Source organism: Luteibacter sahnii (genome assembly GCF_034063545.1).
Taxonomy (GTDB): Bacteria; Pseudomonadota; Gammaproteobacteria; order Xanthomonadales; family Rhodanobacteraceae; genus Luteibacter; species Luteibacter sahnii.
This window is the reverse complement of the sequence record NZ_JAQLOK010000001.1, coordinates 855,714-913,384: the sequence shown is the minus strand read 5'-3', so window position 1 is coordinate 913,384 and position 57,671 is coordinate 855,714. Positions and strand designations below refer to the sequence as shown.

General features: G+C 67.6%; 39 protein-coding genes (1 of these 39 only partly in view). 7 read left to right on the top strand and 32 right to left on the bottom strand.

The window, feature by feature from the left end; genetic code table 11:
* Positions 1–134 precede the first annotated feature (134 nt).
* Positions 135–2,528 (top strand): DUF3772 domain-containing protein, encoded by a 2,394-nt coding sequence (locus PI246_RS04165; RefSeq protein ID WP_320550024.1) that lies wholly within the window; start codon positions 135–137, stop codon positions 2,526–2,528.
* 39 nt (positions 2,529–2,567) lie between these two features.
* On the opposite strand, the gene PI246_RS04160 is transcribed toward PI246_RS04165, so the two are convergent.
* From PI246_RS04160 to PI246_RS04135, 6 genes are all read right to left on the bottom strand, one after another.
* On the bottom strand, positions 2,568–4,193 hold the full coding sequence (locus PI246_RS04160; protein ID WP_320550023.1) for a serine hydrolase: 1,626 nt from the start codon (positions 4,191–4,193) through the stop codon (positions 2,568–2,570).
* Positions 4,194–4,263: 70 nt separating this feature from the next.
* Positions 4,264–5,166, bottom strand: a complete 903-nt coding sequence (locus PI246_RS04155) for a DMT family transporter (protein WP_320550022.1) — start codon at positions 5,164–5,166, stop codon at positions 4,264–4,266.
* A gap of 108 nt (positions 5,167–5,274) precedes the next feature.
* Complete coding sequence (locus tag PI246_RS04150) at positions 5,275–7,107, bottom strand: ABC transporter ATP-binding protein (protein ID WP_320550021.1); 1,833 nt, start codon at positions 7,105–7,107, stop codon at positions 5,275–5,277.
* A 20-nt stretch (positions 7,108–7,127) separates the two neighbouring features.
* On the bottom strand, positions 7,128–7,769 hold the full coding sequence (locus PI246_RS04145; protein WP_320550020.1) for a Pr6Pr family membrane protein: 642 nt from the start codon (positions 7,767–7,769) through the stop codon (positions 7,128–7,130).
* A 1-nt stretch (position 7,770) separates the two neighbouring features.
* A complete protein-coding gene (locus PI246_RS04140) occupies positions 7,771–9,711 on the bottom strand; it encodes a M1 family metallopeptidase (RefSeq protein WP_320550019.1) in 1,941 nt (646 codons plus the stop codon).
* 69 nt (positions 9,712–9,780) lie between these two features.
* Positions 9,781–10,278: a pyridoxamine 5'-phosphate oxidase family protein gene (locus tag PI246_RS04135; protein WP_320550018.1), complete on the bottom strand. Its 498-nt coding sequence runs from the start codon at positions 10,276–10,278 to the stop codon at positions 9,781–9,783.
* A 220-nt stretch (positions 10,279–10,498) separates the two neighbouring features.
* Between PI246_RS04135 and gnd the strand changes: the two genes are divergently transcribed.
* Positions 10,499–11,503 carry a phosphogluconate dehydrogenase (NAD(+)-dependent, decarboxylating) gene (gnd, locus tag PI246_RS04130; RefSeq protein WP_320550017.1) on the top strand — a complete coding sequence of 335 codons (1,005 nt, stop codon included), beginning with the start codon at positions 10,499–10,501 and terminating at the stop codon, positions 11,501–11,503.
* Positions 11,504–11,734: 231 nt separating this feature from the next.
* Here the strand turns inward: gnd and PI246_RS04125 are convergent, their stop codons facing one another.
* The 5 genes from PI246_RS04125 to PI246_RS04105 all read right to left on the bottom strand — a co-directional run bounded on the left by PI246_RS04125 (position 11,735) and on the right by PI246_RS04105 (position 17,579).
* A complete protein-coding gene (locus PI246_RS04125) occupies positions 11,735–12,682 on the bottom strand; it encodes a cation diffusion facilitator family transporter (RefSeq protein ID WP_320550016.1) in 948 nt (315 codons plus the stop codon).
* Positions 12,683–12,802: 120 nt separating this feature from the next.
* Positions 12,803–13,786 (bottom strand): malate dehydrogenase, encoded by a 984-nt coding sequence (locus PI246_RS04120; protein ID WP_320550015.1) that lies wholly within the window; start codon positions 13,784–13,786, stop codon positions 12,803–12,805.
* Between the two features lie 35 nt (positions 13,787–13,821).
* Complete coding sequence (locus PI246_RS04115; protein ID WP_320550014.1) at positions 13,822–15,021, bottom strand: aminotransferase class I/II-fold pyridoxal phosphate-dependent enzyme; 1,200 nt, start codon at positions 15,019–15,021, stop codon at positions 13,822–13,824.
* Positions 15,022–15,237: 216 nt separating this feature from the next.
* A complete protein-coding gene (locus PI246_RS04110) occupies positions 15,238–15,744 on the bottom strand; it encodes a peptidylprolyl isomerase (protein WP_320550013.1) in 507 nt (168 codons plus the stop codon).
* A 125-nt stretch (positions 15,745–15,869) separates the two neighbouring features.
* The gene (locus PI246_RS04105; RefSeq protein WP_320550012.1) at positions 15,870–17,579 is read right to left on the bottom strand and encodes a 3-hydroxybutyrate oligomer hydrolase family protein; all 1,710 of its coding nucleotides are present in this window, start codon (positions 17,577–17,579) and stop codon (positions 15,870–15,872) included.
* A 182-nt stretch (positions 17,580–17,761) separates the two neighbouring features.
* Here PI246_RS04105 and PI246_RS04100 point away from each other — a divergent pair, with 182 nt between their 5' ends.
* Positions 17,762–19,954, top strand: coding sequence for a pilin (locus tag PI246_RS04100; protein ID WP_320550011.1), 2,193 nt, complete (start codon positions 17,762–17,764; stop codon positions 19,952–19,954).
* A gap of 126 nt (positions 19,955–20,080) precedes the next feature.
* On the top strand, positions 20,081–21,928 hold the full coding sequence (gene typA / locus PI246_RS04095) for a translational GTPase TypA (protein WP_320550010.1): 1,848 nt from the start codon (positions 20,081–20,083) through the stop codon (positions 21,926–21,928).
* A gap of 80 nt (positions 21,929–22,008) precedes the next feature.
* Here the strand turns inward: typA and PI246_RS04090 are convergent, their stop codons facing one another.
* Positions 22,009–23,091, bottom strand: coding sequence for a mechanosensitive ion channel family protein (locus PI246_RS04090; RefSeq protein WP_320550009.1), 1,083 nt, complete (start codon positions 23,089–23,091; stop codon positions 22,009–22,011).
* A 73-nt stretch (positions 23,092–23,164) separates the two neighbouring features.
* Here PI246_RS04090 and PI246_RS04085 point away from each other — a divergent pair, with 73 nt between their 5' ends.
* The gene (locus PI246_RS04085) at positions 23,165–24,121 is read left to right on the top strand and encodes a glycosyltransferase family 2 protein (RefSeq protein WP_320550008.1); all 957 of its coding nucleotides are present in this window, start codon (positions 23,165–23,167) and stop codon (positions 24,119–24,121) included.
* Between the two features lie 4 nt (positions 24,122–24,125).
* Entirely contained in the window at positions 24,126–24,629 is a 504-nt protein-coding gene (locus tag PI246_RS04080; protein WP_320550007.1) for a mismatch-specific DNA-glycosylase, read from the top strand.
* On the opposite strand, the gene PI246_RS04075 is transcribed toward PI246_RS04080, so the two are convergent.
* Entirely contained in the window at positions 24,605–25,825 is a 1,221-nt protein-coding gene (locus PI246_RS04075; protein ID WP_320550006.1) for a c-type cytochrome, read from the bottom strand. The two genes, PI246_RS04080 and PI246_RS04075, sit on opposite strands and share 25 nt — an antisense overlap.
* 2 nt (positions 25,826–25,827) lie before the next feature.
* Entirely contained in the window at positions 25,828–26,511 is a 684-nt protein-coding gene (locus PI246_RS04070) for a c-type cytochrome (protein ID WP_320550005.1), read from the bottom strand.
* A gap of 79 nt (positions 26,512–26,590) precedes the next feature.
* Here PI246_RS04070 and PI246_RS04065 point away from each other — a divergent pair, with 79 nt between their 5' ends.
* Positions 26,591–28,159, top strand: coding sequence for an amidase (locus PI246_RS04065; protein WP_320550004.1), 1,569 nt, complete (start codon positions 26,591–26,593; stop codon positions 28,157–28,159).
* Between the two features lie 66 nt (positions 28,160–28,225).
* On the opposite strand, the gene galU is transcribed toward PI246_RS04065, so the two are convergent.
* The 18 genes from galU to smc all read right to left on the bottom strand — a co-directional run.
* Positions 28,226–29,101, bottom strand: a complete 876-nt coding sequence (galU, locus tag PI246_RS04060; RefSeq protein ID WP_320550003.1) for a UTP--glucose-1-phosphate uridylyltransferase GalU — start codon at positions 29,099–29,101, stop codon at positions 28,226–28,228.
* Positions 29,098–30,996, bottom strand: a complete 1,899-nt coding sequence (locus PI246_RS04055) for a polysaccharide biosynthesis protein (RefSeq protein WP_320550002.1) — start codon at positions 30,994–30,996, stop codon at positions 29,098–29,100. The genes galU and PI246_RS04055 overlap by 4 nt, the downstream gene beginning before the upstream one ends.
* Complete coding sequence (locus PI246_RS04050) at positions 30,983–32,008, bottom strand: MraY family glycosyltransferase (RefSeq protein WP_320550001.1); 1,026 nt, start codon at positions 32,006–32,008, stop codon at positions 30,983–30,985. The genes PI246_RS04055 and PI246_RS04050 overlap by 14 nt, the downstream gene beginning before the upstream one ends.
* Entirely contained in the window at positions 32,005–33,177 is a 1,173-nt protein-coding gene (gene lapB, locus PI246_RS04045) for a lipopolysaccharide assembly protein LapB (RefSeq protein ID WP_320550000.1), read from the bottom strand. Before lapB ends, PI246_RS04050 begins: the two co-directional genes overlap by 4 nt.
* The gene (locus PI246_RS04040; protein WP_320549999.1) at positions 33,174–33,434 is read right to left on the bottom strand and encodes a LapA family protein; all 261 of its coding nucleotides are present in this window, start codon (positions 33,432–33,434) and stop codon (positions 33,174–33,176) included. The genes lapB and PI246_RS04040 overlap by 4 nt, the downstream gene beginning before the upstream one ends.
* A gap of 118 nt (positions 33,435–33,552) precedes the next feature.
* Positions 33,553–33,855 carry an integration host factor subunit beta gene (locus PI246_RS04035; RefSeq protein ID WP_320549998.1) on the bottom strand — a complete coding sequence of 101 codons (303 nt, stop codon included), beginning with the start codon at positions 33,853–33,855 and terminating at the stop codon, positions 33,553–33,555.
* A 92-nt stretch (positions 33,856–33,947) separates the two neighbouring features.
* Entirely contained in the window at positions 33,948–35,621 is a 1,674-nt protein-coding gene (gene rpsA / locus PI246_RS04030; protein ID WP_320549997.1) for a 30S ribosomal protein S1, read from the bottom strand.
* A gap of 171 nt (positions 35,622–35,792) precedes the next feature.
* On the bottom strand, positions 35,793–36,473 hold the full coding sequence (cmk, locus tag PI246_RS04025; protein WP_320549996.1) for a (d)CMP kinase: 681 nt from the start codon (positions 36,471–36,473) through the stop codon (positions 35,793–35,795).
* Positions 36,474–36,573: 100 nt separating this feature from the next.
* On the bottom strand, positions 36,574–39,177 hold the full coding sequence (gene treY / locus PI246_RS04020) for a malto-oligosyltrehalose synthase (protein WP_320549995.1): 2,604 nt from the start codon (positions 39,175–39,177) through the stop codon (positions 36,574–36,576).
* Positions 39,174–41,252: a 4-alpha-glucanotransferase gene (malQ, locus tag PI246_RS04015; RefSeq protein WP_320549994.1), complete on the bottom strand. Its 2,079-nt coding sequence runs from the start codon at positions 41,250–41,252 to the stop codon at positions 39,174–39,176. Before malQ ends, treY begins: the two co-directional genes overlap by 4 nt.
* Positions 41,253–41,255: 3 nt before the next feature.
* Entirely contained in the window at positions 41,256–43,007 is a 1,752-nt protein-coding gene (gene treZ, locus PI246_RS04010; RefSeq protein WP_320549993.1) for a malto-oligosyltrehalose trehalohydrolase, read from the bottom strand.
* Positions 43,004–45,115, bottom strand: coding sequence for a glycogen debranching protein GlgX (glgX, locus tag PI246_RS04005; protein ID WP_320549992.1), 2,112 nt, complete (start codon positions 45,113–45,115; stop codon positions 43,004–43,006). Before glgX ends, treZ begins: the two co-directional genes overlap by 4 nt.
* 12 nt (positions 45,116–45,127) lie before the next feature.
* Positions 45,128–47,314 carry a 1,4-alpha-glucan branching protein GlgB gene (gene glgB, locus PI246_RS04000; RefSeq protein ID WP_407069768.1) on the bottom strand — a complete coding sequence of 729 codons (2,187 nt, stop codon included), beginning with the start codon at positions 47,312–47,314 and terminating at the stop codon, positions 45,128–45,130.
* Positions 47,311–50,628, bottom strand: coding sequence for a maltose alpha-D-glucosyltransferase (gene treS / locus PI246_RS03995; protein ID WP_320549991.1), 3,318 nt, complete (start codon positions 50,626–50,628; stop codon positions 47,311–47,313). The genes glgB and treS overlap by 4 nt, the downstream gene beginning before the upstream one ends.
* 3 nt (positions 50,629–50,631) lie before the next feature.
* The gene (locus tag PI246_RS03990; RefSeq protein ID WP_320549990.1) at positions 50,632–53,904 is read right to left on the bottom strand and encodes a maltotransferase domain-containing protein; all 3,273 of its coding nucleotides are present in this window, start codon (positions 53,902–53,904) and stop codon (positions 50,632–50,634) included.
* A gap of 175 nt (positions 53,905–54,079) precedes the next feature.
* Positions 54,080–54,718, bottom strand: coding sequence for an FMN-binding negative transcriptional regulator (locus tag PI246_RS03985; RefSeq protein ID WP_320549989.1), 639 nt, complete (start codon positions 54,716–54,718; stop codon positions 54,080–54,082).
* Position 54,719: 1 nt separating this feature from the next.
* Entirely contained in the window at positions 54,720–55,661 is a 942-nt protein-coding gene (gene zipA / locus PI246_RS03980; RefSeq protein WP_320550245.1) for a cell division protein ZipA, read from the bottom strand.
* A 71-nt stretch (positions 55,662–55,732) separates the two neighbouring features.
* Positions 55,733–57,671, bottom strand: the 3' portion of a protein-coding gene (smc, locus tag PI246_RS03975; protein WP_320549988.1) for a chromosome segregation protein SMC. It continues 1,562 nt past the right edge of the window; only the last 1,939 of its 3,501 coding nucleotides appear in the window; its start codon lies beyond the right edge, outside the window; its stop codon occupies positions 55,733–55,735.

Sequence of the window (57,671 nt, the reverse complement as noted above, 5' to 3'; positions counted from 1 at the left end):
TGGCGAAAAGGGGGCGCAGGATAACGGCGGGCCATCCCGGCGCAAAGCTGCATTGCCGCATACACGGCATTCATCGGCGATACCGCATCACTACGGCATTTGACCTGCCTCGGCCCGCCTCCGATCATCCGCCCATGCGCTATCTAAGAATATTCCTAACCGCCCTGCTCCTGGCCTGCGCCGGCGCCGCCTTCGCCCAGTCCACGGACGACGCCACCCCGGCCCAGCAGATCGACGACCTCCGCGGCCAGCTCGACAAGGTCGAGAAGGCGATGAAGGCCGATGACGTGGACGATGCCACCATCGACGACCTGCGCGGCACGGCGGCCGACATCGTGGGCAAGGCCCAGAAGGTATCCAGTGCGTTGCAGCCGAATCGTGACGCCGCCAAGGCCCGTCTCGACCAGTTGGGCCCGCCACCGGCCAACGGCGGCCACGAGGCACCCGAACTGGTAGCGACGCGAAAGGACGCACAAAAGGCCTTCGATGCCGTCGATGCGCAGATCAAGCAGGCCGACGGCATCGCGCTCGAAGCGCAGCAGACGGGCAACCAGCTGTCCGACCTGCGCCGCATCCGCTTTGAACAGACCATCTCCAAGCGCACGCATTCGCCGCTCTCGCGGGCGTTCTGGTCCGACCCCGCCGCCGCCCTGCCCCACGATCTGGCCAACCTGAAGACCTTCGGCCAGTCGGTGCACGACGACGTACTCGCCAGCTGGGCCAAGGGCAGCCGCACCGCCCTGATCACCTGTGTTCTGCTGGGCGTGCTGCTGATGACCGGGGTGCGCTTTTACCTGGAACGCCGCGCGCGCGACCTCACCGCCAACCGCATGCCGCCCGGCCGCCTGCGCCGCTCGGCCCTGATCGTAGGCATCGCCCTCACCTCCACGCTGACCACGGGCCTGGGCACCCAGTTGATCTACCTCGGGCTCAACTGGAACGACACCTTCAGCGACGACACCAACACGATCGCCACCGGCATCGTGCGGCTGGTGTACTTCGGCGCCTTCATCGCGGGCCTGGGCCGCGCCCTGATTTCGGCCAAGCGTCCGTCGTGGCGCCTGCCGTCGCTATCGGACGAAACCGCTTTGCAGTTGCGCCGTTTCCCGATGCTGTTGTCGCTGACGGTGGTGCTTTTCCAGTTCATCCACACGCTCAATCGCACGATCGGCTCGAGCCTCACCGCCACGGTCACCACGAGCAGCCTGCAGGCGGTGGTGCTGTCGATCATCGTGGCCGCGGCCCTGGTTCGCCTGGGTCGCGGCCATCGCCATGCGCCGGACGGCACGCCACCGCCTGCGCGCCCGGTGTGGGCGAGCCTGTTCATCGTCGCCGCGTGGCTCGCGATCGTCGCCGCGTGGATCGCCCTGCTCACCGGCTACATCGCCTTCGCCGCCTTCCTCGCCAGCCGCGTGGTGTGGACGGTGATCGTGATCGCCGCGACCTATCTCGCGATGCGCGTGGTCGACGACCTGTTCGAGACGTTGCTGTCGGAGAAGGGCCCGATGAGCGCCCGTGCCCAGGCGGTGTTCGGCATGCCGCCCAAGCTGCTCGACCAGGCCGGCGTGCTGCTGTCGGGCGTGGCCCGGCTGGCGCTGTTCCTGTTCGGTCTCACCGCCGTGATGAAGGGTATCGGCGCCGACGCATCCGACGTGGTCGCACTGGGCGGCAAGCTGCAATCGCTCGAAATCTACGGTGTGAAGATGCAGCCCGAGCGCGTGCTTACCGCGATCGGCATGTTCTTCGTCGGGCTGCTCGCCGTGCGCGTGGTGAAGACGTGGATGTCGGACCAGTACCTGCCACGCACCGAACTCGACCCGGGCATGCGCAGCTCGCTCACCACCCTGCTCGGCTACGTCGGCGTGGTGATCGTGGTGGCGATCGCGCTGCTGGCGATGGGCCTGTCGGTACAGAACATCGCGTGGGTCGCCTCGGCGCTCTCGGTGGGTATCGGTTTTGGCCTGCAGGCGATCGTGCAGAACTTCATTTCGGGCCTGATCCTGCTCGCGGAACGGCCGGTGAAGGTCGGCGACTGGGTGGTGCTCGACGATGCCGAAGGCGACATCCGCCGCATCAACGTTCGCGCCACCGAGATCCAGGTGGCCGACCGCTCGACCATCATCGTGCCGAACTCGTCGTTCATCACCAAGCCCGTGCGCAACATGACGATGTCCAACCCGCAGGGCCGCGTCATGACCAAGCTGCCGATGCCGCTTGACACCGACCCTGTCGTGGTGCGCGAGCACATCCTCGCGGCGATGCGCGAACACCCTTCCGTGGCGGAAACGCCGGCGCCGCTGGTGATGATGGACAACATCGACCATACCGCCATGACGTTCCTGGTCATCTGCTACGTCGGCAGCCCCCGCGATGCGGGGGGCGTGAAGAGCGATCTCCTGTTCGACATCGTCGCCCGCCTGCGCGCGGCGAACATCCCGCTGCTGCGGCCGCAGGACCTGGTGCTGCGGTCGGTGCCGCAGGACGCCGCCGGACCGGGCGCCGCGACCGAGCCCGACGCGGCGCACTGACGCATGCGGTCCCCCTCCCGTCGCGGGAGGGGTCGGGGTTTATTTGTCTTTCTTCACTGGAGCCAGGCGGAGGTCCTGGAAGTCGAAGCTGAAATCGGTCAGCGGCGACACCGGCTCCATGCGGATCTCGCGGACCTTGCCGTCGGGATCGAGCGCGAAGTTCACGAAAGCGTCGCCGTTGAGCGAGCGGTCGTTCCAGTGCGCGATGAAGGTGTCGTGCTGCCAGGGTTCGAGCGTGCCGGTGAGTTGCGCGGTGCGGGTGAAGCGCATGGCCAGTTTGCCGCCCTGCTTTTCCACGACCACGTCGCCGTACCAGGGATCGCGGTAGGTGCCCGCATAGCCGTCGAGCGGCAGCGACGGCTTCGCGCCCTTCTGCCGCGCCGCCTCATGCTTTTTCATGCTGTCGTCGGCGTTGGACTGCGACTTCTTCACCGCCGCGTCGTAGGCCGCGATCCAGTCCGTGCGCGGGGCATCCATGTAGGCATCGAGCGCCCGCATCGTCACCGCCTGGAACGCCGCACCGCTCTCCTGGTTGGTGAGCACCACGATGCCCAGGTGCAGGTCGGGCACCAGGGTCAGGCGCGAGACCATGCCCGGCCACCCGCCGGTGTGCCACACGAGCTTGTGGCCGCGGTAGTCGGACACGAACCAGCCTTCGCCGTAACCGGAGAAGTTGGGCTGGGTGGCTTTCAGTTCCGGCACGCTGGGTTCGGCAATGCGGATGGGCGTAATCAGCGACCACATCTCTTTCTGCCGCTCCACCGAGAACAGACGCTGCTCCTTGCCGTTGGCGTCCGTGTAGGTGCCGCCAGCCAGTTGCATCGTCATCCACTTGGCGAGGTCGTGCACGCTGGCGTAGATGCCGCCGGCCGCTTCGTTGTTGCGCCATGACATCGGGTCGACCGGCTTGAGGTCGGTGAAGTTGAACTTGGCGTGGCCGGTGGCGACGTCGTCGTCGGGACCGATGTGATCCGGGGCGTCGATGCGCGATTCGGTCATGCCCAGCGGCGCGAAGATCCGGTCGTGCACGAACTGCGCGTAAGGCATGCCGGAGACCTGCTGGATCACCAGCCCGGCCACGGCGAAGAGGATGTTGTCGTAGGCGTATTCCGCGCGGAAGCTGTTGGTCAGCGGCACATGGCGCAGGCGCTGCACCACTTCCTCCGTGCTGTAGGTGGTGGCCGGCCAATAGAGCAGATCGCCCGCGCCCAGGCTCAGGCCGCTGCGGTGCGCGAGCAGGTCGCGCAGGCGCATCTCCCGGGTGACGTAGGGATCGGACATCTGGAACCACGGCAGGCGGTCGATCACCCGGTCGTTCATGTCCAGCTTTTTCTCGTCGGACAGGATCGCCAGCGAGGCCGCGGTGAAGGCCTTGGTGTTGGAGGCGATGGCGAACTGCGTATGCGCGTCGACCTTCGCCGGTTCGCCGAGGCGCCGCACCCCCGAGCCCATTTCCATCACCACGCGACCGTCCTTGACGATGGCCACCGCGATGCCGGGCACATCGAACTGCTTGCGGGCGGCGTCGACGTAGGTGTCGAAATCGGCCAGCGCCGCCGGGCGGCCCTGGGCGGCGGGCGCCGGGGGCGTGTCCTGGGCCTGGGCGGCGAGCCCGAAGGCGAAGCTGGATACGCCGAAGGCGAGGAGGTAACGGAGTCGGGTCATGCGGATCCCCAGGTGGAGCGACGGAAACCCAGACTATTCCACGGTGTGGCCGTCGAGGGAAAGCGCCCCGTCAGCCCTTGCTTTTCTGGCTGAAGATGACGCTACCCAGGATGATCGCACCCGCCACCGCCATGCTGGGGGTCAACGCTTCGCCGAGGAACATCCACGCCCAGGCCACGCCGAACAGGGGCACGAGGTAGGTCGAGGTCGCGGCCCGGGGCGCACCGATGCGCTGGATCAGGCGGAAGTAGAACGCATAGGCCAGGCCGGTGCAGAGCACGCCGAGCGTAATCACCGCCGCCCACGAGGTGACGGGGATCGGTGCCGAGGGCCAGGTCGCCACGGCCAGGGGCGTGGTAAGCAGCGCCGCGCCCAGGAGGCAGCCCGCGGCGACCGCCGTCGGGGCGAGGTCGGCGAGGTGCTTCTTGATGAGGTTGCCAGCCAGGCCGTAGCAAAACGACGCCGCCGCTCCGGCCAACGCCGCGGGCGCCACGTTGTCGCCCGCCGTACGCCCGCTGGCGAGGATGACCACGCCGACGAAGCCCGCCACCAGCGCGATGGCCTTGCGGGTGCCGATCTTCTCGCCGAAACCGACGAAAGCGACCAAGGCCGAGAACAACACGGTCATGCTGTTGGCGATGGCGCCGATGCCGGCGGGCGCGCGCTCGGCGCCCCAGGCGAACAGCGAGAAGGGAATGGCCGCGCTCAGGGCGCCCAGCGCGAGCATCTTCCACAGGTGGGCGAGGCGGAGGCTCGCCCGCGCCCGCCACAACAACGGCAGCAGGATCACCGAGCCGAACAGCAGGCGGGTCGCCACCATCGGAAACGGGCCGAAATCTTTGGCCGCCACGCGCATGAACAGGAACGAGCCGCCCCAGATGGCGCCGAGGGCCACCAGTTCGGTGCCCGTTCGCCAATCGCGCGTGCGGGGCATGGCGATCGAATCGGTGGGAGCGTCGGCGGCGGAAGACATGGGAACCTCGGGGTCGGCAAGCGGCCATTGTCGCGGTTGCCGGGGCGTTCACAAAGCGCAAACGCTGCAAGCCTGCCTATCATTCCGCTCATACCTGGCCGGCCAGGCTTAGTCGACGCCGACGAAACCGCCCGTCTGGTGCGCCCACAACCGGGCGTAGAGCCCGCCGCGCGCGATCAGCTCCGCGTGCGTACCGGTTTCGACGATGGCGCCCTTCTCCATGACCACCAGGCGGTCCATCCGCGCGATGGTGGAAAGCCGGTGCGCGATGGCGATCACGGTCTTGCCTTGCATGAGGGTTTCCAGGCTTTCCTGGATGGCGGCCTCGGCTTCGGAATCGAGCGCCGAGGTGGCTTCGTCGAGCACGAGGATGGGCGCATCCTTCAGCAGCACGCGGGCGATGGCGATGCGCTGCCGCTGGCCGCCGGAGAGCTTCACGCCGCGCTCGCCGGCATGGGCGTCGAACCCGGTACGGCCCTCCCCGTCGGACAGGCCTGGGATGAACTCGTCCGCACGTGCCTTGCGCACCGCCTCGAGCATCTCCGCCTCGCTGGCCTCCGGCCGGCCGTAGAGCAGGTTGTCCCGGATCGAGCGATGCAGCAGCGACGTGTCCTGGGTGACCACGCCGATCTGGGAGCGCAGCGACTCCTGCGCGACCCCGGCGATGTCCTGGCCGTCGATGCGTATCTGCCCGCCTTCGAGGTCGTAGAGCCGCAGCATGACGTTGACCAGCGTCGACTTGCCCGCGCCCGAGGGGCCGACAACGCCGATCTTTTCGCCCGGTCGCACCACGAGGTCGAGGCCACCGATGACGCCGCCCGCCTTGCCGTAGTGGAAGTGGATGTCCTCGAAGCGCACCTCGCCGCGGTCGACCCGCAGGGGCGGCGCACCGGGACGATCCACCACCGTGCGCTCGCGCGAAATCGTGGTGATGCCGTCCTGCACGGTGCCGACGTTGTCGAAGATGCCGTTGACCACCCACATGATCCAGCCGGACATGTTGTTGATGCGGATCACCAGCCCCACCGCCAGGGCCACCTGGCCCGTCGTCACCGTGCCGCGCACCCACAGCCACAGGGCCAACGCGCTGGTGCCGGCGATGAGCAGGCCGTTGAGCGAGGTGATGGCCACGTCCATCGAGGTGATCATGCGGTTCTGTTCGCGCACCTTGCCGGTCTGCTCGCGCATGGCCTCGCGCGCATAGGCTTCTTCATGGTGAGTGTGGGCGAAGAGCTTGAGCGTCATCACGTTGCTGTAGCCGTCGACGATACGGCCCATGAGCTTCGAACGCGCCTCGGACGCGTGCCACGACCGCTCTTTCACGCGTGGCACGAAGAAAGCGAGCATCGCCACGTAGCCGACGATCCACAGCACCAGGGGTAGCGCCAGCCAGAGGTCGGCCCGGGCGAAGAGATAGATCGAGGTGCCGGCATAGACGCTCACGTACCACAGCGCGTCGACCACCTGCACCGCCGATTCGCGCAGCGCCGGCGCGGTCTGCATGATGCGGTTGGCGATGCGGCCGGCGAAGTCGTTCTGGAAGAAGGACAGGCTCTGTTTCAGCACGTAACGGTGGTTCTGCCAGCGCACCATGTTGGTCATGCCCGGCGCCAGCGTCTGGTTCACCAGCAGGTCGTGCACGCCGATGGCGACCGGCCGCAGCACCACCACTACAAAGCCCATCCAGCACAGCGTGCGCCAGTGCGTGGGAAAGAAAGCGGCAGCGGGCGTCTTCTGGGCCATGTCCACGACACGGCCGAGGAAGTCGAACAGCGCGACCTCGATCAGCGCCACCGCGAGGCCCACCGCGAGCGCCGCGGCGAAGATCTTCCAGACCTGGCCCAGGTAATACGCGTAGAAGCGCAGCACGCCGGTCGGCGGCGTGCGATCGGACGCCTCCCGGAAGATGTCGATGAGGGATTCGAACCAGCGATAGATCATGCCGGCATTCTAAGCCGGCTTCATGTCGGCTGCGCGTATCGGCGTCCCAGCACGCGGTCGAGGGAGACGTAGAGCGCGCCCAGGACCACGAACAGCACGCCCACGGCCAGCGAATTGAGCACGACGTGACCGTAGCCGATCCGGTCGACGTCCATGAACGGATAGGGATACTCGTGGACGACGGCGCCGCGCAGCAACGTCCAGACGGCGAACGCCAGCGGGAAACCCAACCAGCGACCGATGTCCCCCCAACTGAGCGTGCCGTGTTCCTGGAGGGTGGCCCACCAGGCGACATACATCAGGGGCACCACGTAATGCACGGTACGGTCGGCGATCAGGTGCACGCCGCGCGGGTGCCAGTGGCCCTGAAGGACCGTCATGTAGACCAGCCACGTCACCGTGATCGACAGCGCCGCCAGCCCGCGCACGCGCGCGGTGCGCAGCCGGTTGAACGGCGCCCAGTTGCCGCCCGTGGCGATCGCCGTGGCCACCAGGGCGACGAGCAGGTTCGAGAGGATGGTGAAGAAGCTCAGGTAACGCACCGTCACCTGCAGCAGCGGCCCCGACCAGAGGATGAGCCAGTACTGCAACAGAAGACCGGGCCACGCCACGGCGGCGACCACGACGGCGACGAGGTGGGATACGGCGTCACGGCGCACCATGTCAACGCGGCCACGTGTTGTTGGTGCGGTCATGGTCGGGCACGCGGTGATCGGGGTCGATGGTCGCCGCGACGACGCGCTTGCCGCCGGGCACGTACACGTCGAAACGGGTGTGCTGTTGCCAGGTTTCCACCGGGATGCGGATATCGCGCGTTGTCTTGTCGTCGAAGGTGACCCGCAGCGTCGCCGGCATCGGCAGGCGGTCGAGATTGGCGACGGTGACGGTCGTGCCGTCTATCCCGGTCACCGCCAGGTCCACCTGCCAGTTGTTCGCATACCAGCCCCGCCAGAACCAGCCCAGGTCCTCGCCCGCCTCGCTTTCCATGAGCCGGAAGAAATCCGACGGCGAGGGGTGCTTGTAGGCCCAGGTGGCGATGTACTTGCGGAACGCCGGATCGAACCGCTCCGGCCCGATGATCTCCTCGCGCAGCAACACCAGGCCGAGCGCCGCCTTGAAGTAGGTGGCCGGGTGGCGGTACGTCTCTTTGACCATGTCGGCGCCCATCAGCAGCGAGGGGGCGTCGGGGTCGGCCAGCAACGGGAGGATCTCATCCACCGGGTTGCCACCCTTGGGCGCGTACTCGCCGTCGCGCTTGGGTGCGAATTCACCGTGGTTGAAAGCATCGGCCTCGTAGACGTCGATGAAGGTGTTGAAGCCTTCGTCCATCCAGGCGTCGCGACGCTCGTTGGAGCCGACGATCATCGGGAACCACGTATGCCCGATCTCGTGGGCGGTGACCATGTGCAGTTCTTTGGGCGAAGCGTCCATCGGATCGAACACGATGCCGGGGTATTCCATGCCGCTGGCCGCCGAGCCGGCCTCGTTCACCGCCACGGGATACGGATACGGATACCAGCGATCGGAGAAGTGTTCGACCGCGGCCTTGAGGTATTCGGTGGAGCGGCTCCATGACGCACGACCCGCGCTCTCCACCGGATAGACCGACATCGCCAGCGCGGTGCGGCCTTCGGGCAGGTTGATGCGCGCGGCGTCCCAGACGTACGCCGTCGAGGCGCCGAAGGCCACGTCGCGCGTGTTCTCCATGCGGAACTTCCAGGTCAACGTGCCGCCGCGCTTCGGCCGGCTGGCCGGATCGGTGACTTCCGCCGGCATGCGGATCATCACGGTGGCATCGCTTTTGCGCGCTTTCGCCAGCCGCTCGCGCTGGGTGGCGGTCAGCACGTCGTCCGGGTTCACCAGTTCGCCGGAACCGGCCACGATCATGTCCGACGGGACGGTGATGGCGTAGTCGATGTCGCCGTATTCGAGATAGAACTCGCTATTGAGGTAGGGGGCGGTATCCCACCCGCGCAGGTCGTCGTAGACGCACATGCGCGGATACCACTGCGCCATCTCATAGATGGTGCCGTTCCTGGAGGGCGCGAAGCCGGTGCGACCGCCGAAGTCCCCCGGCAGGTCATAGCGATAGGCGATGGTCAGCGTGACCTTGCCGCCATGGGCGGCCAGCGGCTGCGGCAGGCGCACCTGCATGCGCGTATCGCTGATGACGTAACGGGCCTGGCTGGTGTGGCCGTCCTGCGTCAGCGTCACCGTGGCGATGCGATAGCCGTCGGTGTGGCGATCGGCACGTTTTGTCTGGTTGCCCGCGGTGAAGTTGCCGCGGGCATCGGCGCGGAAGCGGTTTTCGTCCAGTTGGAGCCACAGCACGTCAAGCGCGTCCGGGCTGTTGTTGGTGTAGTGGATGGTGGCGGTGCCCACCAGCGTGTTTTTCACCGGATCGAGCGTCGCGGTCAGGTCGTAATCGGCGCGGTTCTGCCAGTACATCGGCCCGGGCACGCCACTGCCGGCGCGATACGCGTTGACAGGCTGCGGATAGGCGAACGGGGCAAAGGTTTCGCGCGGATCGTAGGTTTCTGCGGATGCGGCGAACGACACGGCGAGGAGAACACCGGCGGCCAGCAGACGAAAGGGGGACATCATGGCGACACTCGTGGGACGACAGCGCAGACTAACCGCAGGCCGCGCCGCCGTCCAAACCCGCGTCGTGCGTCAGGAGCGGAAATCGACCTTACGGTTCTCGCCCACGTCGGGGGTGGTGCCGGTAATGCGCGCCTTCAGGTAGTCGAAGGCAATCACCATCTTCGACGACGGGGCGTCCCAATACTCGGCGGTGTCGACGTCCACCCGCAGCAACGCCAGGTCGGGGTCGTCCTTGCCGTCGGGAAACCAGGTCTTGATCCATTCGTTCCAGTGCGCGTCGATGGCGGCGCGGTCGTCCACGATCACGGCCGAGCCGGAGAGCGACACGTAGCTATGCTCGGAGGCGTTCGCGTACGCGGCGTTGACCTGATGATGGGACGCCACCTCCTCGACCTTGGGCGAACTCTTGCGGGTGAAGAACCAGAGCTGGCCATCGAAGCCCTTCTGCGAGGCGACCATGGGCCGGCTGTAGAGGTGGCCATCGCGCTCACTGGTGAGCATGGCCACGCGCGCATCCTTGATGAGGCTCCAGATCTTGTCGTAGTCGTCCTGGCGGCGATCGGTCATGTCGAGGCTCCGTGGGTCGGGGGAACGCAGACCGTCCCACGCCCGCGCTCAACGCGCCGTCAATCCGGGATGACGACAGACCGGCACCCTCTCCACGTTCGACTTCCCGCCCGCCAGCCCGCACTATTAGCTCCCCGGATGCCGTCGTGGGCTCCCTGAAGGCTTGCATCCCACGTCGGCAGCCGCATATCTCCCCCGTCGAAATCACGAGGATCCACGCATGAAAATCGGTTTGATCGGTCTGGGCCGCATGGGCGGCAACATTGCCCGCCGGCTGATGAGGGACGGTCACCAGACCGTCGTCTACGACAACAACGCCGAGGCCCGCGCCGCGCTGGCGAAGGACGGCGGCGAAGCGGTCGAGTCCCTCCAGGCGCTGGTCCAGGCCCTCCCCTCGCCGAAGGCGGTGTGGGTGATGCTGCCGGCCGGCGAGATCACCGAGAACACGATCCAGACCCTGTCGGGCATGCTCGGCAAGGACGACATCATCATCGACGGCGGCAACACGTTCTACAAGGACGACGCCCGTCGCGGCAAGGAACTCGCGGCCAAGGGCATCCATTATGTCGACGTCGGCACCTCCGGCGGCGTGTGGGGCCTGGACCGCGGCTACTGCATGATGATCGGCGGCGACAAGCCGACCGTCGACTACCTCGACCCGATCTTCAAGACGCTCGCCCCGGGCGCTGGCGACATCCCGCGCACGGCCGACCGCGATGGCCGCGATCCGCGCGTGGAACAGGGCTACATGCACGCCGGTCCAGCGGGTGCGGGCCACTTCGTCAAGATGGTCCACAACGGCATCGAGTACGGCATGATGCAGTCGTTCGCCGAGGGCTTCGACATCCTCAAGAACCGCAACGCCGATCACCTGCCCGAACACGAGCGCTACCAGCTCGACATGGCCGACATCGCCGAGGTGTGGCGTCGCGGCAGCGTGGTGTCGTCGTGGCTGCTCGACCTTACCGCCAGCGCCCTGGCGAAGGGGCCGGAGCTGGACAACTACTCTGGCTACGTCAACGATTCGGGCGAAGGCCGCTGGACGGTCAACGCCGCCATCGAGGAGGCTGTGCCGGCCGAGGTGCTCACCTCCGCACTGTTCGCCCGCTTCCGATCGCGCCAGGAGCACACCTATGCCGAGCGCCTGCTCTCGGCGATGCGCATGGGCTTCGGCGGCCACGTCGAAGGCCGCGGCACCCCGCCCAAGGAAGGCGAACACTCCTGACGACGAAAGCCCGGGCCTGGCCCGGGTTTTTTTTAGGTTCTTCACGGGAGTCCGGGGACCCTCCCAGCGATCAACCATATGGCCCGGTGGTGGTTCGGTCCCGCGAGCCCTGGTCTTGGTGGTCTGGTAGCGCCACAGCGCGTTGCACCTGGGCGTTTCGTGGGGAGACCTTGGCGTCCACCCTCGCTGCTCGGGCAGTCCTCCGCGTTCGATCGCCCTAACCCACACGCGTCAAGGCGCGTGCCGATCCAGCTCCGCCACGCGCCTACGCCAGCGCTCCGGTGTCTGCGGCTTCACGAACAACGCCACGATCGGCAGCTTCGCGTCGCGCGCTGCCCGCTCCATCCGCTCCACGCACGCTTCGATCTGCGCCGTGGTGAGGTCATCCTCGAACTCGGTGGACACCGCCACCATCACCTGGTCCGGCCCCAACTGGTGCGTGAGCGCCCCATTGACGCTGACCACGCCAGGCACCGTCGACACCACCGAACAGACCCGCTGCAACAGGTGCGGCTGGGCGGATTCGCCAATCAGCAAGGCCTTGCTCTCGCGCGCCAGCAACACAGACGCCAGCGCGAGCACCACCGCGATGCCGACCGACGCCCAGCCATCGAAACGCGCGTCGCCGGTGGCGTGCGAGAGCCACACCCCCAACGCCGCCAGGCCCAGGCCAAGGAGGGCGGCGCTGTCCTCGAACAACACGGTGAACGTGGTGGGATCCTTCGAGCCGCGGAACGCTTCGAAATAACTCATGCGTCCCTTGCGCTGACGCACGCTCTTGAGCGACAGCCACCACGACGTGCCCTCGAACACCGCCGCGACGCCGAGCACGACGTAGTTGGCCGTGGCATCGGATGTCGGCTCGGGATGCAGGATGTGCTGGATGCCCTCGTACAACGAAAATCCCGCACCCAGCGACAACACCAGCAAGGCGACGATGAAGCTCCAGAAATACAGCTCGCGTCCGTAGCCGAGCGGATGCTCGCGATCCGGACGCTTGCGCGAGCGGCGCAACCCGTACAACAAGAGAACCTCGTTGACGCTGTCCACCAGCGAATGCACGCCTTCGGAAAGCATGGCCGAGCTACCGGTGATCGCGGCCGCGACGAACTTGGCCACGGCGATACCGACATTGGCGGCCAGGGCGGCGTAGACGACGAGCTTGTTTTCGTTGGCCATGCCTCGATGGTTGATGGGTCGATGTCGTCGGCGGGTCAACGCCGTTCGGTGCCCTCCCACCGACGAAAAAGGCCGCGCCTCACGGCGCGGCCTTTCTCCGGGTAAAACCCTCGCCGCCGCTTACTTGGCGAACAGGTGTTCCACGCCGGCGCGCTCTTCGCGCAGTTCCTTGTTCGTGGCGTCGATACGCGCCTGCGAGAACGCGTTGATCTCCAGGCCCTGCACGATGGCGTAATTGCCATCCTTCACCGTCACGGGGTAGCCGAAGATGACGCCCGGCTCGATGCCGTAGGAGCCATCGGAGGGAATGCCCATCGAGACCCAGTCACCCTCGGCCGTGCCCAGGGCCCAATCGCGCATGTGGTCGATGGCGGCCGACGCCGCGGACGCCGCCGACGACGCGCCGCGCGCCTTGATGATGGCGGCGCCACGCTGCTGCACGGTCGGGATGAAATCGCTCTCGTACCAGGCCTGGTCGATCTGCTCGAGGGCCGGCTTGCCCTTCACCGACGTCTGGTGCAGGTCGGGGTACTGCGTGGAGCTGTGGTTGCCCCAGATGGTGACTTTCTTGATGTCCGTGGTGTGGGCACCGGTCTTCTCGGCCAGCTGCGACAGCGCGCGGTTGTGGTCGAGGCGGACCATCGCGGTGAAGCACTTCGGATCGAGGTCCGGGGCGTTCTGCTGGGCGATGAGGGCGTTGGTGTTGGCCGGATTGCCCACCACGAGCACGCGCACGTCGCGCTTGGCGTGGTCGTTGAGGGCCTTGCCCTGGGGGCCGAAGATGGCGCCGTTGGCCTCGAGGAGGTCCTTACGCTCCATGCCCGGGCCGCGCGGGCGGGCGCCGACGAGCAGGGCGTAGTCGACGTCCTTGAAGGCGACGTTCACGTCGTCGGTGGCGACCACGCCCGCGAGCGTTGGGAACGCGCAGTCGTTGAGCTCCATCACCACGCCCTGCAGGGCCGGCAGCGCCGGGGTGATTTCGAGCAGGTGCAGGATCACCGGCTGGTCCGGGCCGAGCATGTCGCCGGCGGCAATGCGGAACAGGAGGGCATAGCCGATCTGGCCGGCTGCGCCGGTCACGGCAACGCGAACGGGTGCTTTCATCTTGCGACTCCTCGGGGATATCTGGGGATTGGCGATCAGGAAAGCTCGGCGAAGAACTCGACGATACGGGCCATGCCCTTGTCGAGCGCCTCGTCCGGGCACGAATACGAAATGCGCAGCGCGCGCGGCTCGCCGAAGGCCGAGCCTGGCACGCAGGCCACGCCCTTGGCGTCGAGCAGCTGGGCGCAGAAATCGACGTCGCTGGTGATTTTCACGCCGTCGTGCGTCTTGCCGAAGGCGACGGAGATGTCGGGGAAGGCGTAGAACGCGCCCTGCGGATACGGGCAGACGACACCGGGGATCGACACCAGCGCCTTGTGCACGCGATCGCGCTTGGTGGCGAATTCCTTGCAGCGCGCGGCAGGGATGTCCTGCGGACCGGTGAGCGCGGCGACGGCCGCGGCGCTGACCACCTCGGGCAGGCTGGTGATGTGGTTGGAGTTGAGCGTCGTGACCGCCTTGGCGACGGCCTCCGGCGCGGCGATGAAGCCCACGCGCCAGCCCGGCATGCCGTAGGTCTTGGAGAGCGAATCGGTGAAGATCACGCGGTCCTTCAGTTCCGGGCGCAACTGCACGACGTTGTGATAGCCGACGCCGTCGAACACCATCGTGTTGTAGATGTCATCGGTGACGATCCAGGTGTCCGGGTAGTTCACCAGCACGTCGGCCAGGGCGGCGACTTCGTCGCGCGTGTAGACCATGCCCGTGGGGTTGGACGGGTTATTGAAGAGGAACACGCGCGGCTTGCGCTGCAGCGCCTCGTCGAGCTGGGCCGGAGTGAGCTTGTAGTTCTGCTCGGGCGGGCACGGAAGGATGTTGACCCGCGCGCCGACGATCTCCGCGATGTCGAGGTAGCTTGTCCAGTAAGGCGCCGGGAAGGCGATTTCGTCGCCTTCGTCGAGCAGCGCCTCGGCAAGGTTGTAGAGCACGTGCTTCGCGCCCACGCCGGTGGAGACGTTGGCACGGCCGTAGCCGGTGAGACCGAGCGCTTCGATGTGCTGGAGGAAGGCATCCACCAGCGCGTCGGTGCCGCGGTTGCTGCCGTACTGGCCCGAATCCTTCGCCAGCGCCTCGCGGGCGGCGGCGTAGACGTGCTCGCCGGGGAGGAAGTTGGGAACGCCGATGGAGAAACTCACGATGTCGCGGCCTTCGGCCTTGAGTCGCTTGGCCTTTTCGGCAATGACCATGATCGCACTGGGCTTGGCGCGGCCCATCCGCGTGGCGAGCTTCGGCATCGGTTCCTCGGCGTGTGGGGAGGGAAGCAAAGGCCGCCATTTTAGCATGCGTGCCGGCGCTTCGCGTCGGATCGCCTATCCAATCGGCTCCTGCCCCTTCGGTAGGCAGGCGTTCCCGACCCGGCTACCAAAGTGGTGGGAGCCGATCGCATCGGCGATACCCGGATACGAAGACGCCGCCCAAAGGCGGCGTCTTCCAGGGGGAGGTCACCCGCCTCAGCGAGCGTCCAGCACCTCGTTCCACTTGCCCACGTTGGCCGCCTGCTTCTCGAGCAGCGCGTCCACGTCGCCGGAGACTTCCACCTTCTCGATGGTGTCGTCCTGGCGGATGGCATCGACCACCTTCTGGTCGTCCGCACCGACGATTTCGCCGAACACGCTGTGCTTGCCGTCGAGCCACGGGGTCGGGCCGTGGGTGATGAAAAACTGCGAGCCGTTGGTGCCCGGGCCGGCGTTGGCCATGGACAGCACGCCCGGTTTGTCGTGCTTGAGGCTCGCGTCGAACTCATCGCCGAAACGGTAGCCCGGGCCGCCGCGACCCGAACCCTCCGGGCAACCGCCCTGGATCATGAAGTCGGCGATGACGCGATGGAACGCGAGGCCATCGTAGTAGCCACGCTTGGCCAGGTTGACGAAGTTGGCCACCGTCATCGGGGTCTTCTCGTCGTGCAGGCGCAGGTGGATGTCGCCCTTGTTGGTCTTCATGGTGACGTTGATGGTCATCTGGATTCCTGTAACGCGTTGAAAGTCGGCCGTTCGCCCGCGGCGAGCGGTCCCGGAGCCCGCAAAGGCTACCGAAGATGGCGCCCCATCCCCAAGACTTCAAGCGGCACGGCGTGAGGATGCGTTCAGCCCGGCAGGGCCAGGGCCCCGGCGGTCAGCCGGCCAGCCCCTCGCGGGCGCGCGTCGCGCACCGCGGCGTCCTCCGGCAACGCCCTGCCCAGGTCCAGGTGCTGCCACGCCCGATCGAGCGCCGCGAAGCCGAACGGCAGCAGGGGCAGGTGGCGCTCGCCGAACCCGGGAAACGCCAGGAACGCGTCGAAATGCTGCGCGTGGGGCACCTGCCAGAAGACCGGTCGACGACCGGCGGCGCGCAGCCACGCGACGTAGGGCGCGGCGCTGAACGCGAGGGGAATCATGCCGTCATGGGTGCCGTGCACCACCAGGATCGGCAGGTCGTCCCGCGGCAGGGCCGCCGCCGTCGTTCGAACCGCATCGCGCAAGGTGTCGTCCTGCCACAGGTCGCGCAGGCTGAGGCGGCCCGGCAGCGTGGGATCGAGCGAGAGGTCGGTGCCGCCGGCGAGGACGATACCCGCTCCGGGCGGCACACCGGAGCCTTCGGCCCACCACGTGGCACGCAGCGCGGCGCCGGCAAGGGGCTGGGTCCGGTAGGCAAAGCCCCCGGGCATCCGCCCGGCGTCCCGACGCAGGTAAGCCGACGCATAGGCCACCGTGATGGTGCGCCACAGGTCGAGCGACACCGAGGTCGCCGCCACGCGGAGGGCGTCGTCCTGCCACCCGCCCGCGCGAAGCATCGCCAGAGCCTCGTCCGCCTGGGCGACGGGACTCTGGGCGGCAAGCCGGCCGTGGGCGCGCAAGGCGGCGCCGCGCAACGCCCACGCGGGAAGCGGCAGCCCGGCCACCCGGGCGAAGGGCACCTCGTCGAACAGCGGCGCGGCCAGCGCCGCCGGCAACAGCACGCTCGCTTCGCTGGCGTAGTCGTACAGCGGACGGCCGTGTCCTTCGACATGGACGTTCGGCGCCACCGCCACCACCGCGTCGAGCAGGCCCATCGTGTCGTCGCCGGCCGCCAGCAGCACCGCACCGCCGCCGTTGGAGAGACCGGTGGCGATGATGATCGTGTTCTGCGCCGTGAACGGCGCGTCCTCCGGCATCGCGCGGTCGAGCATCGCCAGGCCGAAGCGCGCCGCGTCCAGCACGTGACGGCCCCAGTCGGCCTCGGGGTGGTCGCCGGAATGGGCATGCTTCACCGCGATGCCGTCGTCGACAGAAAGCCCTTCCGGCTCGAACTCCAGCACCGCATCGCCCGTGCGGGCGCGCGTCCCGTCGAGCGCCACGCCGGTACCGTCCGCCGGGTCGACGTACCCCGACCCGGCGCCCTTGTCGGTATAAGCCACGGCGAAACCCTTCGGCAGACCCCAACAACCCGCGAGCGCGATGGCGCCGTAGATCCCCCGGGAACCCGACGACGCGGCAACGACCAGCACGCGCTTGCGCCGATCGAACGCATCCGGCACCTGCACCAGCACGCGGTGCGGCGAACGGGCGTGAGGCAGCCGGGCAAAGGTGGTGTATTCGCGGCCCGGCACGTCGGGCACCGCGCCGTACACGTCGCCAAAGCCGCCGAGCGGGTCGAGGTCGGCGATGCCCTTCCAGCTCGAGTGGATGGCGCGACGGCGCAGCTCGGCCGCCGTCGGCGAGAAGGGATGGGCGAAAGGTGTCGCCAATCCAGCAAGGCCGCGCAGGCCGAGGCCCGCGCTGAGCAGGTCGTCGCCGTGGCGGTGCATGGTGCAGCGGATGTCGCCGAACGTAGGCATGGGAGAAGAGTCGCCAGTCCGCCGTGCGTGCGCAAGCATGCTTCGTTCGCCGGGGGGACGCTTGCCGCGAGCGCCGCGCGTCGACGCGACGTATCGTTTTTTCATGTCGGCGTGTCGATGATCCGGATCGGCACGCGCGTTACACTCGCGCGATCAGGGACCACCACCAGGGGAAACGCGCAATGATTGCCCGTCGTACTGTCGTGCTCGCCACCGCCATCGCGGTGGCACTCGGACTCACCGCCTGTCATTCGAAAGACGACACGCCCGCCGCCGATCCCAAGGCGGTCGCCGCCGCGCAGACGGCGATCGCCTCGCCCGCCTGGCTGCGCCAGCACCTGCCCGCGCAGACCGTGGCCTACCTGCGCATCCCGTCGCCATGGGGTCTGCTCGGCGGCGTGCCGGACGGCCGGCCGCTCGACAGCGCACTTGCCTCCCAGGCGCACCTCGATGCCGTGGCCGCGATCCGCACGGGACTGGGTAACGACAAGGTACTCGCCGGGCTCTCGTTCACGCCCGTCATCCAACTGCTGCTGGCCGACCTGCGCTCGCCGATCGAGATCGCCGTCGTCGACCCGGTCGGCATACCCTCCCCCGCGTCGCGGCTGGTCGCCACGATGACGCTCGATTTCCCCTCCGTCGCGGCGTTCAACGCGCGCATGGCGGCGGCCGGCGGCGCCGGCGTGCCGATGCTGGATGCCCCGCTCGACGCGCAGGGGCGCGGCCGGCTCGCGTCGGGCGCCGCGCTGCGCTACGACGCCGCCCAGCGCCGCCTGTGGGTGTCGCAGGCGATGCGTGAATCGCCGGGCGGACAGACGCTCGACCAGATCGTCGCCGACAGCGCCAAGCCGCCGGTCGCACCGCCTCCCGCCACGTTGACGGCGCTGGAGTCGCGGATCGACGCGTCCGGGGAAGGCCTGTTCGGCTGGGCCGCCATTCGTGGCCTCGGCGGCGTGGCCGCGGCACAGGCCGGCGACGGCTCGCTCGGCAAGCTGCCGGGCGACCTGGCCAGCAAGGCCGACGCCGTCGCGTTCGGCGCCGGCACGGTGGATGGCCGAGGCGCGTTCCGCATCGTGCTCCATGCGCCCCAGGCGCGCGTGTTGCAGTACCTCGCACCGGCCGCGTTCGCGCCCGGGATCAAGGCCGCCGGCGAGCCGCGCTGGGCCATGACGCTCAGCCTGCCCAGCGCGTCGAACTACGCCACGTTCGAGAACAACCTCAACCTCGACTTTGGTCCCAACGGCGCCGCGCAGTATCGGCAGTTCATCGCCCACATCGGGCAACGCGCGCATGTCGATCCGAAACGGTATCTCAGTTGGTTCGGTCCGGAGCTGATCGTCTTCGCCGACGATGCGGGGCAGTTCTTCGCCTTGCACTCGCCGGGCCGGAAAGACTGGTACGACTTCATCGCGTCCAACGCCGGCAACGGCTGGAAGACCGGCACCGCCCAGGTCAGCGGCACCACGGTGCACTGGCTGCGCATCCCGGGGCGCTCGCCCGACGCGATCGCGCCGCATGCCGCCCCCGAGCAGCGTGGGCTGCTGGCCGTGTTCGATCGCCTGGGCGGCACGTCGTGGTGGGTGGAAGACGGTGACTGGATCGTCATGGCGAAGGTGCCCCAGGCCCTCGCCGACCGCGCCGCGGCGAAACCCGATGTGGCGCTCGACGACTGGTTCAAGCGGCGCGCCTATCCCGGCAGCCGTACGCTTGCCGGCTTCACGGCCACCTCGCACGGTGCCCAGCGCGACGCCTACTACACGTACATCAGCCTGCTGCAGGCGCTGGGCAACCTGACCGACAGCACCCCGGACATCGCCGCCCTGCCCGCGGCGCATACCCTGGGCCTGCCCGACCAGGGCGTGCTCGGCGCCGCCGTCGAGGTCGACAACGACACCCTGGGACTTGCGTTCACCTACGAGCAGAGCCCGGTGGAACTGGCCGGCTCGGCGGGCGGCGGCGGCGCGGTGGCGACCGCGGCGATCCTCGCGGCGGTCGCCGTGCCGCAATACCAGGCGTACACGCTCCGCTCCGAGGTGTCGCGGGCGCTTGAAGCGGCCGAGCCGGCCAAGGCGGCCGTCGCGGCCAAGCGGCTGGCCAGCGGCCGTTTTCCCGCCAGCAACGCCGCCGCGGGGCTGGGTAAGCCCGAAACCCTCGGCAACGACTACGCCGGCTCGGTGGAGGTCGGCCAGGGCGGCCAGATCGTGGTCACCCTCGATAGCACCCCGCCACGCAAGGCCGATGCGAAGCTGGCCGGCGGCGAACTCCTGCTCACGCCCCGGGTGGGCGAACACCGGATCGACTGGGATTGCTCGGCCGACGGCATCGACGCGAACTACCTCCCTGCCAGCTGCCGCAACCAGCCGCTGACGCCCTGAGGCAGGCGGCGCGGGGAGGTTCGCGGCCGGACCTCCCCGCCGTCATGCGAAAGACGCCAAAACCCTTTATAATCGGCGGCTTCCCAAACCAAAGAGGCGATCCGGCGTTACGCCGGCGCATAACGCATGTCGATCGAATTCCTCCGCAACATCGCCATCGTCGCTCACGTCGACCATGGCAAGACCACCCTCGTCGATCAGCTTCTGAAGCAGTCCGGCACGCTCAACGAGCGCACCGTGCTCGCCGAGCGCGTCATGGATTCGAACGACCAGGAAAAGGAACGTGGCATCACGATCCTGGCCAAGAACACGGCCATCACCTGGGAAGACAAGAAAAAGGGCGTCAAGAACCGCATCAACATCGTCGACACCCCGGGACACGCCGACTTCGGCGGCGAAGTGGAGCGCGTGCTGTCGATGGTCGATACCGTGCTGATCCTGGTCGACGCGATGGACGGCCCGATGCCGCAGACCCGCTTCGTCACCCAGAAGGCCTTCGCCATGGGCTTCAAGCCCATCGTGGTCGTCAACAAGGTCGACCGCCCGGGCGCCCGTCCGGAGTGGGTCGTCGAGCAGGTGTGGGATCTCTTCGCCAAGCTCGGCGCCACCGACGAACAGATGGAATTCCCCATCGTCTACGCGTCGGCGCTCAATGGCTACGCGTCGCTCGACGAAAACGCGCGCGAAGGCGACATGACCCCGCTCTACGAAGCGATCATGCAGCACGCGCCCAAGCCCGATGTCGATCCGGAAGGCCCCTTCCAGATGCGCATCAGCCAGCTCGATTACAACAACTTCGTCGGCGTCATCGGCATCGGCCGCATCCAGCGCGGCACGCTGAAGAAAGGCATGCCGGTCGCCGTGATCGACCGCGAAGGCAAGAAGCGCCAGGGCAAGGTCGTGCAGGTGCTCGGCTTCCTGGGCCTGGAGCGCATCGAGCAGGATACGGCCGAAGCGGGTGACATCGTGGCCATCGCCGGCATCCCCGAGCTGACCATTTCCGACACCGTCACCGCGCTCGACACGCCCGAGGCGCTGCCGCCGCTGAGCGTCGACGAGCCGATGATCAGCATGACGTTCCAGGTGAACAACTCGCCGTTCGTCGGCCACAAGGATCTCTCCGGCGGCAAGTTCCTCACCAGCCGCCAGCTGCGCGAGCGCCTCGACCGCGAGAAGGTGCACAACGTGGCGCTGCGCGTGGAAGACGGCTCCGATGCCGACAAGTTCCTGGTCTCGGGTCGTGGCGAACTGCATCTGTCGGTGCTCATCGAGAACATGCGTCGCGAAGGCTACGAGTTGGCCGTGTCGCGCCCGGAAGTCATCCTCAAGGAGATCGACGGCCAGAAGATGGAGCCGATCGAAGAGCTGGTCATCGACATCGAAGAGCAGCACCAGGGTGGCGTGATGGAGCGCCTGGGCATCCGCAAGGGCGACCTCAAGAACATGGTGTCCGACGGCAACGGTCGCGTGCGTCTGGAGTACGAAATCCCGGCCCGCGGCCTGATCGGCTTCCAGAACCAGTTCAAGACCCTCACCCAGGGCTCGGGCCTGCTGTTCCATGTGTTCAAGCATTACGGTCCGTACACCCCGGCCCCGATCGCCAAGCGCCAGAACGGCGTCATGATCGCGAACGCCGCGGGCACCACGCCGGCCTACTCGCTCGGCCCGCTCCAGGAGCGTGGCAAGCTGTTCGCCGCCGAGGGAGACTCGGTGTACGAAGGCCAGCTGATCGGCATCCACGCGAAGGACAACGACCTCACCGTGAACGCGATCAAGCCCAAGCCGCTGACCAACATGCGCGCCTCGGGCAAGGACGACGCGATCCAGCTGACCCCGGCCACGAAGTTCACGCTGGAGCAGGCCCTCGACTTCATTGACGACGACGAGCTGGTCGAGGTGACGCCGAAGGAAATCCGTCTTCGCAAGAAGCACCTCACCGAAAACGACCGCAAGAAAGCCTCTCGCGGCCAGTAACTCCAAAAACCCGGCCACCGCGCCGGGTTTTTTTTGTGGTGCAGGCGCCCGCCCCGCGGGCGATGCGGACCGCCGTGACCTCAGCGCGGCAGCGGCACGACCGGCTCCGTCGCATCGAGGTCTGCGCGGTAACGCGGCAGAAATGTCGGGAATTCCCGGCGCACGAAAGCAATCAGCCCTTCGCGCACCTTGCAGCGCAAGTCGAATGACTTGCCTGAATCGGCGGAGCTCACCAAGGCGCGCACCTGCATCGCCTTATCGTTGCTGTCGACCACCTGCAAGACCATGACCCGCCCGTCCCACTCCGCCGCGTTCTTGCACAGACGCTCGAGCTCACCGCGCAGCGGTTCCAACGGCAACCCGTAGTCGAACCACAGCAACACCGATCCCAGGATCTGCGAGCTGGTGCGCGTCCAGTTCTGGAAGGGGTTCTCGATAAAGTACTGCAACGGCACGATCATCCGCCGCTCGTCCCATATCTTCACCACGACGTACGTGCTGGTGATTTCCGCGACACGCCCCCACTCGCCTTCCACGATCACCACATCATCGATACGGATGGGCTGGGTCAGGGCGATCTGGATGCCGGCGATGAGATTGCCCAGCACCGGCTTCGCGGCCAGGCCGACAGCCAGGCCCGCCAGTCCCGCCGACGCGAGCAGGCTCGCGCCGAACTGACGCACGCCGGGAAACGTCATCAACACCACCGCGGTGCCCAGAACGACGACCACGACCATGGCCGTGCGGCTCAACACGCGCACCTGCGTCTGCAACCGGCGCGCACGCAGGTTGTCTTCGAGATCGATGGGGTTGAAACGCGTGACGGCGGCTTCCAGCGCACCGATACAGCGGACGATGAACCACGTGACGGCGACGATCAGCGCCACGCCCACGACGTGCTCCAGCACGCGGACCAGCCGCGCAGGCTCGTCAGGGGCCGCGCGGAACGCCACCAACAGCATCGCCAGCGGGACGATAGCCTCCATCGGCGCATTCGCGCGGCGGATGATCGATGCGCCCATCGGGTGGTGGATGGCGAAACGCCGCAACACGGCGTTTACCACCCGGCGGAGAAGACCCGCGACAGCCAGCGCGATCACGACGATCAGCGCGAAGCGCGTCCACGGATGGGCCACGTCTGGCATCCAGTCGGAAGTGCTCATGTCGCTCACTCTAGGACAAGCGATGTCCACAATGGGTAAAGTGCGCTCTCCGGCCTCTTATCCCGCCCTGTCGATGACCTCTTTCCAGACGCTCACCGTGCTCGTGCCCGCCTATAACGAGGCGGAGGTGATCGACGCGTTCCACCGTCGCCTCGCCACCGTGCTGGACGGCCTTACGCTCGACAGCCGCGTGCTGTATGTGGACGACGGCAGTCGCGACGATACCTGGGCACGCATCGTCGCACTGGCCGCCGTCGACGCGCGGGTGCGCGCGTTGCGCCTGTCGCGCAACTTCGGCAAGGAAGCGGCGATGACCGCGGGCCTGGACCATGTCGACAGCGATGCGCTCGTGGTCATCGACGCCGACCTGCAGGACCCGCCCGAGCTGATCCCCGCCCTGCTCCAGCGCGCAGCCGACGGCTTCGACGTGGTCTATGCCACGCGGGCACGGCGCGACGGCGAAACCTGGTTCAAGAAGCTTACCTCGGCCTCCTTCTACCGCGCGATGGAACGGCTCTCGAACACGCCCGTGCCGCGCGACACGGGAGACTTCCGGCTCATGAACCGGCGCGCGGTGCAGGCGGTGAACGCGTTACGCGAGCGCCAGCGCTTCATGAAAGGGCTGTTCGCCTGGATCGGCTACCGCCAGGCGTCGCTGGTCTACGACCGCGACGCGCGCAACGCCGGCACCACCAAGTGGAACTACTGGCGCCTGGCCAATCTCGCGATCGAAGGCGTCACGTCGTTTTCGACGGCGCCGCTGCGCGTCGCCTCATGGACCGGCCTGGCCGCGGCCCTCCTCTCGTTCGCGTATGCCGCATGGGTGTTCGTCAAGGCGATGATCTGGGGCGATCCGGTGCGCGGCTACCCCACCCTGATGGTGGTGATCCTCTTCCTCGGCGGCGCGCAGTTGCTGGCGATCGGCTTGATCGGCGAGTACGTGGGCCGCACGTATGCGGAAACCAAACGACGCCCGCTCTATTACGTTGAAGACCGACAAGGCGACCTGCCCCTTCCCCCGCACGAGTGACCACGTGCTTCCGGACCTGCTGCAACCCGGCCTCTCGGTCGTGTTCTGCGGCACGGCAGCCGGCGCCCGTTCGGCACGCGAGGGCGCGTATTACGCGCATCCCGGCAACCTGTTCTGGCGCACGTTGTTCGCCACCGGACTCACGCCTCGCCAGCTTGCGCCCGCCGAGTTTCCCCTGATCAACGGCTTCGGCATCGGCCTGACCGACCTGGCGAAGTTCCACTACGGCAACGACGATCAGTTGCCCCGCGACGCCTTCGACGTCGACGCGCTGAAGCAGCGCATCGCCCGCGTGGGGCCGCGCGTGCTGGCGTTCACCAGCAAGCACGCGGGTCGGGCGGCCCTCGGTGGCAAGATCGACTACGGGCTGCAAGCCACGACCTGGGGCGCCACGCGGCTGTTCGTGCTGCCCTCGCCGTCCGGCCAGGCACGGGGCGCGTGGAACGTCGCCACCTGGCACGACCTTGCCCGACTCGTCGGCGCTCAGCCGCCCGGCACGGAGCGATAGGCCCGCACGTCGTTCGGCGAGACCGCGGCGGCTTTGTTCGACCAGGCCTGGCGGATGTAGGTGACGACCGCCGCCACCTCGTCGTCCGTGAGGCGCTGGGAGAACGGCGGCATGGAATACGGACGCGGATTGCCGGCCGTCGCTGGCGCGAATCCCCCGGAAAGCACCGCGCGTACGGTATTGATACCGGTGGGGTCGAGCACGGAGGGATTGCGGTCCAGCGGCGGATAGGCCGCGCCCTTCCCCCGCCCATCGACGGCGTGGCAGCCGGCGCACTGCTTCGCGTAGACGGTTTCGCCCCGTGCCGCGAGATCGGCCGCGTCGGGGATCGCCTCCGGAGTCGGCCGCGGCGCGCGTCCCGGCAGGGAGGCGAGGTAGGTAGCCATCGCGGCCAGATCGGTGTCGGTCACGTATTGCGTACTGCGCATCACGACCTCGGCCATCGGCCCCAGCGCCACGCCATGGGACGAGCGGCCGGTTTTCAGCAGTTCGATCACGTCGGTTTCGGTCCAGCCCTCCAGCCCGCCGTTGGCGGCCATCGAGAGGTCGGGCGCGTACCAGTTCTGCACGGGAATGATGCCGCCGGCGAGGATCGGATCGGTCACCGGTGCGCCGAAGCTGTTCCTTCGCGCATGGCATTCATTGCAGTGGCCCAACCCTTCCACGAGGTACGCACCGCGATTCCAGGCAGCGGAGCGCGCCGGATCGGGGACGTATTCGCCCTCGTCGAAGAACCATCCCCGCCACGGCGCCATCAGCGAGCGCATCCGGTAGGGAAAGCGCAACGTGGTTTCCGTGCGCGGGTTGCGAACGGGGGGCAGGCTCTTGAGGTAAGCGAAGATCGCGTCGGTGTCGACGCGGGTCAGCTTCGTGTAGGACGTGAAAGGAAACGCAGGGTACAGCGACTCGTCGTCATGCCCCTTGCCCTCGTGCATCGCACGGTAGAAGTCGTCCGCGCTCCAGGCACCGAGGCCCGTCGCGCGGTCGGGGGTGAGGTTGGGAGAGGGAATGCCGCCGAACGGGGTCGCCACGACGCGGCCACCGGCGAAGGGCGAACCGTTGCGCGTGGTGTGGCACGACACGCAATCGCCGACGGTGGCAAGGTAGCGGCCACGCGCGACGGGATCGTCGGCCTGGGCGGCGGCGGCGCCAAGGATCAGCGCGGCAGCGAGAAGAACGCGCAGGGCGATGCGCATGGTCATCCCCCCAGCACGCCGCAGCGCAACGGCGGCGCCACGCTGCCGGCGGCGGCCGCATGGGCATCGGCGGGCACCGGCCGCGACGCCAGCCAGGCGGATACCGCACTGATGTCCGAGTCGGTGAGGCGGCTGACGATGGTGGCCATGCAATCGGGCGCGATCGTGCCGCGGGTATCGGTGCGCCACGCCCCGAGCTGGGCGCTGAGATAATCGTAAGGCAGGCCGACGAGCCCGGGGATGTCCGGCTGCACGCCGGCGAGCTGGGGACCGTGGCAGGCCATGCATGGCGGGATTCCACGGGCCGGGTCGCCCTTCGTGGCAAGCTGCTCGCCGCGTGTCACCGCCTGGGGCGACATCGCCGGCGTGGGATGGGTCGCGTAGGGGACGTCCTGCGCGGCGAAATACGTGGCGATCTCACGCATGTAGGCATCGGTCAGCGGTGCCACCATGTGCTCCATGATCGGGTAGTGACGCAGGCCCCGCTGGAACGCCAGCAGCTGTCGATGCAGGTAGCCCTCCGGCTTGCCGGCGAGGCGCGGATTGAAGCCGTTGTCGCCCCCCTCGCCGCGCTCGCCGTGGCAACTCGTGCAGGCGGCGATGCGTTGCGCAAGCGTGTCGGGCGCTGGCGACTCCTGCGCCAGCGCGGCGAACGGCATGAGCACGAGCAAGAACCAGCGTCGCATCGCATTCTCCCCTTGAGCGGTCGAGTATAGCCGCCGATTAGCGATACGATGCGCGGACCACTCGGGGGAGAGACCGCTCATGACGCACGTATCCCGTCTCGCGATGTCGCTGGCGCTCGCGCTGCCGCTCGCGGCACAGGCCCGCGAGGCCACCCAGGACGATGCCTTCGCGTCGATCGCGACGCTCCGCGAGGCCTATGCCCACGGCACGCTGACGCCCGACGGCGTGACGCGCCTGTTCCTGGATCGCATTGCCACGATCGACCACGCGGGGCCGAACCTGCGCTCGGTGATCGAGACCAACCCCGATGCGCTCGCCATCGCGGCGAAGGCGGGCGGCAAGGGGCCGCTGGCCGGCATTCCGATCGTGCTCAAGGACAACATCGACACGGGCGATCGCATGATGACCGCCGCCGGCTCCCTTGCCCTGACGTCGAAACCGGCGCCACGCGACGCGACGGTCACCGCGAAGTTACGCAAGGCCGGCGCGATCATCCTCGGCAAGGCCAACCTCAGCGAGTGGGCCAACATGCGTTCCGCCCACGCCACCAGCGGCTGGACGGGACGCGGCGGCCTCACACGAAACCCCTACGTGCTCGACCGCAACGCGTGCGGCTCCAGCGCGGGCTCCGGTTCCGCGGTGGCAGCGGGCCTCGCCACGGCGGCGATCGGCAGCGAGACCGACGGCTCGATCCTCTGCCCCGCGTCCATGACAGGGCTGGTCGGCATCAAGCCGACGGTCGGCCTGGTCAGCCGCATGGGCATCATTCCCATTTCGGCCACGCAGGACACCGCCGGACCGATGGCGCGCAGCGTCGCCGATGCGGCGACCGTGCTCTCGGTTATCGCCGGCAGCGACGCCCGCGACCCGGCCACCGCCGAGGCGGACCGCCATGCGACGGATTACACGCGATTCCTCGATCCCAATGCCCTGCGTGGCAAGCGCATCGGCGTGGCGCGCCAACTGGCGGGCATCGAGCCCAACGCCGACCGCGCGCTGGCCCATACCATCGCCGTGCTCAAGGCGCAGGGGGCGATCGTCGTCGATCCGGTCACGATTCCCCACCTGAACGAACTGAGCCAGCGCGAACTCGACGTGCTGCTCACCGACTTCAAGCACGACATAGCCGCCTATCTGGCGACGCGTCCCGATCAGCCGATGAGGACCCTGGCCGACCTGATCGCCTTCAACGAACGCGAAGCGGCGAAGGAGATGCCATGGTTCGGTCAGGATCTGTTCCTGGCCGCGCAGGCCAAAGGCGGCGTGGATGACCCGGCCTTCATCGAGAAACGCGACACCAACCGGCGACTCGCCGGCCCGGAAGGCATCGACGCGGCCTTGGAGAAAGACCACCTGGACGCCCTGCTCGCGCCAAGCTGGGGGCCTGCCTTTACGACGGACCTCGTGCTGGGCGACCACGTGGTGAGCGGCGATCCGACCGTGGGTGGCGTATCCGCGCCCGCGGCCATCGCGGGCTACCCGTCGATTACGCTTCCGGTCGAATTCGCGCACGAACTGCCGGTGGGCGTGGTGTTCTTCGGCACGAAGTGGAGCGAACCGACGCTGATCGGCATCGCGTACGCGCTCGAACAGCAGGTCAAGGCGTATCGGCGGCCGACCTTCATGGCAACGCTGCCGGTGGAGTGATGGCGAAGCGTCGGCGCGTGCGCCGTGGCACCGGCAAGGACCGGGCCACGGCGCACGCGCGGAGGTTTATGCCTTGTTGGCGTACTCGCGCACGATCGGCGCGAGCTTGGGGTCTTCCAGCGCCATGGCCATGGTGGCGCGCACCAGCCCGGCCTTGTTGCCGCAATCGAAGCGCGTCCCTTCGAAGCGATAGGCCAGCACCTTGCGCTGGTCCTTGAGCAGGTTTTCGATGGCGTCGGTGAGCTGGATCTCGCCGCCCGCACCCGGTGTGGTGTTCTTCAGATAATTGAAGATCTCGCATGGCAGCACGTAGCGCCCCACCACGGCGAGGTTTGACGGCGCGTCGGCCGGCTTGGGCTTTTCCACCATGTGGCGGATCACCGTCGCGCGATCGCTCACCGCCTCGGTGGCGTCGACGATGCCGTACTTGTCGGTGTCGGCCTGCGGCACCTCTTCCACCGCGATCACGCCGGCGTCGTTGGCGGCGGCCACTTCGGCCATCTGGCGCAGGGCGCCCTTGCCCTTGTTCCAGATCAGGTCGTCGGGAAGCATCACGCCGAAACGCTCGTTGCCGACCACCGGGGCGGCGCGCAGCACCGCGTCGCCCAGCCCGAGGGCCTCCGGCTGGGTGACGAACACGCAACGCACGCGCGACGGAAGGATGCCGCGAAGGATATCGAGCAGCTCGGCCTTGTTCTTCTCGGCGAGCTTTTCTTCCAGCTCATACGCCTTGTCGAAGTAGTCGGCGATCGCGTGCTTGTAGCGGTTGGTGACGAACACCAGCGTGTCGGCACCGGCGTCGACGGCTTCGTCCACGGCGTACTGGATGAGCGGCCGGTCGAGCACCGGGAGCATTTCCTTGGCCACCACCTTGGTCGCGGGCAGGAAGCGCGTGCCCAGGCCAGCCACCGGAAATACCACCGTGCGCAGGGGTTGTGTCATGCGATGTCTCCATTCTCATTGCGGCGTAGCGGCACGACGTTATCGGTCTGCGCCTCGCCCCAGCGGAACGACGGCAGCAGCTGCGAAACGCAGCGACGCAGGGTTTCTTCGTCGAAGTGGCCCACGGCTTCCTCGGCCCGGGACAACTGCGTCTGCAGCATGTCCCACGAGACCTGGCGATGCTGGGCCTGGAAGATCTTGGCGTGCGTCGTGCTGGTGTAGTTCTCCAACGGGTGGAACAGTTCTTCGAAAAGCTTTTCGCCCGAGCGCAGGCCCGTGTAGACGATCTGCACGTCGACGCCGGGACGCTTGCCGGCCAGACGGATCATCTGCTCGGCCAGATCGCGGATCTTCACCGGGTCACCCATGTCGAGCGCGAAGATCTCGCCGCCTCGGCCCAAACTCGCCGCCTGCAGGATCAACTGGCAGGCTTCGGGAATGGTCATGAAGTAACGCGAGATCTCCGGATGCGTGATGGTCACCGGTCCGCCCTGGCGAATCTGCCGGCGGAACAGAGGAACCACCGACCCGGCGGAATCCAGGACGTTACCGAAGCGCACCGTAATGAAACGTGTAGAGGTGTGCGCGTTGAGGTTCTGGCACCAGATCTCGGCCATGCGCTTGCAGGCGCCCATCACCGACGTCGGGTTCACGGCCTTGTCGGTGGAGATCAGCACGAACGACTCCACGCCGCAGCGCACGGCCGCCTGGGCCACCACGCGGGTACCCATCACGTTGTTGCGGAAGGCCTCGCGCAACTGGCCCTGAAGCATCGGCACGTGCTTGTAGGCAGAAGCGTGGAAGACGATCTGCGGCTGGGTCTCCTCGAAGAGGCGGTTGATCGCCACCGCTTCGCGGGCATCGGCCAGCACGCCGTTGAAGATGAGTTCGGGGTAAGCCGACGTGAGTTCCTGTCCGATGCGGTAGAGGTTGTACTCGGACATCTCCACCACGGTCAGCGCCTGGGCGCCCAGCCGGGCGACCTGGCGGCAGAGTTCGGAACCGATGGAGCCACCGCCGCCCGTCACCAGCACGCGGCGACCGCTCACGTTCTCGCGAATGGCCGTCCAGTCCAGTTCCACCGCGTCCCGGCCAAGGAGGTCTTCGATCGCGACCTCCTTGATTTCGTTGAACTGGGCGCGACCGGCGACGACGTCTTCGAGCCGGGGCACGGTACGGAACGGCAGGCCCGTGCTTTCGCAGAACGCGACGATACGGCGCATCTGCACCGTGGTGGCGCCCGGCACCGCGATGAGCAGCATCTGCACCGCGACCGCCTTCGACAGCTCGGCGAGCTGGTCGATGGTGCCCAGGACCGGCACGCCACCGATCTGCGCGCCGCGCAGGGCCGTGTTGTCGTCGACGAAACCGATGACGCTGTAACGGCTGTCGCGGCGCAGGTCGCGCGCCAGGGCGTCGCCGGCCCGGTCCGCGCCTACGATGAGTACCCGTTTGGTCGGGGTCGACTGGAAGAGATCGATCCGGCTGTCCTTCCAGAAGCGGTAGCTCAGCCGCGGCAAACCGAGCAGCAGCACCAGCACCACCGGGTAGACCAGCAGTACCGACCGCGGCACGCCGTCGAGCCGGGCGTACATGGCCATGGCCACGCCGATGATCGGCGCGCCCACGACGGTCGCACGGATGATGTTCCACAGGTCAGGCAGGCTCGCGAAGCGCCATACGCCTTTGTAGAGGCCGGTCCAGTTGAAGACCGCGCCCTGCACCAGCAGCACGATGGGAAACTCCATCGGCAGGTAGGTGACGGGGGAGAGATCCGGCATCAGCGCATAGCGCAGCGATTTCGCGATCCACCATGCGAGCGCGGCCATGGCCAGGTCGTGGGCGACCACCGCGGTGCGTGGATGGATGATGCCGATGAATTTACGCAGAAACATGTCGCTCCCTTCGACGCAAGCAACTCCGCTTGCCATTACGCCAGACCATGGCGCCCATCACGTACGTTGCCACGAAACACAAAGGCGCCGCCGCCGGCAGGCGGTACGCGATCCATGCGACGGGAATGCAGACCAGAACGTTCCACGCGAGATAGCCCAGGGCCACGCGACGGTGCGACGCCCCCCGACGTCTCACGAGCCACTGATATAGGTGCTCGCGATGCGGAGTGTACCAGCGCGCACCGCGCAGCATGCGCCCCAGCAGCGTCAAGGTGGCGTCGATGACGAAGGCCGAGGAGAACACGAGCGTGGGCCACAGCAGGTTCGTACGAAACGCCCAGAGCATGGCCGTGAGCGCAAACACCATGAGTCCCAGCGTGCCGCTGCCGACGTCGCCCATGAAAATGCGGGCGGGCGACCGGTTGAACCACCAGAATCCGGTGGCGGCGGCGGCCATCGCGAGCCCGGCGCCCGCGATCGCCGGGCTACCGGCCGACGCGGCGAGCGCCGCCGAGGCTGCGCCGAAGAACATGGCCTGCTGCGCCGCCAGGCCGTCGATGCCGTCCATGAAATTGTGCAGGTTGATGCACCAGACCCCCGCCAGCAGCAGGGGCACGGCCCAGAGCAGACCGGCGGTGCCGGCCGCCAGGGCCACGCTCAGCAGCAGCGTGGCCGCCAGCTGGATGAGCAGGCGCGGCCGGATCGGGAGGGATCCGTGGTCGTCGAGCCAGCCGATGGCCGCCACGGCGATCGTGGCGACGCTGAATGCCGTCGTGGTCGCTGCCCCGGGCGAACCCGGCAGGAGCAACAGCGCCGCTGGCATGCCCGCGAGGGCGCCAGCCACGATGCCGATACCGCCGCCCCGGGGGGTAGGCATCGTATGCGAACGGCGATGGCCCGGCGCATCGAGCATGCCCCGTCGATGGGCGTAGGCAATGGCCGCCCGGACACAGGCGAACGACACCACCAGGGCCAGGGCGACGCAGCCGAGAAGGAGCGTCTGGCCGCTCATTCGTTCGCCACGCCGTGGATCGGGCGAACGGTGCCCCAGTTCTTGCAGCTCGGGCACTGCCAATGGTGGGCCTTGGCACCGAAACCGCAACGGCTGCAGCGGTACATCGCCTGCCCTTCGAGCAGCTTGCGGGTGAGGTCGCGCAGGATCAGGTAATTTTCGCGCGCCTCGCCCGAGACCTTGTCCATGGTGGCGTCGATGAGCGCCATCAGGCCGCGCACCGAGGGGCGCTTGCGCAACTGGCCGGTGAGGAAATCGATGGCCGTGCGTTCGCCGTCGCGCCCTTCGTAAAGCCGGGTGAGCGCCAGCACCGGCGAGATGCCGTGGTAACGCTGCATGATGTCGCGCAGGAACGCTTCGGCCCGATCCATCTGCTGCGAGCGGGCATAACAGTTCAGTAGCGGCGGGAGGATCTCCGGCACGAAGGCGATGTCGGCATCGATGGCCGCTTCATAGGAGGCGATGGCCGCGGGCATGTCGTCGTCTTCGGCGGACAGGCGCCCGGCGATCATGTGGGCACGCACGCAGTCGCGCTGGCAGGCGAACGCCTCGCGCACGTAGTCGCGGGCCTCGGTGCGGGCCCCGTGCAGGCGGGATTGCTCCGCCAGCTCGCAATAGAACTGGGCGATCATCGGCGACTCGTCTTCGCCGGTCATCGTTTCGAGGCGGCGGGCATGGTCGATCGCCTTGTGCCACTCGCGCTCGTGCTGGTAAATGGCGATGAGATGGCGCAGCGCCGAGGGCGCCAGCGCATCCATCGCGACCAGATCGGAGAACAAGGTTTCCGCCCGATCGAGCAAGCCCGCGCGCATGTAGTCTTCGCCCAGTTCGAGCAAGGCCACCGTCTTCATTTCGTCGGACAGCCCCTGGCGCGACACCAGGTGCTGGTGCAGCCGGATCGCGCGGTCGACCTCGCCGCGCTTGCGGAACAGGTTGCCCAGCGCAAGGTGCGTCTCGACCGTGTCGCGGTTGTATTCGGCCAGGCGCAGGAACACTTCCAGGGCCTTGTCCTGCTCTTCGTTCAGCAGGTAATTGAGGCCGCGGAAGTAGTCGGAGGAAAGTTCGTTGACCCGTTCACCGGAACGACGGGCGTGGGTGCGACGGGCCAGCCACCAGCCGGAGGCGAACGCCAGCGGAGGTACGAGCGCCAACAGCCAGATCGGGTTCATGGGGACGACGCGCTGGCTACCTTGGTCTGGCCGAGGGCGCGACGGCGCTTGCGCCGATGGGCGAATGACGTGCCCACCCAGGCGGTGATGCCACCGAGGATCCACCCCACGAGCAGGGCGACGAGCAGGGCTCCGCCCTTGGGCAACGACAGCCGCGCCACACCGACATCGAAAGGCACCGAATCGGCGTTGAGCGCGCCGAAAACGATGCCGGCGGCGGCGAATAACAGCAGGAAAAGTATGGCGATCAGACGCATCCGGCGACTGTACCCGAATCATGAATGGCATGGGATGCCGCGATTACGATTTCGTACAGGTTGTTTGCCCGTGAGTGCTCGCGGAGGGGTCGGGAGGTTGCAAAAGAAAAACGCCGCGTCACTGCGCGGCGTTGTTCTCGATGGCCAGGTTCACGCGTTCGCGGAGTTCCTTGCCTGGTTTGAAATGCGGTACGTGCTTGCCTGGCAGGGCCACGGCCTCGCCGGTCTTGGGGTTGCGCCCCATGCGCGGCGGACGGAAATGCAGGGCAAAGCTGCCGAAGCCGCGGATCTCGATGCGCTCACCGCTGGACAGGGCATGGCTCATCTGCTCGAGCACGCTCTTGACGGCGAGTTCCACGTCGCTGAAGGCGAGATGGGTCTGACGCCGCGCCAGCGCCTCGATGAGTTCCGACTTTGTCATGGGTCCCCTGGTTCTTCTTTAACGCTGGACTCGAAACGTGGATCCGGTGCTGCATGAATCGGGGGAGCGGCGAACCGCTCCCCCGTCCGACGTCAGTCGGCCTTGTTCATCTGCTCCTTGAGGAGCGCGCCGAGCTTGGTCGTGCCGCCGGCGGCGGACTGGTAGTCGGCCATCGTATCGGCCAGTTCTTCCTCGTCCTTCGCGCGGATCGACAGCTGCAGCTGACGGCCCTTGCGATCCATGCCGGTGAACTTCGCCTCGACCTTGTCGCCGACCTTCAGGTACTGCGTGGCGTCTTCCACGCGTTCCTTGGCGATGTCGTTGGCGCGGATGTAGCCCTCGACGCCTTCGCCCAGGTCGATGGTGGCACCCTTGGCGTCGACTTCGCGGACCGTGCCGTTCAGGACCGTACCGCGCGGATTCGTGGCCATGAACTGGCCGAACGGATCCTGCTCCATCTGCTTGATGCCGAGGGAGATGCGCTCGCGCTCCGGATCGACGGCCAGCACCACGGCCTCGACTTCGTCGCCCTTCTTGAAGTTGCGAACGAGGTCTTCACCCGAGGCCTGCCACGAGATGTCGGACAGGTGGACGAGACCGTCGATGCCGCCTTCCAGGCCAATGAAGATACCGAAATCGGTGATCGACTTGATCTGGCCGGAGACCTTGTCGCCCTTCTTGTGCATGGCGGCGAAGGCTTCCCACGGGTTCGAACGGGTCTGCTTGATGCCCAGGGAGATACGACGACGCTCTTCATCGACGTCGAGCACCATGACCTCGGTCTCGTCACCGACCTGAACCACCTTGGCCGGGTTGACGTTCTTGTTGGTCCAGTCCATCTCGGACACGTGCACCAGGCCTTCGACGCCCGGCTCGATCTCGACGAAGCAGCCGTAATCGGTGACGTTGGAGACCTTGCCGAACAGGCGGCTGCCGACCGGGTAGCGGCGGGCGATGGCGACCCACGGGTCGTCGCCGAGCTGCTTGAGGCCGAGCGACACGCGGTTGCGCTCGCGGTCGTACTTGAGCACGCGCACGTCGAGCTCGTCGCCGACGTTGACCACTTCGGACGGGTGACGGACGCGCTTCCACGCCATGTCGGTGATGTGCAGGAGGCCGTCGATGCCGCCGAGGTCGACGAACGCGCCGTAATCGGTGAGGTTCTTCACCACACCCTTGACGACCGCGCCCTCGGTGAGGCGCTCGAGCAGCTTCTCGCGCTCTTCGGAGAACTCCGTCTCGACGACCGCACGGCGGCTGACGACGACGTTGTTGCGCTTGCGGTCGAGCTTGATGATCTTGAACTCGAGGTCCTTGCCCTCGAGGTAGACGGGGTCACGGACCGGACGCACGTCGACGAGGGAGCCCGGCAGGAACGCGCGGACATCCTTGATGTCGACCGTGAAGCCGCCCTTGACCTTGCCGGAGATCTTGCCGGTGATGGTCTCTTCCTTGTCGAACGCCTGCTCGAGGTCGTCCCACACCATCGAACGCTTGGCCTTCTCGCGGGAGAGCTTGGTCTCGCCGAAGCCGTCTTCGAGCGCGTCGAGCGCGACCTTGACTTCGTCGCCCACTTCCACTTCGAGAGCGCCGTTCTCGTCCTTGAACTGCTCGATCGGAACGATGCCTTCGCTCTTCAGGCCGGCGTTGATCACCACCACGTCGTTGCGGATTTCCACAACGATACCCGTGACGATGGAGCCGGGCTTCAGCTTCGAAATGGCCTGCTGGCTCTGTTCAAACAGTTCGGCAAAACTTTCAGTCATGTTGATTCCAGGGTTATGAAAGGCCGTACCCGGCGCCGGCGTGCGTCTTGAACGCGAGCGGACGGGGGACCCACCGGTTGTGGGTGCATCGGAGCGACTCGTGGGAGACGGCCCCTGCACCGTTGCCTAAAAACCCGCGCCTACCGCGCGAGTGCTTTGCCGGATGCGCCCTCAGGGACGCACCACGGCGAGAACCTTTGCCACCACCGCGTCGATGGGCATGCCGGTGGTATCGATCACCACGGCGCCCTCGGCGGGCTTCAACGGGGCGACCGCCCGCGACGCATCTCGCTCGTCGCGCGCCTCGATCTCTCGCTGAAGAACCCCAAGTGTAACGCTCAGCCCCTTATCCTTCAACTGCTTATAGCGCCTTTTCGCCCGTTCGGCGGCACTGGCCGTAAGGAATACCTTGTGGGCGGCGTCGGGGAAGATCACCGTGCCCATATCGCGACCGTCCGCCACCAGGCCGGGCGCCTTGCGGAAGCCCAGCTGCAGGTCGACCAGGGCCTGGCGCACGCTGGGGATCACCGCGATGGCCGAGGCGGCCGCGCCGGCGGTTTCCGTGCGCAACTCGGCGGTGGCGTCATGGCCGTTGACGATGACGTGGGTCTCGCCGCCATCGGCGCTGGGCTGGAAGCGGATTTTCACCGTCTGGGCGCAGCGGGTGACGGCCTCCACGTCGGAGAGGTCGATGCCCTCCTCCCCCGCCGCGTAGCCCACGGCGCGGTAGAGCGCGCCGGAGTCGAGCAGGCGCCAACCCAGCGTATCCGCCACCATGCGACTGATGGTGCCCTTGCCCGAGCCGGAGGGCCCATCGATGGTCAGGACGGGGACGACAGCCGAAGGGGCCATGGGATTACCTCAGACGCGAAACCGGTATGGTAGCGCCGTGGACAGGGGGCGGGGGGCGTGCTAGCCGGCCGGCGCCGACGACACGTCCCGCCCCCGCCTGTCATCCCGAGACCCAAACGCCCACGGTCAGCCCGTCGAACACCCGGGCGACATCCACCCGGCCGCCGTCGAGGCGGCCACCGGCCAGCACGGCCCGCCACTCGCCCTCCGGCAGTTCGAGCGTGGTGCCGGCCCAACGCGCCGCCGGCACCGTCGGCGCGGCCTCGCCCGCCAGCCACGGCGCCAGGTGCCGGCCCACGGCGACGAGCAGCTTGCGTCCCCGATGCTCGCGGACGAAGGCCAGCACGCGACCCGATGCCGGACCCACGGCGGCCAGCGGCCTGTAGTCGCCCCGGGCGAAGAGTTCCGGGTGTGTCTTGCGCAGGCAGAGCAGCGCGCGGATCACCCCCTGCTTGACCGATCCGTCGCGCCAGGTGACCACGGCATCGGCAAGCGGGCGGTCCTGCGCCAGCGAGGCGGAACGACGGGTGAAATCGACCGGCCGGCGATTGTCGGGGTCAACCAGGCTGAAGTCCCAGTCGTCACTGCCCTGGTAAAGATCGGGCACGCCGGGCGTGGTCAGTCGCAACACGGTCTGCGCCAGCCCGTTGGCCGCACCGGGCGCGGCGAGGTATTGGGCGAAGGCGTACAGTTCGGTAGCGGCCTCCCCCGACAGCATGGCGCGAAGAAAGTCTTCGCAGGCGTCTTCGTAGGGCTCGTTCGGCGAGGTCCAGCGCGTCCACCGCTTGGCCTCGCGCAACGCCTTGCGCTGCCAGGCCGCCACGCGGGACGCGAACCGCTCCAGGCCCTCCTCGTCAGCGGGGGTCAGGTCCAAAGGCCAGGCGCCGACCAGCATCTGGTAAAGCATCAGCTCGTCGGCGGCCGACGGCGCCAGTCGTCCTTCGGCACGTTGCCGGAACGGTGCATGCCGTTCGCGCCAGCGATCGACGGCCGCGGTCCAGCGCCCGGCCATCTCGGACAGCACCGCGAGGCGCGCGCGTAGATCCTCCCCGCGCTTGTGATCGTGGGTGGCGGTGGTAAGCAGCGTGTGCGGAAACGTGGACGCCCGCTCGGCGCAACGCGCGTGAAACGCGTCGGTCGACAGGGCAAGGCGCGCCGCGTCCACGCCCACCTCGTTACGCGACAGCAACCGGCCATAACGGTAACCCGCCGTGTCTTCCACGGCCTTCGCCGCCACGGGCGAGGTGGCTTGCTGGAAGACGGCGATCGCACGCGCCCTCGCCCGTCGCGCGGGGCCAGGCGGAAGCGCGCGCAAGGGCTCGCCCCCCAACCAGCCAGCGACCAGGTGCAGCAGGTCGGCGTCCTCGCCGCGCACGGTGCGCAGCGCCCCTTCCACGGCGCGGCTGAAAATCGCCTCGTCGAAGGCATCGCGCCCCATGCCACCCGCGTACGTACGATAGACGGGGAAATGCACCAACAGCTCGACCAGCACACGGCGGATGCCCGCCAGCGACACGTCGCGCGACGCCACGTCGGCACGCGCCGCCACGAACAAGGCACGAGCGGTGCGGTCCAGTTCGGATTCGAAGCTGTCGACGAGGATCTGGCGGCGCGCCCGTACGGCCTGCGTGGCGAAATCGGCGGCGTCGCCGGTCACGTCGCGCCACAGCCCGGTCAACACGCTCTCGCCGGCCTCATCGTGCAGCACGGCGGACACCTGGTCCATGAACTCGTAGCCGGTGGTGCCGTCGACGCGCCAGTCGGTCCGCAGCGGCTCGTCCTCGGCAAGGATCTTCTCCACCACCAGGTAGGCCGCGTCGCGAGGCGCACCCGGAGGACGACGCGTACGCAGCCGTTCCAGGCGGTGGCGGAGGCGACGGCAATAACCACGCGGATCGGCCAGGCCGTCGACGTGGTCGCAACGTACGCCGTCGATCAGTCCCTCGGCGTAGAGCCGGAAGATCGTCGCATGCGTATCTTCGAAAACGACGTGACGCTCGATGCGCAGGCCGGCCAGTTCGTTGACGTCAAAGAAGCGTCGGTAGTTGACCATGTCGCTGGCGAGTTTCCAGAACGCCAGGCGATAGTGCTGCCGCTCGATGAGCTCATGCAGGCGCGCCCTGCCCTCGTCCGTCGAGGGGTCGTGCCGCGCCTCGGCGTCGTCGCCCAGATCGCGTACCGATGCGGGTGAGAGAGGAAGGTGATCGTCGTACAGTCGCAAGGCCCACTCGCCGCGTCGGCGCACGAGGTGCAGGTGCCCCTCGCGCAGCGTGGCGTCGTACCCCGCGCCGAGTACCGGCAGCAGGAGGCGCCCACGCAACAACGGGTCGGGCGACTGCCAGTCGATGTCGAAGTACTGGGCGTAACGGCTCTCGCGGCCGTGGCGGAGCACGTCGGTCCACCACGCGTTTTCGGGCCCGATGCCCATGTGGTTGGGCACGATGTCGACGATCAGGCCCATGCCGCGTTCGCGCAACGCCGCCACGAGGCGACGCAGTGCGTCTTCCCCACCGATCTCCGGGTTCACCTGGTGGCAATCGACCACGTCGTAGCCGTGTGTCGAGCCGGCCCGCGCGCGCAGGATCGGCGACGCGTAGAGATGGCTCACACCCAGGCGGGCGTAGTAGTCGACCACGCCCACGGCGTCGTCGAGCGTGAAACCCGCATGGAACTGCAGGCGGGCGAGCGAACGGGGTGGGCTCATGTACGGTTCCGGGTCTGGTCGATCGCCGCGCACACCGCATGGGCAATCTTGCCGTCGAACAGCCGCGACGTGGTGTCGGGCATGCGGCGGCGCCAGTTCGGATGCACGGCGTCGGTGGGGCCGGGAAGGTTCGGCTGCTCGTGCAGGCCGAGCACATCTTCCACGGGAAAAATGGCCAGCGGCGCAGGCGTCTGCGCCACGTGCTTGGCCGCGGCGACCACCACCGGGGAGATGTCGTCGGGTGCGGGTGGACTGTCTTCATTCCACGCGGAGTTCGACGCGCACATCGCGCTCCACAGGCGGCGGCGCTCCAGGTCGCGCTGCGCGACTTCGTCGACCTCGGGGTCGTCCAGGCCCGTGCGTTTGCGCCACTCCACGTCGCGCCCGCTCCACCAGCCGGCCACGGTCGATACATCATGCGTGCTGGTGGTCGCCATCGCGTTGTGCGACCAGTCGCCTGGCGCGATGAAACCGCCGTCCTGCGCGCGTTCGAACCAGAGCACCCGAATGCCCAACACGCCGGCGTCGGCAATGCTGCGGCGGAAATCGGACGGCACCGTGCCGAGGTCTTCACCGATGACGATGGCCCGGTGACGGTGCGATTCCAGGGCGACGAGCCGCAGGAGATCGGTCAAGGGATACCGCACGTAGGCGCCTTCGGTGGGTTGGGCGCCGTGCGGCACCATCCACAGGCGCTTGAGGCTCAGGATGTGGTCGATGCGCACGCCGCCGGAATGCGCCAGCGCCGCGCGCAGCATGCCGATAAAACCCTTGAAGCCGGATTCGCGAAGGCCTCGCGGGGAAAACGTGGTCAGTCCCCAGTCCTGGCCCAGGCGATTGAGCGCATCAGGCGGCGCGCCCACGCCCAGGCCGTGGAGCATTTCCGACTGATGCGCCCACGCCTGGCTGCCCCCGGCGTCGGCGCCCACGGCGAGGTCGGTGACGAGGCCGATCTTCATGCCGGCGTCGCGGGCGGCTTTCTGCACGCCGCACAGGCCGCGCGCGGCCAGCCATTGCAGCCACGCGTGGAAGGCCACCTCGCGCGAGTGTTCGCGGGCGAACGCGGCAACCTCCGGCGAGGAGGGATCGCGAAACGCGGCCGGCCAGCCTTGCCAACCGCCAGGGCGACCGTGCGCGGTAAAGTCGGCATGCAGGGCCTCGAACCGCGCGTGCCGTTCAAGCGGGACCCCCTGGTCGCGCCGGAAGGCGGCGAATCGTTCGGCATGCGCGGAGTCGACCGACTGCCATTCATAGACCGAACGCAGGATCGTCATGCGTGCACGGGCCGCACGGGGCCAGTCGATCAGGTCGAGCCACTCCAGGTCGGCCAGTTCCTGGCGCAGGTTGTACGTGTCGATGACGGCGCGCACGCTCTTTTCGCCGCTGGTATGCGCGGGGTCGATGTAAAGTCCGTTGAGAAACAGCCGGCTCGACGGAGCGTAGGGGCTGTAGCGTTCCGGCGCGGCGGCGAACAGCGCGTGCACCGGGCTGATCGCGAGCGCGTCGGCCCCCTTCTCGGCCGCGGCGCGCGCGCCCAGTTCCAGCGCAGTGAAATCGCCGATGCCGCCGTCGCCTGGACGGCGCAGGCCGGATACCTGCACGGCCATGCCCCAGGGGCGGTGCGCACCCTGGATGTCGCCGATGCCGAAGGCGCGTGGGGGCGCCACGGCGAGGGTGACTTCGTCGTCGTCGAGCCACAGCGTGTAATAGCCCGGCTGCGCGGGCGCGGGAAGCGTCGATACACCGCTGGGCAGTTCACCATCGCCCAGCACGCGTTCATCCTCGCCGACGATCTTCCAGCGTCGGCCCCGCTGTGCCGGCACCAGCTCAATGCCCCCGCCGGCGTCGGCGGTGACCAGGCGGGGCGGACGCCGCCCCTGGCGTTCGTCGTCGAGCATCCGCAGGCTCGCCTCGACGTCGTCGGCGCTGTCCGCGGGCAGGCCCAGCGCGCGAAGGACGATACGCAGGGTGCTCGCGGGCGTCGACTGGGGACGGTCCAGCGCATCCCGCCAATGCACATCCACGCCGGCCTGGTCGGCCAGCAAGGCAAGACGATCGTCGAGCGGAACGTTCACGGATCAGGACTCCAGGCAGGCCAGTGCGCGGCGGGCGGGGATCGCGCCACGCGATACGGCGGCAATGTCGGACGCGGAGCCGTGAAGCCACGCCGCCGCCGGCGATGGTGGACGCTCCAGCGTGACGTCGGTGTCGCCGAGATTGACGAAGAGAGTCAGCCTCGTCGAACCGAGCGACCAGCAGGCGACGAAGGCCTTCTCGCCCAGCGCCTGGGCATGTTCGCCGCGCGCATCGTCCAGATGCGGCACGAGGTATTCCCGACGCACTGCGATCAGTTCGCGCACGAGTTCATGCCGCGCGTTCCCGACCGTCGCGTCAGGCCCGGGTACCGACCGCTCGAACGTGTCGCGTGCGTTGGGATCGGGAATGTCTTCGCCGGAAAACCCGGCGAATCCCTCGAACTCCTTGCGCCGCCCGTCGCGCACAGCCTTGCGCAACGCTTCATCGGGAAAATCGGTGAAAAACAGGAACGGGGTACGGCTGCCCCACTCCTCGCCCATGAACAGCATCGGGACGAACGGCGCGAGCAGGAGCAGCACCAGTGCCGCCTCCATCGTCTCTTCGGGCACCAGCGACGTGAGCCGGTCACCGAGCGCACGGTTGCCGACCTGGTCGTGGTTCTGCAGGAAATTCACGAAACGCACGGCCGGCAGATGCGCGCTGGGCTCGCCACGCCGCTTGTCACCCATCGCCTCACCCTGAAACGCGAACCCGTCACGCAGGCTGCGCAGGAGTTTTTCCATCGGGGGGTGGTAGTGCTGGTAGTAGCCTTCCGATTCGTCGGTCAGCAACACGTGCAGCGCGTTGTGGAAGTCGTCGTTCCACTGTGCGTCGAAGCGCCCGCGCCCCAGCAGGTGCGCCTGGTTCGCCTCGTTTTCCAGCACGAGGTGCACATGCCGGTCGGGACCGATCGACGCATGGACGCGCGCGGCGAGCGAGCTGAGCCAGCCGGGATTGCCGATCGCGTGCACGGCGTCGAAGCGCAGCCCGTCGAAGCGGTATTCCTCCAGCCAGTAGAGCGCGTTGTGTACGAAGTAGTCGCCCACTTGCGGGGTGGACACCCCGATGGCCGCGCCCCAGGGCGTATGGATGCCCTCGTCGAAAAACGGCGACGCGTAGGCGCCCAGGTAGTTTCCTTCCGGTCCGAAATGGTTATAGACCACGTCGAGAAACACCATCAGGCCCAACCCGTGGGCATCGTCGATCATCGCCTTGAGTTCATCGGGCGAGCCGTAGGCGGCGGCGGGCGCGAACGGCAGCACACCGTCGTAGCCCCAGTTGCGTTCGCCCGCGAACTCCGCGATCGGCATCAGTTCGATGGCGGTGATACCCAGGGCCGCCAGGCCGGGAAGCGCGTCGCGCACGCCACGGTAGCCGCCGAACGCGCCGACGTGCAGTTCATACAGCACCGTCTCCCGCCACGGCCGACCGACCCAGTCGTCGTGCCGCCACGCGTAGCTGCCGGGATCGACGACGACGCTATAGCCGTGGACGTCGCCGTCGCGCTGCCGGCGCGACGCCGGATCCGGGATCGCCAGATCGTTGCCGAGGCGGAACCGGTAGCCAGCACCGATCGCCACGTCGCAGACGCATTCGAACCAGCCGTCGTCGAGCCCGCGCAACGTCGATGTCCCGCCGTCCTCGCATTCGATGGCGGCCGAGTCGACATCCGGGGCCCAGAGACGGAAACGTACGCGACCGTCGCCCAGAGGCTTCGCGCCATAGGGCATGGCATGGGCATGCCGAGGTGTCATGCGGGTTCCTTGCGGATCATGGTGGCCAGAAGCATCACGCTGTGGCCCTGCACCTCGACCGAGGTGTCCTGCCACGGGATGTCGCCAGCGGTGGGTTTGGCGCTGTCGGAGCGGATGCGCCAGGCGGCGGCCGGCTCCGGCAGCCGGAACAGGTGCGCGTCAGGCGTGCCGTTGATGAGAAGCAGCGTGATGTCGGCGCGCTTCTCACCGTGCGGCAACGCGCGGCGCACCGCAAGCAGGCGGCCTTCGGTATAGCCCCAGGTGTCCAGCGTCATCTCCGCGCCGCTCTCGTCGAACCATGTGACCTCCCGGATACCGGGAATAACCTCCACGTCGCCTCGCAGGAAAATCGGCGAGCGCAACGTCGGATGCTGGGCACGCAGCCGAACCAGCCGCGCCACGAAGTCGGTCAGTTCGCCACTGCGGTCGGTCGCGGCGAGCTTCCAGTCGAACCACGACAGTTCGTTGTCCTGGCAGTAGGCGTTGTTGTTGCCGTTCTGCGTCCGGCCGAATTCGTCGCCCCCGAGCAGCATCGGCGTGCCGTTGGAAAAGAACAGCGTGGACAGCAGCGCCCGCTTGACCCGGTCGCGAACCTCGACGATCGCGGGGTCATCGGAGGGACCTTCGACGCCATGGTTGAAGCTCTCGTTGTCGTTGCCACCGTCGCGGTTGTCCTCGCCGTTGGCGTCGTTGTGCTTGTCGTTGTAGCTGACGAGGTCTTCCAGGGTGAAGCCATCGTGCGCGGTAATGAAGTTCACCGATGCCCAGGGCTTGCGCCGCTGGTGGTCGAACAGGTCGCCCGAAGCCTGGAGCCGGCCGGCGAGCGCCCCGCGCATGCCTGAGTCGCCTTTCCAGAAACGGCGCACGTCGTCACGGAACTTGCCGTTCCACTCGCCGAAACCCGGGGGATGGTTGCCCAACTGGTAGCCGCCCGGGCCGATGTCCCACGGCTCGGAAATCAGCTTGACGCTGGCCAGTACCGGATCCTGCCGCATCGCATCGAACAGGCCGCTGTTCGGATCGAAGCCATGCTCCTCCCGGCCCAGGCTCACGCCGAGGTCGAAGCGGAAGCCGTCGATGTGGAAGGTCTGCGTCCAGTAGCGCAGCGAGTCCATGACCAGCTGCAACACGCGGGGATGCGCGGTGTTGACCGTGTTACCGGTGCCCGTGTCGTTGATGCAGTAGCGCGGGTTGTCCGGCATGAGCCGGTAATAGCTCTTGTTGTCGAGCCCGCGGAACATCATCGTGGTGCCCATTTCACTGCCTTCGCACGTGTGGTTGTAGACCACGTCGAGGATCACCTCGATGCCGGCCGCGTGCAGGGCCTGCACGGCCGCGCGGATCTCGCTCAGCGTGCCCTCGGCCAGGTACGACGGCTCGGGCGCGAAGAACGCCATCGTGTTGTAGCCCCAGTAGTTGCGCAGCTTCAGTTCGGCAAGGCGGCGATCCTGGAGGAAGGCGTGTACGGGCAGCAGTTCGACCGCCGTGACGCCAAGCTTGACGAGGTAATCGATGACGTAGGGATCGGCCAGCGCGATGAAGGTGCCCCGTTCGTGGGGACGGATGCGCTTGAGCGTGCGCGTGAACCCCTTCAGGTGGGTCTCGTAGATGACGGTCTGGTTCCACGGCGTATGCGGCCGGTTGGTCCCGCGGCGCCAATGCATGGGCTCGTCCACCACCACCGCCTTAGGCATGGCGGCGGCGCTGTCGCGCCGGTCGAAAGAGAGATCCTCGCGGGGCGACGAGACGCGGTAGCCGTGCAGCGCGTCGGACCAGCGCACCTGCCCGTGCAGAAGGCGCGCGTACGGGTCGAGAAGGAGCTTGTTCGGATTGAAGCGGTGGCCTTCTTCGGGCAAGTACGGGCCATGGGCGCGAAAGCCGTAGAGTGCACCGCCGCGCACGCGCGGCAGGTAACCGTGCCAGACCTCGTCGGTGCACTCGGGCAGATCGTAGCGGGCGATTTCGCGTTTGCCCGACGGGTCGAACAGGCACAGTTCGATGCGTTCCGCATGGGCGGAAAACACCGCGAAGTTCGTGCCCATGCCGTCGCAGGTGGCGCCGAGGGGATACGGCGATCCGGATTGCATGCGTTCGGGGAGCGCGGGCATAGATTCCTCTTTTCAGTCGGCGACGAAGATCACCGTGGACAGGGGTGGAAGGCTCAGCACCAGCGATTGGTCGAAACCGTGGGACGGCACCGCCTGCGTGTGGCGCGCCCCTTCGTTGCCCACGCCCGAGCCGCCGTAATCGGTGGCATCGGAGTTGAGGGCCTCACGCCAGCGCCCGGCCTCCGGCACGCCAAGGCGGAAGCCGTGGTGCGGCGCCGGCGTCATGTTGCTGACGACCAGCGCGGGGCGACTCCCGTCGGCGAAGCGCAGCCAGGCAAACACGCTCTGCTCCGCGCCGTCGCCGATCACCCAGCGGAAGCCACGCGGGTCGGTGTCGAGCGCGTGCATCGCGGGCGTACTCGCGTAGAGCCGGTTGAGATCGCGCACCAGCTTCTGCACGCCCAGGTGCAACGGGTGATCCAGCAGCTCCCAGGCGATCTGCGCGTCGTGGTTCCACTCGTGCGGCTGGGCGATTTCGCCACCGGTGAATAGCAACTTCTTGCCGGGATGCGCCCACATGAAGCCGTAGTAGGCGCGCAGGTTGGCGAAACGCTGCCATTCGTCGCCCGGCATGCGACCCAGCAGCGACCGCTTGCCGTGCACCACTTCGTCGTGCGAGAGCGGCAGCACGTAGTTCTCGGAGTAGGCGTAGACCATGCTGAAGGTCATCTCGCCGTGGTGCCAGCGTCGATGGATGGGGTCGCGCGACATGTACTGGAGCGAATCGTGCATCCAGCCCATGTTCCACTTTAAGGTAAAGCCGAGGCCGCCCTCGCTCACCGGCCGGGTCACGCCTGGCCATGCGGTGGATTCTTCGGCGATGGTCATGCAATCGGGGTGGCGCTCGGCGACAAGGGCGTTCACGCGGCGCAGGAAAGCGATCGATTCGAGGTTCTCGCGCCCGCCGTGGACGTTGGGCACCCATTCGCCGGCCTTGCGCGAGTAGTCGCGATAAAGCATGGAGGCCACAGCATCCACGCGCAGGCCGTCGACGTGGAATCGCTCCAGCCACGCCAGCGCGCTGGCGGTCAGGTACGCCGATACCTCGTTGCGACCAAGGTTGTAGATCAGCGTGTTCCAGTCCTGGTGGAACCCTTCGCGCGGGTCGGCGTGCTCGTAGAGCGCCGTACCGTCGAAGTGCGCCAGGCCATGGATGTCGGTGGGAAAGTGGGCGGGCACCCAGTCCACGATCACGCCCACGCCGGCTTCGTGGCAGCGATCGACGAAACGGGCGAACGCTTCCGGCGTGCCGAAGCGCGACGTCGGCGCGAACTGCCCCAGCGGCTGGTAGCCCCAGGAGCCGCCGAACGGATGCTCGGAGATCGGCAGCAGCTCCACGTGGGTGAAGCCCATGCCGGCGACGTAGGGGATCAATCGCTCGCCGAGGTCGTCCCAGTGCAACTCCTTGCCATCCGCGCCGCGCAACCACGAGCCCGCGTGCAATTCGTAGATGGACAGGGGCGAACCGGCATGATGGCGCGCGCCGCGATGCCGCATCCACTCGTCGTCCGTCCAACGGAACGCCTGGGGATCGGCCACGATCGATGCCGTGGCCGGCGGCAGTTCTGCCGCGAGCGCGACCGGATCGGCACGCTGGGTCAGCGAGCCGTCCGCACCCCACACCTCGTACTTGTAGCGCGCGCCGGGCAGCAGTCCGGGGACGAAGAGCTCCCACACGCCCGACGGTGCGCGTTTGCGCATCGGGTGGCGACGGCCGTCCCAGCTATCGAAGTCGCCGACCACGCTGACGCGCTGCGCATTCGGTGCCCACACGGCGAAGCGAACACCGTGCACGCCGTCGACCGTGACCGGATGGGCGCCGAGCCAGCGGAACAGCGCCACGTCCATCCCATCTGAAAAACGTCGCAGGTCATCGTCGGCGAGCAGCATACCGAAGGCGTAGGGATCGTGCGTTTCGTGCAGGGCGCCCGGCCAGCGCACGCGCAGGCGGTAGGCGCCGTCGGCCTCGACGGCGCCCGCGAACAGCCCATTCGGGTGCACGCGGTCGAGGACGGCAAGCGTCTGGCCCTGGGCATCGATCACCTCGACGCCCTCCGCACCGGGTTGGAGCGTGCGGATGATCCGGCGCCCGTGGACAGGGTGCGGCCCGAGAAGGGCAAACGGATCGCCGTGCCGACCTTCGACGAGCGCGTCGATGGCGGCGGGGTCGTTCAGTCCATAAAGCACCGGATCGATCACGTGGCCTCCTTCAGCGTCACGGGCGCTTCGCCCTTCGCGGCGTGGAGCAGTCCACGCAGCGGCACGTCGAGCCAACCAGGCCGGTTAGCCGCCTCATAGGCGATCTCGTAGGCGGCTTTTTCGATCACAAACAGTTCAAGCAGCGGCATGAAGGCCTCGTCGGACACCCAGCGCACGGGTGCGTCGTGGAGTACCTTGCGATAGGCCTCGACGAACACCCGGGAGGCGCGCTCACGGAAGCGCGTGAGGTACTCGCTAAATCCGGGGTCTTCCACCGGCGCCAGGCCGTCCTCGCCACGACGGGCCATGGCGGCGGCGTAATCGATCGAGCGCAGGAAACCGGCGACGTCGCGCAACGGCGTGTGCTTGCCGCGCCGCTCCTCAAGCGACCGGGCAGGTTCGCCTTCGAAGTCGATGATGTACGCGTCGTCCTGCACGACCAGGATCTGGCCCAGGTGGAAGTCGCCGTGCGTGCGGGTCGCAAGCGTGCCCTCGCCCGCCCTGGCCAGCTTGCCGACGTGGTCTTCGAGCGATCCGGCCAGGCCGCGCAACGCCTCGACGTCGGCGGCCAGCGCCTCGTCCATGCCCTGCGTGCTGTCCACCGCCAGCAAGGCGCGGCCAACCTGCGCGCGCACGCCATCGCGCCAGGCCTGCGTCGCCTGGCCGGACACCGTCTCGGGCGAGAACGCCGCGATGTCCGTCGGCCTGGCGAGCACCGCGTGCAGCTCGCCCAGGCGCGTGCCCACGGCGCGCGCGAACGCGTCGTAACCGGCTTCGATCTCGTTCCGTCGAACGGCATCGGCGGCGTGGCTGTATTCGTCGTAGCTGCGGCGCAGGAAGTCGAGCGTCCAGCGCCACGCGTCGCCCTGGTTGCGCAGGAACCCCTGCAGCACCGCCAGCGTGGTGCGCTCGCCGTTCTCGCCCACGCGTACCACTTCGCCCATCAGGGGCGCCGTGTTGGCGTAGCCGTTGTCGGTGAGGAAACGACCCATCTCCACTTCCGGGTTGATGCCCGGAGCGAGGCGCCGGAACAACTTGATGACGCCCGCGTCGTGCACGATCAGCGAACTGTTGGATTGTTCCGACGACAGCCAGCGGTTCTCGACCGACGGATCGAAGACCACGCCGTCGAAGGCCGCGGTGGTCTCGAAGCGGATGACGGTGTTGCCGTTCTTCAACGCCACGTGGTCACGCAGGCCGGTGATGAACCCGTTGACGAAGGCATCGAGGGCGAAGCCATCGGTGAGAATGCCGATGCGGCGACCGCGGCGGACGCGGGCCAGCGTGACCTGCTGCTGACGGGCGTTGGGCGATTCATCTTCCCACACGATGCCCACGGGCAGGCTGTAGCGCTCCTTGCCGCCGTCGGCGAGCGTCGCCTCGATCTCGGTGAAGATCAGGTCGTCGCCGCGGTCGGGCCAGGGCACCGCGTTGACGACCTTCACGCCGTCGATGCCACGGTCCTTCGACGCGAACCAGCGACGTACGGAAAGGTACGTGGGCAACACCTGCTTCTCGATGACGCCGCGATGGTGCTCCATGACCGGGCCTTCCACGAGGTCGCCGCGCAGCACCAGGGTCTCGTAATCAGGCATCGGTTCGGCGGGCATTTCATGCCAGTCGGGCATCTGCGCGTTGGGCAGCAGCTGGAACGCGTAGAACCCATACGGCGGCACGGTCATCAGGTAAGGCAACTGCCCCACCGGCGGGAAGGAGGTGCCACCGACGATTTCCACCGGCACCTGGCCGTCGAACGCGGCCAGATCCAGTTCCACCGCCTGGAGGGTACGCGACATGTTCGCCACGCACAGCACGTGCTCGTCGCCGAACTCGCGCAGGTAGGCGAGCACCTTGCGATTGCCCGGGTAGAGAAACTTCAGCCCGCCGCGGCCGAACGCCTTGTAGCGCTTGCGCACGGCGAGCATGCGTCGCGTCCAGTTGAGCAGCGAGTGCGGATCGCGCTGCTGGGCTTCGACATTGATCGCCTGGAAGCCGTAGAGCGGGTCCATGATCGGCGGCAGTACGAGGCTGGCGGGATCGGCACGCGAAAAACCACCGTTGCGGTCCACCGACCACTGCATCGGGGTGCGCACGCCGTCGCGATCGCCCAGATGGATGTTGTCGCCCATGCCGATTTCGTCGCCGTAATAGAGCACCGGCGTGCCGGGCATGGTAAGCAGCAACGCGTTCATCAACTCGATGCGCCGCCGGTCGCGCTCGAGCAGCGGAGCGAGGCGACGGCGAATGCCGAGGTTGATACGGGCCCGACGATCCGCGGCGTAGGTCTGCCACAGGTAATCGCGCTCGTTGTCGGTGACCATCTCCAGCGTCAGTTCGTCGTGGTTGCGCAGGAAGATCGCCCACTGGCAGTTTTCCGGGATCGCCGGGGTCTGCCGCATGATGTCGGTGATCGGGAAACGGTCCTCGCGCGCGATGGCCATGTACATGCGCGGCATCAACGGAAAGTGGAACGCCATGTGGCATTCGTCGCCGTTGCCGAAGTAGTCCTGCGTGTCTTCCGGCCACTGGTTGGCCTCGGCCAGCAGCATGCGGTCGGGGTAGTGCTGGTCGATCTCCGCGCGCATCAGCTTGAGGATCTGGTGCGTCTCGGGCAGGTTTTCGTTGTTGGTGCCTTCGCGCTCGATGAGATACGGCACGGCGTCCAGGCGCAGGCCGTCCACGCCCATGTCGAGCCAGAAGCGCATCACGTCCATGACCGCCTTGAGCACCGCCGGGTTATCGAAGTTAAGGTCGGGCTGGTGGGAGAAGAAGCGATGCCAGAAGTACTGGCCGGCGACCGGATCCCACGTCCAGTTCGACTTCTCGGTATCGAGGAAGATGATGCGCGTGCCGTCGTACGCCTGGTCGGTATCCGACCACACGTAGAAATTGCGCGCGGCCGAGCCCTTCTTCGCGTGGCGCGCCCGCTGGAACCACGGGTGTTGGTCCGACGTGTGGTTGATAACCAGTTCGGTGATCACTCGCAGCCCGCGGCGATGCGCTTCGGCGATGAACCGCTTGGCGTCGGCAAGCTTGCCGTAATCCTCGTGCACCGCCTTGTATTCGGCGATGTCATAGCCGTCATCGCGACGCGGGCTGGGATAGAAAGGCAGCAACCATAGCGTGTTCACGCCGAGGTCGGCGATGTAATCGAGTTTTTCGATCAGGCCCTGGAAATCACCCACGCCATCGTCGTTCGCGTCGAAGTACGACTTCAGGTGCACCTGATAGATGATCGCGTCCTTGTACCACAGCGGATCGCTGGAAAAATCCGGCGCCGTCTCGCGCTTCTTTGCCTTGCCGCGTGTTGCCATGGGTCAGACTCCGGGTAACCGTACATGCCAGATCGCGTAGGGCCGGTCGAGACCGAGCCAGACGTTCTGCGTCGCGCCGCGCCAGGCGACGGATCGGGGGGTGAGAAGATCGCGGACATCGAGCGAGGCATCCCATGCCAGGCCCCATTCGTCCAGCGGAAGGGTAAGGTCGGCCGACTGGGCGTTGTGGGGATCCATGCTGATCGCCACGAGCACGAGGTCGTCGCCGGCACGCTTTTCGAAGAACAGCACCTGGTCGTTGCTAGCGGGCAGGAAGCGCACGCCGAGGTGTGTCTGCAAGGCCGGATGCGCGCGACGGATGTGATTGAGCTGGGTGATCTCGGGCACGATGTTGCCCGGGGCGTCGAAGTCGCGCACGCGGATTTCGTACTTCTCCGAATCCAGGTACTCCTCCTTGCCGGGCATCGGTGCCGATTCGCATATCTCGAAGCCGGAATACATGCCCCACAGCCCCGACAACGTCGTCGCCAGCGCCGTGCGGATAAGGAATCCCGTGCGGCCCGAGGTCTGCAGGAAGTACGGATTGATGTCGGGCGTGTTGACGAAGAAGTTCGGGCGGAAGAAATCCTTCGGCGCGGTCGTCGTCAGTTCGGTGAGGTAATCGACGAATTCTTGCTTGGAGTTGCGCCAGGTGAAATAGGTATACGACTGACTGAAACCGACCTTGGCCAACCGGTACATCGGCTTGGGCCGGGTAAACGCTTCGGATAGGAACAACGCGTCGGGATACGACGAGCGGACCCGCGCGATCATCCACTCCCAGAACGGGAACGGCTTGGTATGTGGGTTGTCCACGCGGAACGTACGCACGCCCTCGGCCGCCCAGAACAGCACCGCGTCGCAAAGTGCCTGCCACAACGACGGCACCGCGCCGTCGGCGTAGAAGTCGACGTTGACGATGTCCTGGTATTTCTTGGGCGGGTTTTCAGCGTACTTGATGCTGCCGTCCGGTCGCCAGTCGAACCATTCCGGGTGCTCCTTGAGCCACGGATGATCGGGCGAACACTGGATGGCGAAGTCCAGGGCCAGCTCCAGGCCGTGGTCATGGGCGGCATCGCGCAGCGCGCGGAAGTCGTCGAGCGTTCCCAACTGCGGATGGATGGCCTCGTGGCCGCCGTCGGGCGACCCGATGGCGTACGGGCTGCCCGGATCGTCCGGCCCCGGCGTCAGCGTGTTGTTGGGGCCCTTGCGGAATGCCTTGCCGATCGGATGGATCGGCGGGAAATACAGCACGTCGAAGCCCATGTCGCGAATCGCCGGCAGGCGGGCGATGGTGTTGCGGAACGTGCCGTGCTTGCGGGGATCGTCCGTCATCGAACGGGGGAACAACTCATACCAGCTCGCGAACGTCGCCTCGCGACGATCCACCTCGACGATGAACGTGTCGGTCACCGTCGAGCGGCGGCGCGGATCGGTGGCCAGCATCAGCTCGACGGTGTCGGCGGCGAGCAGGCGCTCCACGCGTGCCTCGCCCTCGGCTTTCGAGACCGCTGCGGCCAGCTGGCGCAGGGCCTTGGCTTTCGGGCCCGACGCGTCCCGGGCCCGGGCTTCGACCATGAGGCGACCTTCTTCGAGTTCGAGCGTCACGTCCACGCCGGCGGCGTGCTTCACCTCCAGTTCGTGGTGGTAGCTGCCGAAGCGGTCGTGCCATGCCTCGATGCGGAATTCATGGCGGCCGATGCGCGTCGGCGTGAAGCGGGCGGCGTGGATGTCGTTGTTGACCGGCGCCATCGGTACCTCGCGCCAGGTCTTGTCGTCCTGCGCGCGGTAGGCGAGACGCGCGGCGAGCACCTCGTGCCCATCCATGAAGATATCGGCCGTCACCTCGATCGCCTGGCCGACGATGCGCTTGGCGGGAAAGCGTCCGGCGTCTACGGTCGGCTCGACGGCCTCGATCACCACGCGGGGCGACGCCGTCGCGGCCTGCAAGGCCTCCTTGCGCACCGTGGTGCCCAGCTTGCGGGTGACCGGTAGCGACGGCGTACCGGTCAGCGTGAGCACGCCCCCGGGGGGCAACACCGCCGCGTCGCCCTGGTCGAACACCTTGCGGCCGTCGGACGCGAGCCATGGCGAGAAGTGGCTTGCCGCACCCATGAGCCCGTCAGCCGCTTCCACCCGGGCGTCGCGATCAAGCGAGGCGTTGACCAGGGTCAGCGTGGCGCGAACCGCCGTGCGTGGATCGGGACCGTCCACCGTCAGCAGCGTGGCGACGCCCGCGTGGCACGACAGCACCGGCGAACCGGGCATGTGGTCGCCGACGCGCCGGTTGGCCGCTGCCACCACCTCGCTGAGGTCGAGCAATGCGCTCGTCTTGAGCTGCGCGGGCGTCGACGGCGTACCGCGGCGCGGGTCGAGTGCCTCATGCACCGCGTATTCGAATCCCATCGGCATGAGCCAGCCCGCCGGGGCGGTGGCGGCGAAGGCAATGGCCCGGCCATAGGCATGGTCCATCTGGTTCTCTTCGCCCAGTTCATCGCCCAGCCGACGATCGAACGGCGCTTCGACGCAGGCCATCACCGGCGCGATGGCCTCGAGGCGACGCGCTTCCTCGGCGAACCACGGCGACTGGAAATCCCACCATGCCGCGCTATTGACCACCGCGTCGAAACCGGCGCCGCGCAGCGCAAGCAGGTCGTCCGGCGTGCAACCGGGCGTCCACGCGACGAAGGCGACATCGGGCGCATCCACCCTCACCGCGTCGATCAGGTGCTTCCAGGCCGTGGCGCCTAGGCGCTGCGGATGGACGATGCGAAAACCTTCAACGCCGGCCGCCGTCCAGCGGCGCAAGCGGTCGATCCACCACTGCCCCGCGGCGTCGGCCACCTGGGGATCGTTGAAACGCCAGCGTGCGCTTTCGGATTCGGCCGGTGTCCAGCGCGGATCCGGCGTGCCGTGTTCGGTCGCGACCGCCCGAAACCATTCCGGATGTTCGACACGGATGGTGGCGTCGGAGGCGAGTTCGTCCAGGGCGAGGTCAAGCCAGAAGCCGATCTGTCGCGCACGGCACGCCTTGGCGATATGGGCGAGCCGGGTCGTCGCGTCGCCATCGGCCTGCAAGGCAGGATGAAGGGTGTCGAAATCCCGCGTGACGAACACATCGCCCGCCTGCGATGGCGCGAACGGCGGTGCGGCGAGGAGCTGACGGAAACCGAGCGACGCGGCGTGATCGATCCACGCGCTCCACCCCGTCATCGGACCGGCCTGCAAAGGATGCAGGTAATAGATGCAAAAGGGCGCACGCATGCTTGCCGACATGTGACTCGTGTTCCTTGGGGAGTGGACACAAGCATGCCGGGCGGGATGTATGCACCATGCCAACACCCGGGCACGCGGGGGAGCCGCCACAGTGACGCATCGGGGTGTTGCGGGAATGTGAATTCAACGCCGCAACATGCTGTCGCGAGCGCGCGCGTGCGCCCTGTGAGCGGCGCTACGGGGCGGTCGTCGACATCATCGCGCGAGCGATCGCCTGCGCGTCGTCGTCGCGCCGTCGCGCGAGCCACTCGGCGGCGCCCAGGCGATCGTCGACGCTGCGGTTCTGGCCCAGCTTCCACTTGCCCTCGATGCGTGCGATGGGCAGCCGGATACCGACGATCGCACCGAGCATCGAGGCGACGTAGTCGGTCGGGGCGTCCGCGACCTGCCACGGCGGCGTCTGCGCCGTGGCCTGCTCGCTCTGCCGGGTGAGCCGGTCGAGCAGATCGAGCAACGACCCCGGATCAGTGAATGTCTCGGGCACCCCGTAGGCGTGCACGGCGATGTAGTTCCAGGTCGGCACTTCACGGCCGTGAACGGATTTGCCCGGATAGCCGTTGGGCGAGATGTAGGCGTGCGGACCGGCGAACATCGCCAGCGCTTCGCCCGCGTGGCGAACGACATGATCGTTGACCCGCGCCACGTGCGCGTAGAGCGTGCCCAGGGGGCCCTCTTGCGGCGCGAGAACGAACGGCAGGTGCGTGGCCTCGATGCCGCCCTCGCCTGCCGTCACCAGCGCGCCGAAGGCGATCTCGCGCATCGCCGCGTGCAACACGGATAGCCGACTCTCGACGAATGCGCGCGGCGTATACACGTCAGGGACCGAAGGTGACTTCTTCGCCCTCGTGCCCGCGGTCCCAGCCGCGCAGTTCGTCGCGGATGTGGGCGACCCGCTGACGGCCGAGCGCGTTGCGTTCCTCGTCGAGCACAAGGCCGTCGAGCAACTCGGCCAGCCGCTGGGCGGTCGGCAGCATGGCATCCCACGCGTCGAGCGCGTTGATCGGGCCCGGCAGCGCCATGAAGAACGAGAGCCCCGGCGTCTGCATGGCGCTGACGCGCGACATGTCGAAGTTGCCGGGCTTGACCAGGTTGGCGACGCTGAAGATCGGCCCCTTCTCGGGATGGCCGTCCACCAGTCGGTGATAGATGCCCATGTCGCCGAACTCCAGGCCCACCTTCTCGGCGGCCACGACGAGATCGGCGCCGCTGAACTTCATGCCCTCGCGGGACACGACGTAGAGCGTGACGATGCGGTCGACCGGCGTGTTCGGCCGGCGGCCCAGGTCGGAGCGCGGCGGTGCCTTAGGGGCGGGCGGCGGCGCGGGAGCGGGCGCGGAAGGCCGAGCAGGCGCCGGTGCGGGTGCCGCGGAGACCGGCTCGTCGAGATCGAACGGCAGGTCGAGGTCGAGACTGGGCTCCCGGCGCTGCGCGTGCCTCGGCGGCAGCGGCTCCTCCGGCAACATCGGCGCCGCCGACGCGGTGCGCTCGCCGGCGAGCGACGCGCCAAGGCGCTCGAGCTCCGCGCGCAGGTCGACGTCGAGTTCGGCCTGCTTCGGCGACGGATTGAACAACGGGTCGAGCGTGTCGTCGGCGCGGTCGTCCAACGGCGCCTCGCCTTCCTCGTCGGCGAAGACCGGTTCGCGCCGTTCGCGCGAGCGCTCCGGCTGCTCCGGCGCCGGTTTGCGCCGCCCTTGCTCTTTGCGGGGCTGGCCGAAGAGCCACAGCAGCACGAGGATGACGATGCCGACGAAGAGCATCGGGATGCCGACTGCCGGATTCCAGGCGAGGCCGATCGCAGGGGTCATGGTGCGGGATTCCTTGGGTAGTGCTAGGCGACGCCGGCGAGCTTGGACGCTTCGGCCAGGTCGACCTGGACGAGGCGCGAGACGCCCGGTTCGCGCATGGTAACGCCACACAGCTGGTGCGCGGCCTCCATGGTGGCTTTGTTGTGGCTGACGAAAATGAACTGCACCTTCTCGCTCATCTCGCGCACCATGGCGGAGAACCGTCCGACATTGGCTTCGTCCAGGGGGGCGTCCACCTCGTCGAGCAGGCAGAACGGCGCGGGATTGAGCCCGAAGATAGCGAACACGAGTGATACGGCCGTGAGCGCCTTCTCGCCGCCGGAGAGCAGCGTGATGTTCGACACGCGCTTGCCGGGAGGGCGCGCCATGATCGAGACGCCGGTGTCGAGCAGGTCGTCGCCGGTCAGTTCGAGGTAGGCGTGGCCGCCCCCGAACAGGCGCGGGAAGAGCTCCTGCACGCCCGCGTTGACGCGATCGAAGGTCTCTTTGAAGCGCTGGCGCGTTTCGCGATCGATCTTCTTGATCGCGCCTTCGAGGGTCTCCAGCGCGGCGCCCAGGTCGGTGAGCTGCGAGTCGAGGTATTCCTTGCGCTGCGACTGCTCGGCATGCTCCTGGATGGCCGCGAGGTTTACCGGCTCCAGGCGGGCGATCTTCTGCGCCAGGTCGGTGAGCTGCTGCTGCCAGTGCGCGGGCTCGGCATCCTCGGCCAGTTCGCCCAGGAGGGCATCGAGCTCGAGGCCGGAGGCCGCGATGGCCTGGGCCAGCTGCTCGGCACGCAAGTGCAAGGCCTGGGCGGCGAGGCGTTTTTCCGAGACGCTTTCGCGCACCTGGTTCATCACGTGCTCGATGCGCTGTCGCTCCTGCTCCAGCCGGCGGAATTCGGCGTCGCAATCCTCCAGCGCCCGGCGCGCGTCGACCAGTTGGCGATCGACCAGCAGGCGCTGGTCGAGGTAGGTCTGCCGTTCGGCCTCGAGTTCGGCGATGGGGTCCGAACCCGCCGCCAGCTGCGCGTCGATGTCTTCGCGGCGGGCGGTCACCTGGCGCAGTTGCGCGTCCAGGCGTGCCAGGGCCTGTTCCAGCGAGGTCAACGCGGCGCGCTTGGAGCTCATGCTCAGTTCAAGCTGGTGGGCCTGGTCGGCCGCCTCGCGGGCGTTCATGCGCGCTTCTTCGCGCGCCTCAAGCAGCTCGCGGCGTTCGTTTTCCAGTTCGCGACGTTCGTCCTCGCGATCGCCCATGTGGCCGACGGCCTCGTCCAGGCGCGCACGCGCCTCGCGCGTCTGGCCCTCGAGTTCGTCGAGCTGCTCGATGAGGGTGGAAAGTTCGCCGCCGATCTTCTCCGCACGGGCGCGCGCGGTTTCCATCTTGCCGCGCTGGCTCTGCAACTGGCCGGCGAGTTCGGAAAGCCGGCGATGCGCCGCATACAGCTCCCGCTGGGCATCATCGCGCTGGCGTTCGGTCTCGAACTTGCGCGCACGCAGGGTTTCGAGCGTGTCGGTGCCTTCCTCGATCGTCGCTTCGAGGATCTGGATCTGCTCGGTGAGCTGGCGGATGTCGCGCTCGCGGGCAAGCACGCCGACCTGATTGCCCTGGGCTCGCAGCACGCGGGCCCAACCGGGCCCCATCCACGCGCCGTCACGGGTGATGACCGACTGGTGTTCCGTCAGCGACGCGACCCGCGACGCGGCGGCGTCCACCGAATCGGCGACGAACACCTGGCCGAGCAGCGCCATGGCCGCGGCGGGACCGCGCACATGGGCCGCCAGCGTGCCCGGCGCCCCCGGGGCGCCTGACGCGGCGGCGAACAGGGCAACGTCGGCCTGGCCCAGCCCGTCGAATTCGGGTGCCAGCGCGACCGGCGCGTCGACCAGCACGCCGTCGAGCAGGCCGGCCAGCACGGTTTCCACCGCCGATTCGTAACCGGCATCCACCTGGAGCGACTCGCCGAGGCGACGCGCGCCATCG

What these genes read in the sequence shown, in the direction of transcription:
- PI246_RS04165 (WP_320550024.1), top strand. Translation starts at nt 135, where the DNA reads ATGCGCTATCTAAGAATATTCCTAACCGCCCTGCTCCTGGCCTGCGCC.
- PI246_RS04160 (WP_320550023.1), bottom strand. Translation starts at nt 4,193, where the DNA reads ATGACCCGACTCCGTTACCTCCTCGCCTTCGGCGTATCCAGCTTCGCC.
- PI246_RS04155 (WP_320550022.1), bottom strand. Translation starts at nt 5,166, where the DNA reads ATGTCTTCCGCCGCCGACGCTCCCACCGATTCGATCGCCATGCCCCGC.
- PI246_RS04150 (WP_320550021.1), bottom strand. Translation starts at nt 7,107, where the DNA reads ATGATCTATCGCTGGTTCGAATCCCTCATCGACATCTTCCGGGAGGCG.
- PI246_RS04145 (WP_320550020.1), bottom strand. Translation starts at nt 7,769, where the DNA reads ATGGTGCGCCGTGACGCCGTATCCCACCTCGTCGCCGTCGTGGTCGCC.
- PI246_RS04140 (WP_320550019.1), bottom strand. Translation starts at nt 9,711, where the DNA reads ATGATGTCCCCCTTTCGTCTGCTGGCCGCCGGTGTTCTCCTCGCCGTG.
- PI246_RS04135 (WP_320550018.1), bottom strand. Translation starts at nt 10,278, where the DNA reads ATGACCGATCGCCGCCAGGACGACTACGACAAGATCTGGAGCCTCATC.
- gnd (WP_320550017.1), top strand. Translation starts at nt 10,499, where the DNA reads ATGAAAATCGGTTTGATCGGTCTGGGCCGCATGGGCGGCAACATTGCC.
- PI246_RS04125 (WP_320550016.1), bottom strand. Translation starts at nt 12,682, where the DNA reads ATGGCCAACGAAAACAAGCTCGTCGTCTACGCCGCCCTGGCCGCCAAT.
- PI246_RS04120 (WP_320550015.1), bottom strand. Translation starts at nt 13,786, where the DNA reads ATGAAAGCACCCGTTCGCGTTGCCGTGACCGGCGCAGCCGGCCAGATC.
- PI246_RS04115 (WP_320550014.1), bottom strand. Translation starts at nt 15,021, where the DNA reads ATGCCGAAGCTCGCCACGCGGATGGGCCGCGCCAAGCCCAGTGCGATC.
- PI246_RS04110 (WP_320550013.1), bottom strand. Translation starts at nt 15,744, where the DNA reads ATGACCATCAACGTCACCATGAAGACCAACAAGGGCGACATCCACCTG.
- PI246_RS04105 (WP_320550012.1), bottom strand. Translation starts at nt 17,579, where the DNA reads ATGCCTACGTTCGGCGACATCCGCTGCACCATGCACCGCCACGGCGAC.
- PI246_RS04100 (WP_320550011.1), top strand. Translation starts at nt 17,762, where the DNA reads ATGATTGCCCGTCGTACTGTCGTGCTCGCCACCGCCATCGCGGTGGCA.
- typA (WP_320550010.1), top strand. Translation starts at nt 20,081, where the DNA reads ATGTCGATCGAATTCCTCCGCAACATCGCCATCGTCGCTCACGTCGAC.
- PI246_RS04090 (WP_320550009.1), bottom strand. Translation starts at nt 23,091, where the DNA reads ATGAGCACTTCCGACTGGATGCCAGACGTGGCCCATCCGTGGACGCGC.
- PI246_RS04085 (WP_320550008.1), top strand. Translation starts at nt 23,165, where the DNA reads ATGACCTCTTTCCAGACGCTCACCGTGCTCGTGCCCGCCTATAACGAG.
- PI246_RS04075 (WP_320550006.1), bottom strand. Translation starts at nt 25,825, where the DNA reads ATGCGCATCGCCCTGCGCGTTCTTCTCGCTGCCGCGCTGATCCTTGGC.
- PI246_RS04070 (WP_320550005.1), bottom strand. Translation starts at nt 26,511, where the DNA reads ATGCGACGCTGGTTCTTGCTCGTGCTCATGCCGTTCGCCGCGCTGGCG.
- PI246_RS04065 (WP_320550004.1), top strand. Translation starts at nt 26,591, where the DNA reads ATGACGCACGTATCCCGTCTCGCGATGTCGCTGGCGCTCGCGCTGCCG.
- galU (WP_320550003.1), bottom strand. Translation starts at nt 29,101, where the DNA reads ATGACACAACCCCTGCGCACGGTGGTATTTCCGGTGGCTGGCCTGGGC.
- PI246_RS04055 (WP_320550002.1), bottom strand. Translation starts at nt 30,996, where the DNA reads ATGTTTCTGCGTAAATTCATCGGCATCATCCATCCACGCACCGCGGTG.
- PI246_RS04050 (WP_320550001.1), bottom strand. Translation starts at nt 32,008, where the DNA reads ATGAGCGGCCAGACGCTCCTTCTCGGCTGCGTCGCCCTGGCCCTGGTG.
- lapB (WP_320550000.1), bottom strand. Translation starts at nt 33,177, where the DNA reads ATGAACCCGATCTGGCTGTTGGCGCTCGTACCTCCGCTGGCGTTCGCC.
- PI246_RS04040 (WP_320549999.1), bottom strand. Translation starts at nt 33,434, where the DNA reads ATGCGTCTGATCGCCATACTTTTCCTGCTGTTATTCGCCGCCGCCGGC.
- PI246_RS04035 (WP_320549998.1), bottom strand. Translation starts at nt 33,855, where the DNA reads ATGACAAAGTCGGAACTCATCGAGGCGCTGGCGCGGCGTCAGACCCAT.
- rpsA (WP_320549997.1), bottom strand. Translation starts at nt 35,621, where the DNA reads ATGACTGAAAGTTTTGCCGAACTGTTTGAACAGAGCCAGCAGGCCATT.
- cmk (WP_320549996.1), bottom strand. Translation starts at nt 36,473, where the DNA reads ATGGCCCCTTCGGCTGTCGTCCCCGTCCTGACCATCGATGGGCCCTCC.
- treY (WP_320549995.1), bottom strand. Translation starts at nt 39,177, where the DNA reads ATGAGCCCACCCCGTTCGCTCGCCCGCCTGCAGTTCCATGCGGGTTTC.
- treZ (WP_320549993.1), bottom strand. Translation starts at nt 43,007, where the DNA reads ATGACACCTCGGCATGCCCATGCCATGCCCTATGGCGCGAAGCCTCTG.
- glgX (WP_320549992.1), bottom strand. Translation starts at nt 45,115, where the DNA reads ATGCCCGCGCTCCCCGAACGCATGCAATCCGGATCGCCGTATCCCCTC.
- treS (WP_320549991.1), bottom strand. Translation starts at nt 50,628, where the DNA reads ATGGCAACACGCGGCAAGGCAAAGAAGCGCGAGACGGCGCCGGATTTT.
- PI246_RS03990 (WP_320549990.1), bottom strand. Translation starts at nt 53,904, where the DNA reads ATGTCGGCAAGCATGCGTGCGCCCTTTTGCATCTATTACCTGCATCCT.
- zipA (WP_320550245.1), bottom strand. Translation starts at nt 55,661, where the DNA reads ATGCTCTTCGTCGGCATCGTCATCCTCGTGCTGCTGTGGCTCTTCGGC.